59 protein-coding genes, 1 other RNA gene, 4 pseudogenes and 1 riboswitch (1 of these 65 only partly in view) are annotated in these 55,644 nt (G+C 64.4%); of the genes and pseudogenes, 25 read left to right on the top strand and 39 right to left on the bottom strand.

Translation table 11 applies throughout. From position 1 onward, the window contains the following. The 4 genes and pseudogenes from DAD99_RS15935 to DAD99_RS15920 all read right to left on the bottom strand — a co-directional run. Window positions 1-930, bottom strand: partial view of an NAD(P)-dependent alcohol dehydrogenase gene (locus tag DAD99_RS15935; protein WP_193342309.1) — the 5' portion only. It extends 240 nt beyond the left edge of the window; only the first 930 of its 1,170 coding nucleotides appear in the window; the start codon lies at window positions 928-930; its stop codon lies off the left edge, out of view. A 91-nt stretch (window positions 931-1,021) separates the two neighbouring features. Further along, a pseudogene (locus DAD99_RS22325) lies at window positions 1,022-1,216 on the bottom strand (ATP-binding cassette domain-containing protein); the annotation flags it as partial. Between the two features lie 172 nt (window positions 1,217-1,388). Then, window positions 1,389-1,502, bottom strand: a pseudogene (locus tag DAD99_RS22320) (NAD(P)-dependent alcohol dehydrogenase); the annotation flags it as partial. Between the two features lie 151 nt (window positions 1,503-1,653). After that, entirely contained in the window at window positions 1,654-2,595 is a 942-nt protein-coding gene (locus DAD99_RS15920) for a sulfurtransferase (protein WP_193342308.1), read from the bottom strand. Window positions 2,596-2,689: 94 nt separating this feature from the next. On the opposite strand from DAD99_RS15920, the gene DAD99_RS15915 reads away from it, so the two are divergent. After that, window positions 2,690-3,769, top strand: coding sequence for a PLP-dependent cysteine synthase family protein (locus DAD99_RS15915; RefSeq protein ID WP_185260949.1), 1,080 nt, complete (start codon window positions 2,690-2,692; stop codon window positions 3,767-3,769). A 7-nt stretch (window positions 3,770-3,776) separates the two neighbouring features. Here DAD99_RS15915 and DAD99_RS15910 read toward each other — a convergent pair whose 3' ends face one another. Next, the gene (locus DAD99_RS15910) at window positions 3,777-4,433 is read right to left on the bottom strand and encodes an MBL fold metallo-hydrolase (RefSeq protein ID WP_193342307.1); all 657 of its coding nucleotides are present in this window, start codon (window positions 4,431-4,433) and stop codon (window positions 3,777-3,779) included. A gap of 110 nt (window positions 4,434-4,543) precedes the next feature. Between DAD99_RS15910 and DAD99_RS15905 the strand changes: the two genes are divergently transcribed. Beyond that, window positions 4,544-5,026: a Fur family transcriptional regulator gene (locus DAD99_RS15905; RefSeq protein WP_185263781.1), complete on the top strand. Its 483-nt coding sequence runs from the start codon at window positions 4,544-4,546 to the stop codon at window positions 5,024-5,026. Window positions 5,027-5,062: 36 nt separating this feature from the next. On the opposite strand, the gene DAD99_RS15900 is transcribed toward DAD99_RS15905, so the two are convergent. The 5 genes from DAD99_RS15900 to DAD99_RS15880 all read right to left on the bottom strand — a co-directional run bounded on the left by DAD99_RS15900 (window position 5,063) and on the right by DAD99_RS15880 (window position 10,254). After that, entirely contained in the window at window positions 5,063-5,938 is an 876-nt protein-coding gene (locus tag DAD99_RS15900) for a metal ABC transporter permease (RefSeq protein WP_185260951.1), read from the bottom strand. Further along, window positions 5,938-6,753, bottom strand: coding sequence for a metal ABC transporter ATP-binding protein (locus tag DAD99_RS15895; RefSeq protein WP_185260952.1), 816 nt, complete (start codon window positions 6,751-6,753; stop codon window positions 5,938-5,940). Before DAD99_RS15895 ends, DAD99_RS15900 begins: the two co-directional genes overlap by 1 nt. Further along, window positions 6,750-7,736 carry a metal ABC transporter solute-binding protein, Zn/Mn family gene (locus DAD99_RS15890; RefSeq protein WP_309233324.1) on the bottom strand — a complete coding sequence of 329 codons (987 nt, stop codon included), beginning with the start codon at window positions 7,734-7,736 and terminating at the stop codon, window positions 6,750-6,752. The genes DAD99_RS15895 and DAD99_RS15890 overlap by 4 nt, the downstream gene beginning before the upstream one ends. A 116-nt stretch (window positions 7,737-7,852) precedes the next feature. Next, window positions 7,853-8,923, bottom strand: a complete 1,071-nt coding sequence (locus DAD99_RS15885) for a hemolysin family protein (protein WP_185260953.1) — start codon at window positions 8,921-8,923, stop codon at window positions 7,853-7,855. Continuing rightward, entirely contained in the window at window positions 8,920-10,254 is a 1,335-nt protein-coding gene (locus DAD99_RS15880; RefSeq protein WP_185260954.1) for a hemolysin family protein, read from the bottom strand. The genes DAD99_RS15885 and DAD99_RS15880 overlap by 4 nt, the downstream gene beginning before the upstream one ends. A gap of 499 nt (window positions 10,255-10,753) precedes the next feature. Here DAD99_RS15880 and DAD99_RS15875 point away from each other — a divergent pair, with 499 nt between their 5' ends. From DAD99_RS15875 to DAD99_RS22315, 5 genes are all read left to right on the top strand, one after another. Further along, the gene (locus DAD99_RS15875; RefSeq protein WP_193342306.1) at window positions 10,754-14,554 is read left to right on the top strand and encodes a multifunctional oxoglutarate decarboxylase/oxoglutarate dehydrogenase thiamine pyrophosphate-binding subunit/dihydrolipoyllysine-residue succinyltransferase subunit; all 3,801 of its coding nucleotides are present in this window, start codon (window positions 10,754-10,756) and stop codon (window positions 14,552-14,554) included. Window positions 14,555-14,675: 121 nt separating this feature from the next. After that, window positions 14,676-15,275 carry a GDSL-type esterase/lipase family protein gene (locus tag DAD99_RS15870; protein ID WP_099093407.1) on the top strand — a complete coding sequence of 200 codons (600 nt, stop codon included), beginning with the start codon at window positions 14,676-14,678 and terminating at the stop codon, window positions 15,273-15,275. 99 nt (window positions 15,276-15,374) lie between these two features. Continuing rightward, complete coding sequence (locus DAD99_RS15865) at window positions 15,375-16,217, top strand: DUF4097 family beta strand repeat-containing protein (RefSeq protein ID WP_185260956.1); 843 nt, start codon at window positions 15,375-15,377, stop codon at window positions 16,215-16,217. After that, entirely contained in the window at window positions 16,217-16,828 is a 612-nt protein-coding gene (locus DAD99_RS15860) for a PadR family transcriptional regulator (protein WP_185260957.1), read from the top strand. The genes DAD99_RS15865 and DAD99_RS15860 overlap by 1 nt, the downstream gene beginning before the upstream one ends. Window positions 16,829-16,984: 156 nt before the next feature. Beyond that, the gene (locus DAD99_RS22315) at window positions 16,985-17,059 is read left to right on the top strand and encodes a 50S ribosomal protein bL37 (protein ID WP_104061284.1); all 75 of its coding nucleotides are present in this window, start codon (window positions 16,985-16,987) and stop codon (window positions 17,057-17,059) included. Between the two features lie 118 nt (window positions 17,060-17,177). Here DAD99_RS22315 and rsrA read toward each other — a convergent pair whose 3' ends face one another. Continuing rightward, the gene (gene rsrA, locus DAD99_RS15855; RefSeq protein ID WP_185260958.1) at window positions 17,178-17,438 is read right to left on the bottom strand and encodes a mycothiol system anti-sigma-R factor; all 261 of its coding nucleotides are present in this window, start codon (window positions 17,436-17,438) and stop codon (window positions 17,178-17,180) included. Beyond that, the gene (locus DAD99_RS15850) at window positions 17,435-18,340 is read right to left on the bottom strand and encodes a sigma-70 family RNA polymerase sigma factor (RefSeq protein ID WP_375372252.1); all 906 of its coding nucleotides are present in this window, start codon (window positions 18,338-18,340) and stop codon (window positions 17,435-17,437) included. The genes rsrA and DAD99_RS15850 overlap by 4 nt, the downstream gene beginning before the upstream one ends. Window positions 18,341-18,575: 235 nt before the next feature. On the opposite strand from DAD99_RS15850, the gene DAD99_RS15845 reads away from it, so the two are divergent. From DAD99_RS15845 to DAD99_RS15805, 9 genes are all read left to right on the top strand, one after another. Further along, the gene (locus DAD99_RS15845; protein WP_185260959.1) at window positions 18,576-19,112 is read left to right on the top strand and encodes a DoxX family protein; all 537 of its coding nucleotides are present in this window, start codon (window positions 18,576-18,578) and stop codon (window positions 19,110-19,112) included. A 6-nt stretch (window positions 19,113-19,118) separates the two neighbouring features. Next, on the top strand, window positions 19,119-20,519 hold the full coding sequence (aroA, locus tag DAD99_RS15840) for a 3-phosphoshikimate 1-carboxyvinyltransferase (protein ID WP_193342305.1): 1,401 nt from the start codon (window positions 19,119-19,121) through the stop codon (window positions 20,517-20,519). After that, window positions 20,503-21,618, top strand: coding sequence for a ribosome small subunit-dependent GTPase A (gene rsgA / locus DAD99_RS15835; protein WP_193342304.1), 1,116 nt, complete (start codon window positions 20,503-20,505; stop codon window positions 21,616-21,618). The genes aroA and rsgA overlap by 17 nt, the downstream gene beginning before the upstream one ends. Before the next feature lie 52 nt (window positions 21,619-21,670). Next, window positions 21,671-22,483: a histidinol-phosphatase gene (hisN, locus tag DAD99_RS15830; protein ID WP_104061136.1), complete on the top strand. Its 813-nt coding sequence runs from the start codon at window positions 21,671-21,673 to the stop codon at window positions 22,481-22,483. A 156-nt stretch (window positions 22,484-22,639) separates the two neighbouring features. Next, a riboswitch (SAM riboswitch) is annotated at window positions 22,640-22,753 on the top strand. A 35-nt stretch (window positions 22,754-22,788) separates the two neighbouring features. Beyond that, window positions 22,789-24,228, top strand: coding sequence for an aminotransferase class V-fold PLP-dependent enzyme (locus tag DAD99_RS15825; RefSeq protein WP_193342303.1), 1,440 nt, complete (start codon window positions 22,789-22,791; stop codon window positions 24,226-24,228). 109 nt (window positions 24,229-24,337) lie between these two features. After that, the gene (locus tag DAD99_RS15820) at window positions 24,338-25,096 is read left to right on the top strand and encodes a class I SAM-dependent methyltransferase (protein WP_193342302.1); all 759 of its coding nucleotides are present in this window, start codon (window positions 24,338-24,340) and stop codon (window positions 25,094-25,096) included. Window positions 25,097-25,127: 31 nt separating this feature from the next. Continuing rightward, on the top strand, window positions 25,128-25,841 hold the full coding sequence (locus tag DAD99_RS15815) for a metal-dependent transcriptional regulator (RefSeq protein WP_193342301.1): 714 nt from the start codon (window positions 25,128-25,130) through the stop codon (window positions 25,839-25,841). Further along, complete coding sequence (locus tag DAD99_RS15810; RefSeq protein ID WP_193342300.1) at window positions 25,842-26,261, top strand: CrcB family protein; 420 nt, start codon at window positions 25,842-25,844, stop codon at window positions 26,259-26,261. It abuts the gene before it with no gap. Further along, window positions 26,258-26,656 carry a CrcB family protein gene (locus DAD99_RS15805; RefSeq protein ID WP_193342299.1) on the top strand — a complete coding sequence of 133 codons (399 nt, stop codon included), beginning with the start codon at window positions 26,258-26,260 and terminating at the stop codon, window positions 26,654-26,656. The genes DAD99_RS15810 and DAD99_RS15805 overlap by 4 nt, the downstream gene beginning before the upstream one ends. Window positions 26,657-26,743: 87 nt before the next feature. Here the strand turns inward: DAD99_RS15805 and DAD99_RS15800 are convergent, their stop codons facing one another. Next, the gene (locus tag DAD99_RS15800) at window positions 26,744-28,411 is read right to left on the bottom strand and encodes a hypothetical protein (RefSeq protein ID WP_193342298.1); all 1,668 of its coding nucleotides are present in this window, start codon (window positions 28,409-28,411) and stop codon (window positions 26,744-26,746) included. Window positions 28,412-28,839: 428 nt separating this feature from the next. On the opposite strand from DAD99_RS15800, the gene DAD99_RS15795 reads away from it, so the two are divergent. Together DAD99_RS15795 and DAD99_RS15790 are read left to right on the top strand one after the other, a co-directional pair. Further along, window positions 28,840-29,208 (top strand): hypothetical protein, encoded by a 369-nt coding sequence (locus DAD99_RS15795; protein WP_193342297.1) that lies wholly within the window; start codon window positions 28,840-28,842, stop codon window positions 29,206-29,208. Between the two features lie 81 nt (window positions 29,209-29,289). Beyond that, entirely contained in the window at window positions 29,290-29,427 is a 138-nt protein-coding gene (locus tag DAD99_RS15790; protein WP_193342296.1) for a hypothetical protein, read from the top strand. A 4-nt stretch (window positions 29,428-29,431) separates the two neighbouring features. On the opposite strand, the gene DAD99_RS15785 is transcribed toward DAD99_RS15790, so the two are convergent. From DAD99_RS15785 to DAD99_RS15665, 25 genes and pseudogenes are all read right to left on the bottom strand, one after another. Then, window positions 29,432-30,412 carry a S1C family serine protease gene (locus DAD99_RS15785; RefSeq protein ID WP_193342295.1) on the bottom strand — a complete coding sequence of 327 codons (981 nt, stop codon included), beginning with the start codon at window positions 30,410-30,412 and terminating at the stop codon, window positions 29,432-29,434. A 202-nt stretch (window positions 30,413-30,614) separates the two neighbouring features. Continuing rightward, window positions 30,615-30,983: a transfer-messenger RNA gene (ssrA, locus tag DAD99_RS15780) on the bottom strand. A gap of 86 nt (window positions 30,984-31,069) precedes the next feature. Continuing rightward, window positions 31,070-31,540 carry an SsrA-binding protein SmpB gene (gene smpB, locus DAD99_RS15775; protein ID WP_160672161.1) on the bottom strand — a complete coding sequence of 157 codons (471 nt, stop codon included), beginning with the start codon at window positions 31,538-31,540 and terminating at the stop codon, window positions 31,070-31,072. Between the two features lie 87 nt (window positions 31,541-31,627). After that, entirely contained in the window at window positions 31,628-33,055 is a 1,428-nt protein-coding gene (locus DAD99_RS15770) for a M23 family metallopeptidase (RefSeq protein WP_193342294.1), read from the bottom strand. A gap of 27 nt (window positions 33,056-33,082) precedes the next feature. Beyond that, window positions 33,083-33,997, bottom strand: coding sequence for a permease-like cell division protein FtsX (ftsX, locus tag DAD99_RS15765; RefSeq protein ID WP_185260974.1), 915 nt, complete (start codon window positions 33,995-33,997; stop codon window positions 33,083-33,085). Continuing rightward, complete coding sequence (gene ftsE, locus DAD99_RS15760; protein WP_193342293.1) at window positions 33,994-34,788, bottom strand: cell division ATP-binding protein FtsE; 795 nt, start codon at window positions 34,786-34,788, stop codon at window positions 33,994-33,996. The genes ftsX and ftsE overlap by 4 nt, the downstream gene beginning before the upstream one ends. Before the next feature lie 178 nt (window positions 34,789-34,966). Beyond that, complete coding sequence (prfB, locus tag DAD99_RS15755; protein ID WP_185260976.1) at window positions 34,967-36,082, bottom strand: peptide chain release factor 2; 1,116 nt, start codon at window positions 36,080-36,082, stop codon at window positions 34,967-34,969. 62 nt (window positions 36,083-36,144) lie between these two features. Beyond that, window positions 36,145-36,615: a pilus assembly protein TadG-related protein gene (locus DAD99_RS15750; RefSeq protein ID WP_227008109.1), complete on the bottom strand. Its 471-nt coding sequence runs from the start codon at window positions 36,613-36,615 to the stop codon at window positions 36,145-36,147. 8 nt (window positions 36,616-36,623) lie between these two features. Continuing rightward, complete coding sequence (locus DAD99_RS15745; protein WP_193342292.1) at window positions 36,624-37,016, bottom strand: hypothetical protein; 393 nt, start codon at window positions 37,014-37,016, stop codon at window positions 36,624-36,626. Window positions 37,017-37,089: 73 nt separating this feature from the next. Further along, window positions 37,090-37,512, bottom strand: coding sequence for a TadE family protein (locus DAD99_RS15740; protein ID WP_193342316.1), 423 nt, complete (start codon window positions 37,510-37,512; stop codon window positions 37,090-37,092). A gap of 24 nt (window positions 37,513-37,536) precedes the next feature. Continuing rightward, window positions 37,537-37,803 (bottom strand): hypothetical protein, encoded by a 267-nt coding sequence (locus DAD99_RS15735; RefSeq protein WP_227008108.1) that lies wholly within the window; start codon window positions 37,801-37,803, stop codon window positions 37,537-37,539. Window positions 37,804-37,884: 81 nt separating this feature from the next. Next, window positions 37,885-38,826 carry a type II secretion system F family protein gene (locus DAD99_RS15730; protein ID WP_193342291.1) on the bottom strand — a complete coding sequence of 314 codons (942 nt, stop codon included), beginning with the start codon at window positions 38,824-38,826 and terminating at the stop codon, window positions 37,885-37,887. Next, window positions 38,823-39,677: a type II secretion system F family protein gene (locus DAD99_RS15725; protein WP_193342290.1), complete on the bottom strand. Its 855-nt coding sequence runs from the start codon at window positions 39,675-39,677 to the stop codon at window positions 38,823-38,825. Before DAD99_RS15725 ends, DAD99_RS15730 begins: the two co-directional genes overlap by 4 nt. Next, window positions 39,677-39,985: pseudogene (locus DAD99_RS15720) on the bottom strand (CpaF family protein); the annotation flags it as partial. The gene DAD99_RS15725 and the pseudogene DAD99_RS15720, both read right to left, overlap by 1 nt. A 305-nt stretch (window positions 39,986-40,290) precedes the next feature. Then, window positions 40,291-41,988 carry an HNH endonuclease signature motif containing protein gene (locus DAD99_RS15715; RefSeq protein WP_193342289.1) on the bottom strand — a complete coding sequence of 566 codons (1,698 nt, stop codon included), beginning with the start codon at window positions 41,986-41,988 and terminating at the stop codon, window positions 40,291-40,293. A gap of 416 nt (window positions 41,989-42,404) precedes the next feature. Beyond that, window positions 42,405-43,667: an IS701 family transposase gene (locus DAD99_RS15710; RefSeq protein WP_193342288.1), complete on the bottom strand. Its 1,263-nt coding sequence runs from the start codon at window positions 43,665-43,667 to the stop codon at window positions 42,405-42,407. Between the two features lie 64 nt (window positions 43,668-43,731). Continuing rightward, window positions 43,732-44,286, bottom strand: coding sequence for an RES family NAD+ phosphorylase (locus tag DAD99_RS15705; protein ID WP_193342287.1), 555 nt, complete (start codon window positions 44,284-44,286; stop codon window positions 43,732-43,734). Next, on the bottom strand, window positions 44,287-44,643 hold the full coding sequence (locus DAD99_RS15700; RefSeq protein WP_193342286.1) for a hypothetical protein: 357 nt from the start codon (window positions 44,641-44,643) through the stop codon (window positions 44,287-44,289). Window positions 44,644-44,817: 174 nt separating this feature from the next. After that, window positions 44,818-45,525, bottom strand: coding sequence for a recombinase family protein (locus DAD99_RS15695; RefSeq protein ID WP_193342285.1), 708 nt, complete (start codon window positions 45,523-45,525; stop codon window positions 44,818-44,820). Window positions 45,526-45,789: 264 nt separating this feature from the next. Next, window positions 45,790-46,530, bottom strand: a complete 741-nt coding sequence (locus tag DAD99_RS15690) for a potassium channel family protein (RefSeq protein ID WP_193342284.1) — start codon at window positions 46,528-46,530, stop codon at window positions 45,790-45,792. Between the two features lie 187 nt (window positions 46,531-46,717). After that, a complete protein-coding gene (locus DAD99_RS15685) occupies window positions 46,718-47,188 on the bottom strand; it encodes a hypothetical protein (RefSeq protein WP_193342283.1) in 471 nt (156 codons plus the stop codon). Between the two features lie 66 nt (window positions 47,189-47,254). Then, entirely contained in the window at window positions 47,255-47,713 is a 459-nt protein-coding gene (locus tag DAD99_RS15680; RefSeq protein WP_193342282.1) for a cytotoxic translational repressor of toxin-antitoxin stability system, read from the bottom strand. Beyond that, a complete protein-coding gene (locus tag DAD99_RS15675; protein ID WP_227008107.1) occupies window positions 47,710-48,123 on the bottom strand; it encodes a type II toxin-antitoxin system HicB family antitoxin in 414 nt (137 codons plus the stop codon). The genes DAD99_RS15680 and DAD99_RS15675 overlap by 4 nt, the downstream gene beginning before the upstream one ends. 460 nt (window positions 48,124-48,583) lie before the next feature. Next, on the bottom strand, window positions 48,584-49,267 hold the full coding sequence (locus DAD99_RS15670; protein WP_309233319.1) for a DUF4386 domain-containing protein: 684 nt from the start codon (window positions 49,265-49,267) through the stop codon (window positions 48,584-48,586). Window positions 49,268-49,483: 216 nt separating this feature from the next. Next, on the bottom strand, window positions 49,484-50,212 hold the full coding sequence (locus DAD99_RS15665) for a PspA/IM30 family protein (protein ID WP_193342281.1): 729 nt from the start codon (window positions 50,210-50,212) through the stop codon (window positions 49,484-49,486). A gap of 223 nt (window positions 50,213-50,435) precedes the next feature. Here DAD99_RS15665 and DAD99_RS15660 point away from each other — a divergent pair, with 223 nt between their 5' ends. The 3 genes from DAD99_RS15660 to DAD99_RS15650 all read left to right on the top strand — a co-directional run bounded on the left by DAD99_RS15660 (window position 50,436) and on the right by DAD99_RS15650 (window position 51,770). Further along, window positions 50,436-50,609, top strand: a complete 174-nt coding sequence (locus tag DAD99_RS15660; RefSeq protein ID WP_193342280.1) for a hypothetical protein — start codon at window positions 50,436-50,438, stop codon at window positions 50,607-50,609. Further along, the gene (locus DAD99_RS15655) at window positions 50,600-51,397 is read left to right on the top strand and encodes an SDR family NAD(P)-dependent oxidoreductase (RefSeq protein ID WP_193342279.1); all 798 of its coding nucleotides are present in this window, start codon (window positions 50,600-50,602) and stop codon (window positions 51,395-51,397) included. Before DAD99_RS15660 ends, DAD99_RS15655 begins: the two co-directional genes overlap by 10 nt. A gap of 190 nt (window positions 51,398-51,587) precedes the next feature. Further along, window positions 51,588-51,770, top strand: a complete 183-nt coding sequence (locus DAD99_RS15650; RefSeq protein ID WP_193342278.1) for a hypothetical protein — start codon at window positions 51,588-51,590, stop codon at window positions 51,768-51,770. A gap of 161 nt (window positions 51,771-51,931) precedes the next feature. Here DAD99_RS15650 and DAD99_RS15645 read toward each other — a convergent pair whose 3' ends face one another. After that, on the bottom strand, window positions 51,932-52,525 hold the full coding sequence (locus tag DAD99_RS15645; protein WP_227008111.1) for a CPBP family intramembrane glutamic endopeptidase: 594 nt from the start codon (window positions 52,523-52,525) through the stop codon (window positions 51,932-51,934). A gap of 272 nt (window positions 52,526-52,797) precedes the next feature. Between DAD99_RS15645 and DAD99_RS15640 the strand changes: the two genes are divergently transcribed. The 4 genes and pseudogenes from DAD99_RS15640 to DAD99_RS15625 form a co-directional block, all read left to right on the top strand. Next, the gene (locus tag DAD99_RS15640; protein WP_193342276.1) at window positions 52,798-53,454 is read left to right on the top strand and encodes a helicase associated domain-containing protein; all 657 of its coding nucleotides are present in this window, start codon (window positions 52,798-52,800) and stop codon (window positions 53,452-53,454) included. 857 nt (window positions 53,455-54,311) lie between these two features. Then, entirely contained in the window at window positions 54,312-54,629 is a 318-nt protein-coding gene (locus DAD99_RS15635) for a hypothetical protein (protein ID WP_193342275.1), read from the top strand. A gap of 1 nt (window position 54,630) precedes the next feature. Continuing rightward, on the top strand, window positions 54,631-55,005 hold the full coding sequence (locus tag DAD99_RS15630) for a hypothetical protein (RefSeq protein ID WP_193342274.1): 375 nt from the start codon (window positions 54,631-54,633) through the stop codon (window positions 55,003-55,005). A gap of 418 nt (window positions 55,006-55,423) precedes the next feature. Beyond that, a pseudogene (locus DAD99_RS15625) lies at window positions 55,424-55,644 on the top strand (IS5/IS1182 family transposase); the annotation flags it as partial.

The following is a 55,644-nucleotide window of genomic DNA, read 5'->3' as shown; positions in this document are numbered from 1 at the left end:
GACGGGCGGCATCGCCTCAGAGGGCAACCCCAGCTGAAACAGCGCGCCGTCCTGGCGGAGCGTGCGGAAGTACGGGTTGAGGTCGTGCGGGGCGGCGACGGTGTCGATGATGACATCGATGCTGCGGTCCGCGGCGGCCATCGCGGCCGCGTCCTTGGAGAGGATGACGTCGTCTGCGCCGAGTTCACGGGCGGCGGCGAACTTCTTCTCCGAGGTCGTGAAGACCTTCACCTCGGCACCCATGGCCTTGGCGATCTTGACGGCCATGTGGCCGAGTCCGCCGAGGCCGACGACACCAACGACGTCGCCCTCTTCGACCTCAAAGTGGTTCAGCGGCGAGTAGGTCGTCACGCCGGCGCAGAGCAGCGGCGCCGCGGCGGCCGCGTCCAGACCCTCCGGGATGGTCAGAACATAGTTGCGGTCCACCACGATGGAGGTGGAATAGCCGCCCTGGGTGACGGCGTCGGCGTTGCGCGGGTCTTGGGCGCCGTAGGTGCCGATCATGCCGTTTTCGCAGTACTGCTCGAGGCCCTCAAGGCAGGCCTCACATTCGCGGCAGGAATCGACCATGCAGCCGACGCCGACGCGGTCACCGACCGCGTAGTCGTCGACGTCGGAGCCGACACGGCTGACACGGCCCACGATTTCGTGGCCCGGGACGAGCGGGTACTTGTCGCCGCCCCATTCACCGCGGGTGGCGTGGACATCGGAGTGGCACAGGCCGACGAAGTCGATGGAAATCTCGACGTCGTCGGCCTTGGGTGCACGGCGTGCAACGGTCAGCGGAACCAGGCCGCTGTCAGGGGCCGTGGCGCCGTAGGCTGCAACGAGGGTGCTGCCGTCAGCCTGGACGTTATCGTTCAGCTGGACGTCACCCAGCTCGGGAAGGGGCGTGGCGAGGGGCGGGGGTACGGGTCGTCCGGGAGTCATAATCTGACGTTACGCCCGTTGCCGTACCGTTATCTAATTCGTCCGCTCACAGCGATACCGGCCAGTAGCTTTCCCCGGAACCGGGGCACCGCAGCCGGACGATGGAGTCGCTGCGTTCGTGGTCCAGAGCTGCCGTGGGTTCGTCGACAAGCAGGATTCTGGGGTCTCCCATCCGGGTGCGGGCGATGTTGACCCGTTGGCGCTGTCCGACGGAGAGCTGGTGCGGGCGTTTGTCCGCGCAGGATGAGAGTCCCCCGATGTCGAGGAGTTCCGCTGCCCTGGCCCGGCGCCTGATCATGGCTCCGGGGTTGACCGGCGGCATGGCGTCGGACGGCAAGCCCAGCTGGAACAGCGCACCGTCCACTCGCAGGGGCGACGGCGGCCGGGTCGAGGTTTCCGGGAACGCGGACCACGTAGCGCCGGTCCACCATCACGGCTGACGAGTAGCCGCCCTGGGCGATAGCGTCGCCGTTGCGTGGATCCTTGGCGCCGTAGGTCCCGGTCGACCCGCTTTCGCAGTACTGTTCCAGGCCGTCCAGGCAGCTCTCGCATTCACGGCACGAATCAACCATGCAGCCGACTCCCACGCGGTCCCCCGGGGCGAAGTCTGCACCGCCGAACCGATGCGGCTGACCGTTCCGATGATCTCGTGGCCGGGGACCGCCAGTGCCGGAATCAGTTTCCGGATCGGTGCCCAGATGCACAGCAGGATCGGCAACAGGATCATTCGGCAAAACGGGGCGGGCAAGGGGCGGCGGTACGGGGCGTCCTGGGGTCATCCTTCGACGCTACCCCCCCGCGGGCCGCCGCATGGCCACTCGGGCCGCTTCCCGTGGCCACCGGCCGGGCCGGGTTGTTGGACCATTCCGAGAAGGATCCCGGATAGAGTGCGGCCTGGAATCCGGCGATTTCGAGGGCGGCCACCTCATGGGCGGCGGTCACGCCCGAGCCGCAGTACACGGCCACGGGGACGTCGTCACGGACGCCTAGTTCCTCGAACCGGCGCCGCAGCTGGTCGGCCGGCAGGAAGAGGCCGGCTCCGTCCACGTTCTCCGTTGTTGGTGCGCTGCGGGCGCCCGGAATGTGGCCGGCACGGGGGTCAACGGGTTCAAATTCGCCCCGGTACCTTTCGCCGGCCCGGGCATCCAGGAGGACGCCTGTTGCGGGCCAGTCTGCCGCTCCGGCCGCGTCGATGCTGGGCATCCTGCCTCCAGCAGGGGAAACATCAAAGGAAACACGTCCGACGGCGGCGTCCACCGGTCCGGTGTCCAGCGGCAGTCCGGCGTCCAGCCAGGCTGCCAGGCCGCCGTCGAGCAGGTATACGTCCTGGAACCCGGCGTTCCGGAGCATCCACCAGAGGCGGGCGGCAGCCATGTTGCCGCTGTTGTCGTAGGCCACCACGACGTCGCCGTTGTTGACCCCCCAGCGCCTGGCAGTTTCCTGGAACTCGTCGTGGACGGGCAACGGGTGCCTGCCGCGGGCAGGAGTGGCCGGCGTCGCCAACTCGGTGGAAAGGTCCACAAAAACTGCGCCCGGGAGGTGCCCTTCAAGGTAGTGCTGCCGGCTGTGCGGGTCTCCCAGCGCCCAGCGGACGTCCAGCAGCACGGTTCGCTGGCCGGCGTCGGAACGCGCCGCCAAAGCCGGGACATCCATCAGTGGACCCATCGTTCTCCTTGGCAATTGCGGGGTGTGCAGTTCCTGATCCAACTCTAGCTCCGGCAAAGCGGCCGGCGGGGAGGGCCGCCGGTAGGCTGGTTGGGTGAAGAACGCGAGCGCGGACCGGGCTTGGGCTGATGAGGCCATCCGAAAAGTAAATGCAGAAAACAACCGGTCCGCCGATACCCATCTCTATTCGGTACCGCTGCCGCAGCAGTGGGGCGTCCAGCTTTACCTCAAGGACGAATCCACGCACCGTTCCGGGAGCCTCAAGCACCGGCTGGCCCGCTCCCTGTTCCTGTTTGGGCTGGTCAACGGCTGGATCTGCGAAGGTACCACCGTCGTGGAGGCTTCCAGCGGCAGCACAGCGGTCTCGGAGGCATATTTCGCGCAGCTTCTGGGGTTGCCGTTCGTAGCGGTCATGACCCGCACAACGAGCCCGGAAAAGATCGCGCTGATCGAACAGTTCGGCGGCTCGTGCCTGTTGGTTGACCATGCCTCAGAGGTCTACGCCGCGGCGGCGGACGTCGCTGCCACGTCCAACGGCCACTACATGGACCAGTTCACCTACGCGGAGCGGGCCACGGACTGGCGCGGCAACAACAACATCGCGGAGTCCATCTTCGGGCAGCTGGCGCTGGAGGAACACCCTGTTCCCCACTGGATCGTGGTGGGCGCGGGGACCGGCGGCACCAGCGCGACCATCGGCCGCTACCTGCGCTACCGCGGCCACAACACGCGCCTTGCGGTGGTGGACCCGGAGAATTCCGCATTTTATCCCGGCTGGGTGAACGGTGCGGGTGGAACCAGCACCGGCCTGCCGTCACGGATCGAAGGCATCGGCCGCCCGCGGATGGAACCGAGCTTTGTGCCCGCCGTCATCGACCACATGATCCAGGTTCCGGATGCCGCGTCCATCGCAGCCATGCGGCACCTGCGCACGGTCGCCGACCTGCATGCCGGACCGTCCACCGGCACCAACCTGTGGGGGGTCTGGCAACTCGTGGCGGAAATGGTCGCCGCGGGCCAGCGCGGCAGCATTGTGTCGTTGATGTGCGACGGCGGCGACCGCTATGCCGGCAACTACTACAATCCGGTGTGGCTGTCCGGCCAAGGCCTGGACCCCGAGCCGCATGAGGAAGTCATCCGCCGGTTCTTCGAGACCGGCGTCTGGAGCGCATAGCTGCTGTTCAGATCTCCACCGATTCCCGCGGGGCAAGGCGGGTGTACTCGGTGCCGTATTTCCGGCCCAGCCGGGCCACGTGGGATTCTGCGACCTTCAGTCCGGTTTCGTTCAGCAGCCCGTCGTGGATCTGGAAGGCACGGGGGGCCCGGACGGCGATGACAAAATCCACCACCTCGCTGACCTTGCTCCACGGTGCGTGGATCGGAACCAGCAGCGTCTGCACGCTGAGGCCGTCCGGGATGATGAAAGAGTCCCCCGGGTGGTACACGTTGCCGTCCACCAGGTAGCCGATGTTGGCCACGATGGGAACCTGGGGATGGATCAGTGCGTGCTGTCCGCCGAAGCTGCGCACGTTGAAGCCGGCCGCGTCAAAAGTCGAGCCGGGTTCAACGGTGTGGATCCGTGCTGCCGCCTGGGGCGCCACCTCCCGCAAGTGGGCGGCCACTCCGGCCGGCGCGAAGACCGCCAGTCCGTCCGAGCCCTGCAGGGCGTTGACCATGGCCGGCACATCCACATGATCGCCGTGCTCGTGGGTGATGAGCACGGCCTGCGCCCCGGCCAGGGCTTCGGCGGTCTCGGAGTATGTTCCAGGATCCAGCACCAACACCCGGCCGTCCTGCTCAAGCCGGACGCATGCGTGGGTGTACTTTGTCAGCCTCATAGCGCCAGCCTAGGGTCCGGCCCCCGGCCTGTCCAAGGCACGTCCGGCGGCGCGCTCCCGGCTGGTAATCTGGATGATTGCCACCGTCCCTCAGGGAAGCGAGTACGTTCATGCCGTTCGGCACCAAAACTGGCGCGACGCCGTCGAACGCTGCATCCGGCGCAGGAACCGTCAGCGCGCCCGGCAAGGAGCAGCGCGTCACCAAGCAGCGTGTAGCCGTCAGCGCTGCCCTGGACGAGCTGGATGACTTCGTCAGCACGCAGGAGCTCTACCGCATCCTGCAGAACAAGGGCGTCTCCGTTTCACTGGCAACGGCGTACCGGATCCTGCAGTCCCTCGCGGACGACGGCCTCGTGGACGTCCTGCGCAACGGCGAGGGCGAAGCGGTCTACCGGCGCTGCGCTGTTACCGGGCATCACCACCATCTGCTGTGCCGCAACTGCGGGAAGGCCGTGGAAGTGGAGGCTCCGGCGGTGGAAACCTGGGCGGCCCGGATCGCCACGGAACACGGCTACACAGAAGTGGCTCACACCGTGGAGATCTTCGGCCTGTGCCCGGACTGCACCGCCCTCAGGGCCGCCGGCAAGCTCTGACAGCCAGCGCTGCCTGGTTCGTCACGGTTGACCGTGTCAGCGGGCGTGCACCAGACGGCCGTTGATGCCCTTCTTGGCGCGGACACTGCCCACGACGCGGCACACCACGTAGATCAGGAACGACAGCGTGGTGACATAGGGGCTGATGGGGATCCGCCCACCCAGGGCCAGCAGGATTCCGCCCACCGTGGCCGTGACGGCAAAAACAACGCTGAGGGCCACCACGGCCACCGGAGCGGAGGTCACGCGGAGCGCCGCGGCTGCCGGAGTGATCAGCAATGCGAGTACCAGGAGCGCCCCTACCACCTGGATGGACAGCGCTACGCTGACTCCCAACAAGACCATAAAGATCAGCGCGAGCGTCCGCACGGGCACCCCGCGGGCTTCGGCCAGTTCGGGATCAACGCTGGCAAAGTTCAGCGGGCGCCAGATGGCCACCAGGGCTGCGATGACCAGCACGGCGGCGCCGGCGAGGACCTGCAGCTGGACGGTGTCCACGGAGACGATCTGCCCCGTAAGCAGCCCGAATTTGTTTGCGGCACGGCCTTGGTAGAGCGACAAAAACAGGATGCCGAGCCCAAGCCCGAAGGGCATGATCACCCCAATGATGGAGTTTTTGTCCCGAGCCCGGACCCCCATCAGGCCCAGGAGCAGCGCCGCCGCCACCGAGCCGATCAGCGAGCCGAACACGATGTCCGCGCCGATCAGAAGCGCAAAGGCCGCCCCGGCGAAAGAGAGCTCGGAAATGCCGTGCACGGCGAACGCCAGGTCCCGTTTCATCACGAAGGTGCCCACCAGCCCGCCGAGCAGGCCCAGCACGGCCCCGGCCCAGAGGGAGTTCTGGACCAGCACCAGCAACTCGCCGTAGTTCTCGAAGCTGAAGATCGCTCCGATGATGCTGTCCGCATCCATCAGGCCACCTCCCCCACCGTTGCGTGGACATCGGCATGGTGGTGCGTGGTTGCGTCGGGCAGGCCGACGACGACGATGCGCCCGTTCGCGTGGATGACTTCCACGTGGCTGCCGTACAGCTCGGACAGGACCTCGGTGGTCATGACCTGTTCCGGGGTTCCCACTCTGAAGCGCCCGCCGGCCAGGTACAGCACCCGGTCAACGTAGTCGATAATGGGGTTGATTTCGTGGGTGACAAATACCACCGCGCTGTTCTGGGCGTGGCATTGTTTGTTGATCAGGGCGCTGACGGCCTGCTGATGGTGCAGGTCCAGGGACAGTAACGGTTCGTCGCAGAGGAGGACCTTAGGGTCCGTGGCCAGCGCCTGGGCCACCCGGAGGCGCTGCTGCTCGCCGCCGGAGAGCTGGCCCACCGGGACTTTGGCGTAGTCGCTGGCGCCCACCAGCTCGAGAAGCTCGTCGATCCTGCGGTTTGCCCGGGACATGCCCAGCCGCAGTCCCCAGCGGTGGCCGTCCACGCCGAGCCCTACCAGGTCCCGGGCACGCATGGGCGTGTCCGGAGCAAAGGATTTCTGCTGCGGAATGTAGCCGATCAGGTTGCTGCCGCGCTCCACGGGACGGTCGCCCAAGGTAGCCCGGCCGGACTGCAGTTCCTGAAGGCCCAGGAGGACCTTGAGGAAACTGGTCTTTCCGCTGCCGTTGGGGCCCAGGACGGCGAAAAACTCGCCGGGCCTGATATCCAGGTCGAGACCCTCCCAGAGCAAGCGTTTGCCGAACTGCAGGGACGCCCCGCGGAGGCTGACCACCGGTTTCAACTATTTGTCTCCAAAACTCTGCTGACGTTGTCAACATTGTCCGTCATCCATTGCAGGTACGTCTTGCCCTCAGGCAGTGTTTCGCTGAAGTCAATGACCGGAACGCCCGCTGATTCGGCTGCCTTTTTCAGCGCCTGCGTCTGGGGACCCTCTGTCTGTCCGTTGTAGGCCAGGAACCTGATGTCCTTGGACCCGGCCAGGTCCGTGGCTGCCTTCAGCACCGCGGGCGGAACGTCAGAGCCTTCCTCGATCGCGGCGGTGTAGTCGGCCGGAGTCTTGTTCTCCAGCCCGGCTGCCTCAAGCAGGTACAGCGGGACAGGCTCGGTCAGGGCCACACCTGCGCCTGTTCCGTTGGCCTTCAGAGTGGCGAGCTTGCCGGCAAGACCGTCCACCCGGGCTTTGAAGGTTGCGGCGTTGGAAGTGAAGAGGGCGGCTGAGCCCGGTTCGAGTTCACCCAGTTTGGCCGCCACTGCATCAGCGAGCTTGTCCATGGCAGCCAGGCTGTACCAAACGTGCTCGTTGAACTCACCGTGATCATGGCCGTCAGCCGGCTCGCTCGACGCCGGCGAATCAGCGTGGTCTTCCTTCGGCGCCAGGCCAGCCACCTCGACAGCGGTGACTATATTGCTGTGCGGGATGTTGCTGTCGTCGGCCATCTTGTGGAGGAAGGCGTCGTAGCCGCCGCCGTTCTCGATCACCAGTTCCGCCTTGGAGACCAGCAGCCGGTCCTGTGCGGTGGCCTCGTAGGAGTGCGGGTCCTGGCTGGTCTTGGTGATGATGGCGGTGACGTTGACTTTGTCCCCGCCGATGACCGCCGCAATGTCCCCGTACACGTTGGTGGACGCCACCACGTCAACGACGCCGGCGGATGAGTCGGTGCCGGACGTCGCCGACGGCGCACCGCCGGAGCCGCAGGCGGTGAGCAGCAGGCTCATGCCGGCGAGGGCGGCCAGGGACGTTCGGATGGCGGCGGGATGGCGCACGGAAACCTCAGTTCAGTACAGGGATGGACTTTTTGCGTCTCCAAAAAGCTTACCCCTAAATGTGAATGATTCCTATTTAGGATAGCCGCGCCGGGCCCTTCCGGACCCGGGCGCGTTCAGCCTCCGTTCGGCTCGCCCAGTCGCCTGATGCCGGTGGCCTGCGTTGCGTCCCGGATCTCTCCCACCAACTGCTCGATCACGTCTTCCAGGAAGAGGACGCCGTGGGTCTGCCCGTCCGCACCTATCACGCGGGCCAGGTGTGAGCCCGTGCGCTGCATGACGGACATGGCCGTTTCAACTTCGTCGTCCAGCGCGAGGTTGGCAAGGGAACGGATCCTGCTCTCGGCGATGGGGTGCTGGTAATCCGACTCGGGAATGGACAGCACGTCCTTCACATGGAGGTAGCCGGACAACATGCCGTCGTCGTCCAGCATCGGGAACCGTGAGAACCCGGTCCGGCTGACGGCTTTTTCAAATTCCACCGGGGTGGTGGCCGCCTTCAGCATGACCAGATCGTCCAGTGGAACCATGATGTGCGAAGCCGTGTATTCGGAGAATTCCAGGGCGCCGGTGATCAGGCCCGCGTCATCGTCCACCAGCCCGTGACGGGTTGATTCCTGCACGATCGACTGGACTTCCTCGAGCGTGAAGGACGAGTTCACCTCATCCTTGGGCTCAATCCGCAGGAGCTTGAGGATGTGGTTGGCGGACCAGTTCAGCGCGACGATGGCCGGGTTGACCAGCTTCGCAACAAACATCAGCGGCGGGGCCAGCAGCAAGGCAGCCTTGTCCGCCACCGATACCGAGATGTTCTTAGGCACCATCTCGCCGAACGTCACGTGGAGAAAGGTCACCACCATCAAGGCGATGCCGAACGCTGCGACGTCGGCAACTTCCACCGGCAGCCCAACGGCTTCCAGCGGAGCCGCCATCAGGTGGTGGATGGCCGGTTCGGCCACCTGCAGGATCAGCAGCGAGCACACGGTGATGCCCAACTGCGCGCAGGCCAGCATCAAGGAGACGTTTTCCATGGCGCGCAACGTGGTCTGCGCCCGCTTGGAACCGGCTTCGGCGAGAGGTTCGATCTGGCTGCGCCTGGCCGACATCACGGCGAACTCGGCGCCGACAAAAAACGCGTTCCCCAGCAGGAGGACAACCAGCCAGGCAATTCCGGCCCAGTCACTCATCGTTCCCTCCTGTCGTCCGGAGCAGGCTCCGCTTCGGGTGCTGCCGGATGGAAGGAGATCCGCTCGATCCTTCGGCCGTCCATCCTGGTCACGCTCAGCGTGCCGCCGCCGACGTCGACGGTGTCCCCCACTGCGGCGATCCGGCCCAGCTCACTCATGACGTACCCGCCCACGGTTTCGTAGGCGGCTTCGTCCGGAACGGTCAGCCCCGGAATCTGTTCGGAAAGCTCGTCAGGGCGCAGCAGCCCGGGGAAGTACCAGTCGCCGGAGGCGCTCTGCAGCAGTCCCGGGCGTACCTTGTCGTGCTCGTCGGACACTTCACCGACGATTTCCTCCACCAGGTCCTCAAGGGTGGTGATGCCGGCGGTTCCGCCGTATTCATCCAGGACAATCGCGAGTTGCAGGTTTCCCTCCCGCAGCTCGGCCAGGAGCGCATCGAGGTGGATGGTCTCCGGCACGCGGAGGACATCGGTCATGATGGCTCCGGCCTCCAGGTTGGCCCGCCGGTCCCACGGCACTGCAACGGCCTTCTTGACGTGCACCAGGCCCTTGATGTCGTCGGAGGACTCCCCGATGACGGGGAAGCGGGAGTACCCGGTGCGCCGGGCGGCGTCCAGGATGTCCGATACAGGCTGGTCGGCATCGATGGTCTCCATCCGGATCCGGGGCGTCATAACGTCGGCAGCCGTCCGGGCTGAGAAGTTCAGGGTCCGCGCCACAAAGTTGGCCGTCCCGGCGTCGAGCGTTCCCATGGCGGCGGAGCGCCGCACCAGGGAGGCGAGCTCGGCCGGGGTCCGGGCACCGGAAATCTCTTCCTTGGCCTCCAGGCCAAAGACATTCAGTACCTTGTTGGAAAAACCATTGAGCACCACGATGGCGGGCTTAAAGATGGCCGTAAAGACCAACTGGGGCCGCGCCAATGCTTTGCCAACCTGGAAGGACAGCGCAATGGCCATGTTCTTGGGCACCAGTTCGCCAAGCAGCATGGACAGCAGCGTGGCCAGCACCATGGCGATGACCAGGGAAACGGATGCCGCAGCCACTTCGGGAATTCCGACGGCGGCCAGCGGGCCCTCGAGGAGGCGGCCCACCGACGGTTCCATCACGTAGCCGGTCAGAAGTGTGGTGAGGGTAATGCCGAGCTGACAGCTGGAAAGCTGGGTTGAGAGGGATTTCAGGCACTTGAGCAGCGGGACGGCACCCGTGTCACCGTTGTCGATGGCACGTTGGACCGTGGCCTGGTCAAGGGCAATCAGGGAAAATTCGACGGCGACGAAAAAGCCGGTGCCGGCGATCAGCAGGAGGCCTGCCGCGAGGAGCAACCACTCCATTCAGCATCCCGCCCGAAGGTCGGGAGCAATGGTGTGAGGCCGGGGGAAACGGACCGGCGGAGGATGATCGGCCGAAGCCGATGCTGTTTCCATAGGGGCTCCGCCGGGGTGGGCTGACGGAGAGTGATGGGCGCGTGTTCGGGGTTTGCCGGCTCTGCGGGTGGACTGCGCGGTGCTGTATTTCATGCTCCGCTGACAGCCCCCAGGCCGGCACCTAGATTTACTGTCCATAAGAATTTCAGTCTACAGGAGCAGATTGCGCCTTTCGGCTGGCCGCTGATGATCGCGGCGCGCCCGCACCGGGAAGGCTTCCGGACGCCACAATCCGTGATCTCCGCGTCATTGCCATGATTTGGGTCACCGTTATTGGCAGTTAACACAGAATGCTCATTAGACTGGCAACGGTCCGGGTTCAGGACGCAGAGACTGGTTCGAATGTTGTGCTGCGGCACCGTGGCGGCCAGAGAGAAATCAAACTCATGGAAGAGGCGTATTTCAAGTGCCAGAGCAGCCTAGCCACCGTCTACCAGAGGAATTTGGCGGAAACGAGTGGCTCGTTGACGAACTGTACGAGCAGTATCAGAAAGACAAGAACACGGTGGATACCAAATGGTGGCCCCTTTTCGAGTCCTTCGATTCAGGCAGCGGTTCTTCTTCCAACGGAAGCACGGCGGTAGCCGTGGCCCACCCAGCAACCCGCGAAATGCCGGCTGTACCGCCGGCACCTCCGGCTTCTGCAACAGCTGCACCGGCAACGTCGCCGGCTGCACAGCCTGCGGCGCCGGCCACCGCCCCCGCGGCGGCAAAGAAAGCTCCCGCTACGGTCGCCCGCGATGGCGCGAAGAAGACCGAGCCCGGAAGCGGGGCCCAGCCGATTCCCGCCCAGCTTCCCAAGAACGTCAAGGCACCCACGGCCCCGGAAGAGGACGTGGTATCCGTTCTTCGCGGCCCGGCCAAGGCCATTGCCACCAACATGGTCACCAGCCTTGAGGTGCCCACGGCCACGAGCGTCCGGGCTATTCCGGCCAAGCTGCTGATCGACAACCGCGTGGTCATCAACTCCAACCTCGCCCGTGCACGCGGCGGCAAGGTTTCCTTCACGCACCTCATTGGCTACGCCGTGATCCGGGCACTGGCCCAGTTCCCTTCGATGAACGTCTACTACGACGAAATCGACGGTAAGCCCAGCGCTGTCCAGCCGGCCCACGTCAACTTCGGCATCGCCATTGACATGCCCAAGCCGGATGGCAGCCGCCTTCTCATGGTGCCTAACATCAAGAAGGCAGAGACCCTCAACTTCTCCGAGTTCTGGCACACCTATGAAGACCTCATCAAGCGTGCCCGCGCAGGTAAGCTGACCGCTGATGACCACTCCGGCACCACTGTGTCCCTGACCAACCCCGGCGGCATCGGCACCGTTCACTCCGTGCCGCGTCTGTCCAAGGGACAGGCTGCCATCATCGGCGTCGGTGCCCTGGACTACCCAGCCGAATTCCAGGGTTCCAGCGAAAAGATCGTTGCGCAGAACGCCATCAGCAAGGTCCTCACGCTGACGTCCACGTATGACCACCGCGTCATCCAGGGAGCCGGCAGCGGCGAGTTCCTGAAGCTTGTGCACCAGCTGCTGCTCGGGGCCCAGAACTTCTACGACGACATCTTCGAATCCCTCCGGATCCCGTACGAGCCCGTGCGCTGGAGCCCGGACCTGCAGGTAGACCCGGCCGACGAGATCAACAAGGTTGCCCGGATCCAGCAGCTTATCCACTCCTACCGTGTGCGCGGCCACCTGATGGCAGACACCGATCCCCTGGAGTACGTCCAGCGCAAGCACCCGGACCTTGACGTCCTCACCTATGGGCTGACCCTGTGGGATCTGGACCGCGAGTGGCCCACCGGCGGGTTCGGCGGCAAGCCGATGCTCAAGTTCCGCGACATCCTCGGTGTCCTCCGTGACGCCTACTGCCGCACCACCGGCATCGAGTACATGCACATCCAGGAGCCTGAAGAGCGCAAGTGGTTCCAGGACCAGCTGGAGCACGCGTACTCGAAGCCGAGCCGCGAAGAGCAGCTGCGCATCGTGTCCCGGCTCAACGCGGCTGAAGCATTTGAAACCTTCCTGCAGACCAAGTTCGTCGGCCAGAAGCGCTTCTCCCTGGAAGGCGGCGAATCCCTGATTCCGCTGCTGGACGCCATCATTTCCGATGCCGCTGACGACGGACTGGACGAGGTTGCGATCGGTATGGCCCACCGCGGCCGCCTGAACGTCCTCACCAACATCGCCGGTAAGACCTACGCCCAGGTGTTCCGCGAATTCGAAGGCACGCAGGATCCCCGCTCCGTGCAGGGCTCCGGCGACGTGAAGTACCACCTGGGTACGGAAGGCACCTTCACCTCGGAAAACGGCAACGAGACCAAGGTCTACCTCGCCGCTAACCCGTCCCACCTCGAGGCGGTCGACTCCGTGCTCGAAGGCATCGTCCGCGCCAAGCAGGACCGCCTGGACCAGGGCGAGGCCTTCCCGGTGCTGCCCCTGATGGTCCACGGTGACGCTGCATTTGCCGGCCAGGGCGTGGTTGCCGAAACGCTGAACCTGTCCCAGCTCCGCGGCTACCGGACCGGCGGCACCATCCACGTCGTGGTCAACAACCAGGTGGGCTTCACCACTGCCCCGTCATCGTCGCGTTCGTCCACGTACTCCACGGACGTCGCCAAGATGATCCAGGCGCCAGTGTTTCACGTGAACGGCGACGATCCCGAAGCTGTGGTGCGCATCGCGCAACTCGCCTACGAGTTCCGCCAGCGCTTCCACAAGGACGTTGTGATCGACATGGTGTGCTATCGCCGCCGTGGCCACAACGAGGGTGACGACCCCTCGATGACCCAGCCCATGATGTACAACCTGATCGAAGCCAAGCGCTCCGTCCGCAAGCTGTACACCGAGGCCCTCATCGGCCGTGGCGACATCACCGAGGAAGAAGCCGAGCAGTTGCTCCGCGACTACCAGGAACGGCTGGAACGGGTCTTCGCTGAGACGCACGCGGCCCAGACCTCGCCCATCCCGATTATCACTGCGGACTCCGCCGCCGTCTCCGACATTGAGCGTCCCATCGCCCAGCAGGCTGACTTCGGCACCAACGCCCCGGCCTCCACTGCCATCTCGCCGGAGACCCTGGCGCACATCGGCAAGGCCCATGTCCAGATCCCCGAGGGCTTCACCGTCCATGCCAAGCTCAAGCAGCTCCTCGAAAAGCGCGAGCAGATGTCCCGCGAAGGCGGCATCGACTGGGGCTTTGGCGAGATCGCGGCCTTCGGTTCGCTCATCATGGAAGGCGTTCCCGTCCGGCTTGCCGGCCAGGACTCACGCCGCGGCACGTTTGTGCAGCGCCACGCCGTGTTCCACGACCGCGCCAACGGCGGTGAGTGGCTGCCCCTGGGCCACCTCTCCGATGACCAGGCCAAGCTGTGGATCTACGACTCCCTGCTGTCCGAATACGCGGCCATGGGCTTCGAATACGGCTACTCGGTGGAACGCCCGGATGCCCTGGTGCTGTGGGAAGCGCAGTTCGGTGACTTCGTCAACGGCGCGCAGACCATCATCGATGAGTTCATCTCCTCGGCCGAGCAGAAGTGGGGCCAGCGCTCCTCCCTGGTCCTGATGCTGCCGCACGGCTACGAAGGCCAGGGCCCGGACCACTCCTCCGCACGCATCGAACGCTTCCTGCTGATGTGCGCCGAAGAGAACATGATCGTCGCCAACCCCACCACGGCGGCATCACACTTCCACCTGCTGCGCCGCCAGGCCTACAGCAGGCCGCGCAAGCCGCTGATCATCTTCACTCCGAAGCAGCTGCTGCGCCTCAAGGCTGCCGCGTCGTCCGTCGAGGACTTCACCACGGGGGCCTTCCGCACCGTCATCGGCGACCACGAGCAGTTGGCGGCAGACGCCGTCGAACGCGTACTGCTGGTCTCCGGCCGCCTGTACTACGATCTCCTGTCCACCCGGCAGAAGACCGATGACAAGACCACCGCGATTGTCCGCGTGGAGCAGCTCTACCCGCTGCCGCACGAAGAAATCGCAGCGGAACTGGCCAAGTACCCGAACGCCGAGGTTGTCTGGGCACAGGACGAACCCGCAAACCAGGGGCCGTGGCCGTTTATGGGACTGAACCTCCCGGAGGCGCTGGACCGGCGCGTCCGCCTGGTGTCGCGTCCCGCGTCGGCCTCCACTGCGGCGGGCTCCATGAAGCGGCACGCTGCCGAGCAGGATACGCTCCTCAAGCAGGCATTTGCACGGAAGTAGTACCAGTGGCTGCCCGGCCGGACGTCGAAATACCAGACTCCGGCCGGGCAGTTCTGTTTAATGAAGATGGATCATAGCCACGCCGGTTGGCCACAACCGGCACGGACGTTAAGAGGGACTTGTGGAAGACAGGAAGCTGCGGATCGCAGCTGTTGGAGATGAACTGCTTGCCGGGCTGGGCGATCCCAGGGCCCTCGGCTGGCTGGGCCGCGTGTTGGCCCGCACTCCGCAGGACGGCATGGTCATGGAAGCGTACGCCCTCCCCTGTCCCCAGGAAGGAACCGAAGGGCTGGCTGCCCGCTGGCAGGAGGAGGCCGGACGGCGGTTCGGCGACCAGCACGAAAACCGCCTGGTGATCGGCCTCTCGGGCCGGGACATCGAGTTCGGCCTTTCCACCGCCCGCAGCCGCCTGAACCTGGCCAATATCCTGGATACGGCCACGCAGAACCGGATCGAGGTGTTTGTCGTTGGCCCGCCGCCCACGCTGGACCCGGTACAGAACCGCCGGCTCGCCGATCTCAACACCGCTTTCGCTGACGTCACCACCAGGCGCAAGCACCTCTATGTGGACACGTTCTCCCCGCTGCTGAACCACGAGCAGTGGCGCCAGGACCTTGCGGCCAACACCGGCACGCCAGGGCAGGCGGGCTATGGCCTGATGGCCTGGCTGGTCCTCCACCGCGGCTGGTTCCAATGGCTGGGCATGGACGCCCCCGAGTAGGCTTCAAGCTCCTTCAGTCGCGATATATCTTGACCGGCTCCCCCGGACCGTTGTATCTTGGGGTAATCAGTCACGATATATCGCGTTTTTGGAGGATTCATGACAGAGGACAGCTGGACCGTCACAGGTCCGCAAAGCATCGATGTTGGCCACGTCAGGTCGCTGAAGCTGGGCATGGTCCGCGGCAGGTTCGACGTCGTGACCCACTCAGAGGCCGTTGTTCGCGTGGAGATCAACGAGGTCCAGGGCGATCCTGTGTCGGTGACGCTGACGGACGGCAGGCTTGAGGTCCGCCATCAGCTGCACGGCCCCCAGGGCTGGTTCAAGAACCTGATGGGCACGGTCAACCACAACAGCAACAACTCAGCGGTTATCAGTATTGCCCTGCCGGCCGGCGTGGAGGTGGAGGCCGGGACAGTCAGCGGCGATGGCCTCGTCTCCGGAATCAGCGGGCACACCCGGCTCAATACCGTCTCGGGTTCAGTGATGGCAGACGGAACGTCCGGGGAACTTCACGTCAACACCGTCAGCGGCGAGGTCATCGCGCGAAACCACGACGGCGTCCTGACCGCCAAGAGCGTCTCCGGCGAGGTCACCGCCTCCGGCCGGTTCAGCAACATCCGGGCTCACACGGTCAGCGGCGACATGAGTTTTGACTTGCTCGGATTCACCCACGATTTCGGTGCCAATTCAGTCTCCGGCGACCTCACCATCAGGCTGCCCCACGACGTCGGGGTGGATATCGTGGCGAAGTCTGCCAGCGGCGTTGTGGTGATTGATGACCAGCAGTACTCCCAGCCCGGCGGCAAGGTGGAAACCATTGCCGGACCGGACGGCAAGCTGATGCTGGTCCGGACGAACTCGGTGTCTGGGAAGACGTCCATCTTCCATGGCCAGCCGGCCCGCAACGACGACGCAAGAAGCCCGGAAGCGGGGCACTGATGCCCCCGGTGTTCGCCCATGGGGCGCTCCGGTTGTACCTGCTCGCGCTGCTGGAGTCGGGGCCCAAACACGGTTATGAACTGATCAAGGCCCTCAGCGAACGGTTCGGCGGTACGTACTCCCCCAGCGCGGGAACCATCTATCCGCGGCTGGGGAAGCTGGAGGAAGAGGGGCTCGTTGACACCGAGTCTGTTGGCCGCCGCACCAACTACCGCATCACCGCGGCTGGCATTGCCGAGCTCAACAAGCGCCGGGAGGAACTCGCGGGCGTCGAGAACGACATTTCCGCTTCCGTCCGCCGCCTGGCGGACAACCTGCGGTCGGATATCCGCGCCAACATGCGCGGGTTGCGGGCTGACCTGGCGGCTACAGCGGAGGCGGCCCGTTCCACGGCGCGGGCCGCGGATTTCAGGAGAGTCGGCCGCCTGTCGTCCGAAGGCTTCCGGGAGCTGAAGGAAGCGGAGATGCTGCTGCAGGCGTTCCGGGACGACCTGCGGGTGGAGCTGCGGCTGCAGGCCACCCGGCAACCGCTGAGCGCGCTCACACTGGAAACCGTCAGGACCGTGCTGGACCAGGCGCGCATCTCCATCCGCAACTCACTGCCTGGCTGAGCCGCATGCTGAGCCGACCGGCTGAGCAAGCCGCCGGACGCCGCCGCCGCTCAGTATTGGCCCCGGTCACAGCCCGTTTCGGTTTCGCGGCGTGTCCCATGGTGTGGGAGACTTGAGGGCAGCTCTTTTGAGTACCAACATTTAAGGAGGCCAGCTATGAGCAAGCGTGCACGTAAACGTCGTGACCGTAAGCGTGGCGGCGCGAACCACGGGAAGCGCCCCAACGCCTAAGCTAAAGCTTGGAAAACGGTTTAAGCGAAGGACCCCGGAAGCCACTCGGCTTCCGGGGTCCTTCGTCTTTGCGCTGTTCTTTTTGCGCCTGCAGTACTGCAGGCGGGTGGCGCTTGTGTCAGGCGTCCACCGGGCGGATGGAGTGGATCCGGTCCAGGATGGCGTTCTTCAGGTTTTCCGGAGCGGCCTCGGTGCACGAGCGCTTCACCATGGTGCGGATCACGCACTCCAGGTCGTACTGCTCGGTGCACTCAGGGCACTCATCAAGGTGGGTCTTGATTTCCGTGATGTCCTCGCGGGTCAATGCCCCGTCGAGGTATTCGTAGATGCGTTGCATCCGGGCGTCATCGCAGTCGCCTAGTCCTTGGCAGTCGCTCATTTCCTGTTCTCCTGTTTTGTGCTCGCGGCCGTGTCCTGTGATTCGACGGCGCCTTTGAATCCTCGTTCGGCGGCATAGTCCGCCAGCATGTCCCGCAACATTTTCCGGCCGCGGTGGAGCCGGGACATCACTGTCCCGATGGGCGTGTTCATGATGTCTGAGATTTCCTTGTACGCGAAGCCTTCGACGTCGGCGAAGTACACCGCCAGCCGGAATTCCTCGGGAATCGCCTGGAGCGCCCGCTTGACGTCCGAGTCCGGCAGGTGGTCCAGCGCCTCAGCTTCGGCTGAGCGCAGGCCCCGGGAGGTGTGCGACTCAGCCCTGGCAAGCTGCCAGTCCTCGATGGTGTCCGAGTTCGACTGCAGGGGTTCGCGCTGCCGCTTGCGGTAGAGGTTGATGTACGTGTTGGTCAGGATCCGGTACAGCCAGGCCTTGAGGTTGGTACCGGGCTTGTACTGGTGGAACGCTGAGAACGCCTTGGTGTAGGCCTCCTGGACCAGGTCTTCAGCATCCGCGGGGTTCCTGGCCATCCGCATGGCGGCCGAGTAGAGCTGATCCACGTACTGCATGGCATCACGCTCAAAACGGACCCGGCGTTCTTCCGCTGATTCGGTGGCCACATCCACGGGTTGCTCAGTGGGCGCGGGCTCGGCGGACACAGGCTCGGCGGACACGGCCTCAGCGGCCGCAGGGACGCCCGCTTTAGGCTGCGCGTCGCTTCCTGCCGGCGTTTCACTGCTGGCATTGGCTTCGCTGCTTGTTTTGGCTTCGCGTTCGGATGCCTCATACATGGCCTCGAGGGCCGGATCCAGGGTGCTCATTGCGTTCAAGTCTACTGTGACGGCCCTGGCACGTGATGTTCCGTACTCCGGAGGATCGGATTCCAGAGTCTGCAGCGCCACCGGCCCGGTGGGTTCCGTCCCGTCCTTCAGTAACCTCAAGGGCAACTCCACTCTGTCTCAGGCCAGGGTGTTCCAGGAAAATATCTGCCCGGCAATCCATGGTGTGTCAATTCGTCCGGTGTTCGGCGGACCCGCAATTCATAACCGCCGGCGGCAGGCAAATATTCCTCAAAAGTGCAAGACTAGAACGGACTCCGCCGCATTCGGTGCGGTTCGTCCAGCCAGGAGGAAATCCATGTCCTTTGTCCGTACTCTCGCCCGCCCCATGCTGGCTTCCAGTTTCGTCGTCGCCGGACTGGACAAGCTGAAGAACGCCGATGACACCGCCACCCAGCTCTCGCCGTTCCTGCAGAAGGCGGCCGCGTCGCTGCCGTTCCAGGCCGACGAGAAGATGCTGGCACGCGTGATCGGCGGAACGCAGGTGGGTGCCGGCGTACTGTTCGGCCTGGGCAAGTTCAGCCGGCTCTCGGCATCACTGCTGACCGTCATCTCCCTCCTTAATACCTTTGTGGAGTGGCGCAGCGCGGACATCAGCACCAAGGAAGGCCGCCAGGCCCGCCGGAACCAGCTGCTCAAGAACGTTTCCCTCAGCGGCGGCGCCCTGCTCGCCTCAGTGGACACCGCCGGCAAGCCGGGCCTGGCCTGGCGTGCCGAGCACCTCGCCGCAGACGCCCGGAAGTCAGCTGCAGGTGCGCGGAAGACCACCGGCCAAAAGTTCCACAAGGCGGACAAGGCCGTGCGCCGCGCCGTGGATCACGCAACGGGGGCGTAAGGACGGATGACCGGTTCCACCCCGCCCGCAACCACGGACCCGCGCATCAGCACCGACACCGTTCCGCACTGGCCGGCTCCCTTCGCCGGCAGGCCCATCAACGCCACCGTGACGGTGCCTGGTTCCAAGTCCCTGACCAACAGGTTCCTGGTCCTGGCTGCGCTGGCTGACGGGCCGTCCCGTCTCCGCGCACCCCTGCATTCCCGGGACTCCGCCCTGATGATCGAGGCCCTCCGCCAGCTCGGTGCCACCATCACGGAGGTGCCCGGCGACGGAGCATTCGGGCCGGACCTTGAGGTCACGCCGCTGAGCCAGGAGGCGCCGTCGTCGACGACGCACATTGATTGCGGCCTCGCCGGAACAGTGATGCGTTTTGTTCCGCCGCTGGCGGCGCTGCGCAACGGCGTGAGCGTGTTCGACGGCGATCCCCACGCCCGGAAGCGCCCCATGGGCACCATCATCGAGGCCCTGAGAGCCCTCGGAGTGGCCCTGACCGCGGACGACGGCGGGACCCCCTCGTCACTGCCGTTCACCGTTGAAGGCACCGGGCAAGTCCGGGGCGGCCACCTGGTGATCGACGCCAGCGCGTCATCCCAGTTTGTCTCCGCCCTCCTGCTGGTCGGCGCCAGGTTCACCGACGGACTCCACCTGGAGCACGTGGGCAAACCCGTGCCCAGCCTGGACCACATCAACATGACGGTTGCCGTACTTCGCGGCGTCGGCGTGACCGTGGACGATTCCCTGCCGAACCACTGGGTGGTGGCCCCGGGCCCCATCCGTGCTTTTGATCAGCGCATCGAGCAGGATCTCTCCAACGCCGGCCCGTTCCTGGCCGCAGCATTGGCCTCCGGCGGCACCGTCCGCATCCCGGACTGGCCCGCCGGCACCACCCAGGTGGGGGACCTCTGGCGCAGCATCCTGGCGGACATGGGCGCGGACGTCAGCCTCGCTGACGGCGTCCTGACCGTCACCGGCGGGCCAGAGATCAAGGGCGCGGATTTTGATGAAACCAGCGAGCTCGCCCCCACCGTGGCGGCCCTCTGCGCCCTGGCCGCCGGACCTTCACGGCTGACCGGCATCGCGCACCTGCGCGGCCACGAGACGGACCGGCTGGCCGCGCTCGTCACCGAAATCAACCGCCTCGGCGGCGACGCGGAAGAGACCAGCGACGGCCTCGTGATCCGCCCGGCCAAGCTGCACGCCGGCGTCGTCCACAGTTACGCGGACCATAGGATGGCCACTGCCGGCGCCATCCTCGGCCTCGCAGTTCCGGGCATCGAGGTCCAGGACATCGCCACCACGGCCAAGACCATGCCGGAATTCCCGCAGATTTGGGCGGACATGCTCGCCCAGGGCGCGTCCGCCGGCGACGCCACGGAAGGTTCCGCTGGTGGCACGCAGCACTGATTCCTGGGACGAGTCCGACGTCCGGATCCGGCCCAGCAAAAAGGGCTCGCGGCCGCGCACGAAGGACCGCCCCAGACACGACGACGCCGTGACGGGCCGCATCATTACCGTGGACCGCGGCCGGTACACCGCCGTCGTCGGTGAGGACTCGGGCGACGAACGGATCATCATCGCCGCGAGGGCCCGCGAACTGCGCCGCTCCCCCGTGGTGGCCGGCGACTTCGTCTCCCTTGTAGGCGATGTGTCCGGGGAGCCCGACACCCTGGCCCGGCTGGTCCGGATCCAGGACCGCAGGACCTTGCTGCGCCGCAGCGCCGATGACACTGATCCGATCGAGCGTGCGGTGGTGGCCAATGCCGATCAGCTGGTGGTGGTGGTGGCCGCCGCGAACCCGGAGCCACGCACCGGCTTCATTGACCGCGCCCTGGTGGCCGCGTACGACGCCGGCATCGAGCCGCTGCTGCTGGTGACCAAGGCGGATGTCAAGGATCCCGCGGAACTGTTGTCCAACTATGAGCACCTCGACTTCCCGGTGATCATCAGCCGTACGTCGGACTCCGAGGCCTCAGGTATCGATGCCCGCTCCGATGACGGCCTCTCTGCCCGCCTGGACGGAGACGCGGTTTCGCAACTCCGCGCGTACCTCGAGGGCAAGGTCTCGGTGATGCTGGGCCATTCCGGCGTGGGCAAATCCACCATGGTCAATGCGCTCACCGGGGCCGAACGGGCTACCGGTGGCGTGAACGCGGTGACAGGCCGCGGCCGCCACACGTCGTCGTCGGCCCTTGCCCTGAAACTGACCGGCGCCCCCGCCGGTAGCTGGATCATCGACACTCCTGGCATCCGCTCGTTCGGCCTGGCCCACGTGGATCCGGACCGGATACTAAGGTCCTTCCCGGACCTGGAACCGGGCACGGATGCCTGCGAGCGTGGTTGCAAGCACAACACCGCGGCCGTCAACTGCGGCGTGGATTCCTGGGTGGCGGCCGGTCAAGCGGGCCCCACCGGCCCGGCCCGGCTCGCGTCCCTGCGGCGGCTGCTCGGCACTGATCCGCGCCTGGTGGGCCAGGAAACCAAGGAACTAGGCAGCATCGGCTAGACGGAACGCCGATGTCCCCAACCCTGCGGTCCGGAGACGGTAGTTTGGAACCATGATCCAACCCGCTTCGAGCTACAACGATGACTTGCGCCTTGCCCATGTGCTGGCAGATTCCGTGGATGACCAGACCATGAGCCGCTTCAAGGCACTGGACCTCCGCATCGAGACCAAGCCGGACCTGACGCCGGTTACGGACGCGGACAAGTCCGCGGAGGAAGCCATCCGCGGCCAGCTGTCCCGCTCGCGTCCCCGCGACGCCGTGCTGGGCGAGGAATTCGGCAGCTCGGGCCATGGCTCCCGCCGCTGGATCATTGATCCCATCGACGGCACCAAGAACTTTGTCCGCGGCGTCCCGGTGTGGGCCACCCTGATCGCCCTCGTGGACGAAGGTGAACCCGTGGTGGGAGTGGTCAGCGCGCCCGCACTGGGCAAGCGCTGGTGGGCCGCCAAGGGTTCCGGCGCGTACATGGGCAAGTCCCTCGCCGCCGCAACGCGGCTCCGGGTCTCGGACGTCTCCAAGCTTTCGGATGCCTCCCTGTCCTACTCCAGCCTGGGCGGCTGGAAGGAGCGCGGCAATCTGGATGAGTTCCTGGGCCTGACCGAGGACGTGTGGCGCACGCGCGCCTACGGCGATTTCTGGTCCTACTGCATGGTGGCCGAAGGTTCCGTGGACATCGCCTGCGAGCCCGAACTGAACCTCTACGACATGGCTGCCCTCGTGCCCATCGTGGTGGAAGCCGGCGGCCGCTTCACCTCTTTGGAGGGACAGGACGGGCCGTTCGGCGGAAACGCCCTGGCCACGAACTCCATCCTGCACTCAGAGGTGCTCAAGCGGCTGAACCCGGACCTGGACGATCTCCTCTAGGCACTTTCTTCGAATTATCGACGGCGGACGCCCCCTCAAGGGGGCGTCCGCCGTCGTATCTTCGACAAATGCGCGATTCCTCAAACGCGCGTAACAAAGTCCTTAACATTGGGCTGGCTTCCTTTGTGCAGCGGCAGATGTTCTACGCTCTTAACAGGTCACGAGTGCCAGCGCTAAACCCCGGTTTGCTGGCCGGCAACCCTCCATTCGCGGTGGGGTGCCCCGGGTGACGACCAGGCCGGTCCGGAATGGACACGGCAAGCGCGGATTCCCGGTACGGGGAGTCCTTTTAGAGTGAGGTCTCCGTGACAACTGCCACCGTCTCCCCCAACACTGTTTCTCCCAGCAACGCCGCCCCCGCCAACGCCGCTGCGCTGATCCACGATGCCGCCGCCATCGCCGGGCGCCCCCTTTCTGCCGTCACCGGCGCGGAAATCCAGGCACCGTTGATCCAGGGCGGCCATGTCCGCTACGCAAACCTGGACTACGGCGCATCCGCTCCTGCCCTCTCCGTGGTGTCCGCCTACCTCAACGAGATCCTGCCGTTTTACGCCAGCGTCCACCGAGGCGCGGGCTTTGCGTCCCAGATCAGCACCTCCGTGTACGAGAACGCCCGGAACGTCGTCCGCGACTTTGTGGGCGGGCGCCCGGACGACTCCGTCATCTTCACCCGGAACACCACCGACTCGCTGAACCTGCTGGCGGGTTGCCTGCCGGCGACGGACGGACGGCCGAATGGCGATGTCCTTTATCTGGACATCGAGCACCACGCCAACCTCCTGCCGTGGCAGGGCGTCCCGCACCGCAGCGTCGTCGCCGCGGACACCATCGTAGGGACCCTTGAGGTCCTGCGCGCCGAACTTGAGCAGGGCAACGTCAGTCTCCTCGCGGTGACGGGCGCCTCCAACGTCACCGGGGAGATCCTCCCGGTCAAGGCCCTGGCCGCCCTCGCCCATGAGTACGGGGCGCGGATCGTGGTGGACGCCGCGCAGTTGGCGCCGCACCGGCGCATCAATATCAGCACCGACGACGTCGACTACCTCGCCTTCTCCGGCCACAAGCTCTACGCGCCCTTCGGCTCCGGGGTCCTGGTGGGCCGCACGGACTGGCTCGACGCCGGTACTCCCCACCTGGCCGGCGGCGGCGCCGTCCGCGAGGCCAAGCTCGACGGCGTCAGCTGGGCCACCGGCCCGGCCCGGCACGAGGGCGGCTCCCCCAACGTCCTGGGTGCGGCTACCCTGGCACGCGCCACCCAGGTCATCGCATCCTTGGACCAGGACCGCTGGCACGCCCACGAATCGGCCATCCGGTCATTCCTGGTGGACGGGCTCGGGAAGATCGACGGCGTCACCGTGCACCAGATCTTCTCGGATACGGACGCTGACACCGGCACCATCGGCGTGGTGAACTTCTCCGTGGCAGGGTACGACGCCGGACTCGTTGCCGCCTACCTGTCGGCCGAGCATGGCGTGGGCCTCCGGGACGGTCGCTTCTGCGCGCACCCGCTCCTCAAGCGCCTTGGCCTTCCCTCCGGTTCGCTGCGGGCCAGCTTCGGCGTAGGCTCCCGACTGGAGGACGCCCAACGGCTCCTCGCAGGCCTGGAACAGCTCCGCCGGACCGGACTGGGCTGGGACTACGTGGTGGACGCGGGCCGCTGGGTTCCGGCCAACGACACCCGCACCTACCCGCACTGGGCTCCCAACACGCCGGGCACCGCCGGCGCGGCTCCGTGCCTTGACGACTGACTGACGCTTCCTCCCCTGGTTCCTGACCTGGCTGCCGCCTGACCCAGCGGCTGCCGCCCATGCGGTAAATTCGAAGGATACCGATGGGCACAGTTGAAGGAGGCCGCGCGTGGCACGGGGTGGCCCCAGAATTGAGCACGGACGCCGCCTGGAACTCGGACAGAGTTTCCAGGACGGCGGCGAACACTACCAGCGCGTACGCCCTGGATACCCTGCCTACTCAGCGGACTGGCTGATCCCTGCCGGGGCCACGGACGCCGTGGACGTGGGCGCCGGAACCGGCAAGTTCACCGCCCTTCTACTGGAACGCGGCCTGGCGGTTTCCGCCGTGGACCCGTCGCCGGACATGCTTGAACAGCTGCGGGCCCACTACGCGGCGGCGGACGCGACGCAGGGGACGGCAGAGGCCACCGGCCTCGCTGACTCCTCGTTCGACGTCGTGAGCGTTGCGCAGGCCTGGCACTGGTGCGATCCGCTGCCGGCGAGCACCGAACTGGCGCGGATCCTGCGGCCGGGCGGAACGCTGGGGCTGATCTGGAACCAGCTGGACACGTCTGTTCCGTGGGTGCACCGGTTGTCCCGCATCATGCATGCGGGCGACGTCTACAAGCCCGGGTTCCGACCGGTGGTGGGCCCGGAGTTTGAAGGCCTCGAAAGCCATGTGACGCGGTGGGAGGACAACCTCAGCACAGCGGACATCATGGAACTGACGAAGTCCCGCAGCTACTACCTGCGCGCCGGCGAAGCCACCCGCAGCAAGGTCCTGGCCAATCTGGACTGGTATCTGCACGAGCATCTGGGGCACGCCGTGGAAGCGGACATCAGCCTGCCGTACCTGACGCTGACGTGGCGGGCAGCGAAGGCGTGACGGGCGCGGAGCACCGGGTAGGCTTGGAGGCGTGAAGACCAGCGCGCCCTCCTCCTCGATCGAGGACTACGTCAAGGTCATCTACGGCTTCACGGAGTGGCAGGATAAACCAATTACGTCCTCCCAGCTCGCGCAGCGCTTGGGGGTGGCCAATTCTTCGGTCTCAGAGATGGTCCGCAAGCTCAAGGACCAGGGCCTGGTGGACCACAAGCCCTACAGCGCCATCACCCTCACGGACTCCGGTGTCCGGCTGGCACTGTCCATGGTGCGCCGGCACCGGCTTATTGAGACCTACCTCGTCCAGGAGTTCGGCTACAGCTGGGACGAAGTCCACGACGAAGCCGAATTGCTGGAGCATGCGGTGTCGGACACGTTTATCGAGCGTATGGCGGCGAAACTCGGCAACCCGCAACGCGACCCGCACGGCGACCCGATCCCCGCCGCGGACGGCACCGTGCTGCTGCCAGAGGCCCACCTGCTCGGCGAACTCGATCCCGGGCACACCGGCCGGATCACCCGCATCAGCGACGAGAACCCGGATCTGCTGCGCTATCTTTCCGCCGAGGAAATCGATCTCGACGCCGAGGTGGAGGTAGTGGGCCGCAAGCCGTTCGGCGGCGCACTGATGGTGCGGATCAGCAACGCAGGGCGTAAGCGGGATTACGATCTCGCGGATGAAGTCACCGCTGCGCTTTGGGTCCACAGCGACCACCCCCACACCGGCTGCACCCTCAGCGACAGCTGAATGACTAACGCCCAGGTGCCGGGATGGCAGGCCTGGCTGGCCGTTGCGATGGGCGGCCTGGCCGGAACGGAACTCCGGTACGGCCTGGGACTCGCGTTTCCGGAAACCGCGGGGACAATGCCACTGACCACCCTGGGAATCAATGTGGCTGGCAGCTTTGTGCTGGCCGGCCTCACCACGGTCTGGATGGCCCGGCCGCGGACTGCATTCTGGCTCCGCGCCGGCCTCGGGCCAGGACTTCTGGGCTCGTTCACCACGTTCTCAGCCGTAATTTTCTCGATTGACCAGCTGGCCACGGCCGGCGAACATCCGGTGTGGATGGCTTACCTGGGGCTGTCCCTGGCGTTGGGTCTGGGCGCCGCGGCCGGTGGCTGGCGGACCGGGCGGCTGCTCACCGACCGGCTGGAGGCAGCATCATGATGGGCGCGGTCCTGGTGGGGGTGTTCGGCATGGCGGGCGCCCTTCTGCGCTTCGCCGTCGACAGCTGGTTCGCCCACCATTCGGGGCCCCGGGGCGCCGTGCGCTCCAGCGGGACGCCGCGGCACTGGCCGTGGGCCACGCTGACAGTCAACGTCACCGGGTGCCTGATCATCGGGCTGTCCATCGGGGTCACCGGAAGGCTCGGCCTTGCACCCGAGTGGCAGACCGCCGTCGCCACCGGCCTTGCCGGCGGCCTCACCACATTCAGCTCCTGGACCACCGCGACTGTGCGGCTGCTGAGCGAGTCGCGCTTCGGTGCCGCAGCCCTAAACGTCGGTGCCAACCTGGCCGCCGGTTTCGCCGCGGCGGCTGTGGGCATCGCGCTGGCGCCGTAGGACGCTCTTCCGACCCCATGAGGCGAGGGCGATGAACTGGCTACCCGGTGTGGATCCGCAAGCTGGATCCACCCCGGGATCCCACCGTTACGGCGTGCCCACAATGTAGTAGCCTGCGACGTCCGCGATCAGGTGGGTGGTGCCGTTCGAGTTGTTGACCAGTGTGACCTTGCCGTCAGCGCCCACGGGAACAGTAACGGAATTCGGCACGGTCTGGCCCGGGACGAAGTTCTCGTTGGAGGTGGTAGGCCGGGTGGTCCCCGACGCGTAGGCGATAATATGCCCATAAGACTGAGGCTGGGTCACCGTGAGGTTGAACACAATAGCAGAGACCTTGAGCGGGATGCCCGCGACTCCGGCAGCCTGGAAAGAAACAGACGAAAACGCGCCGGCGGGCGCAGTGTTTCGGGTGTCCAACAGCCGGGACGGGGTCACCGGCACAAAAGCCCCGGGCGCCGTTGGAACTGGAGCCACGCCCAGCGGCCTGTCGGCGAACCAATAGCGCTTGGCGACGTCGTCACTGGCCATTACTACAAGTCCCGTCTTGCTGGTCACGGGCTGCTTGCTGGTGGTCACGTCGTTAATGTTCGGAGAGGCCGGATCCTCCATGATGGGGGTGCCCCGGCCCGCTCCAAATACAGGATTGTCCATAGAAGCGGTCTTCTCATAAATGCTGCCCGCCACGCCGTCATAAGCGCACCCGCTGACCGTCGATGAGGGTCCAGTTTGGAACGCGTGCACAAGGTTGTTCTCCGGGTCCAGCACTATTTGCGGACGTGAGGTGCAATCGCCGGTGAGCGATATCGTCGACTTCGAGAAAGAGCCGGTGCCTGGTTTGAAGACCAGTAGCACCAACTGATCCAGCGTCGGATCGGTAGACGCAACATCGAGATTGGTCTTCACCGCGGCGAACACCCGTCCGGCGGAGTCTGCCTGCAGTGATTTGAGGTTGAGATGGTCATCGGCCAGTCCTGTGCCTTTGGTCGCTGCCTGCACTTTCCATGACGAGGTTGCCGTCGGGGCTGTTCCGTCCGTTCGCGTGGCCCACCAAACGGACCCTGTTCGCTGGTCGCTCCACATCACCCCGATTTTCTTCTCGCCGTATGCGACGATGGCTGAGATGTCATCGGGTGCTGGATTCGGGTTGGCAACCGGAATGATAAACGGAGCTGCCCAGATGGTGCCGCCAGGAGCGGAGTTGTTCACGTAAACCGTGTTGGTGAACCCAGTGACTGCGTCGCCGGCAACCTGCGTCCACGTGGCCCAGATAGCACCGGTGGTGTCTTGGGCAATGGTCATTGACTCGCTGCTGTTTTTCGCGATCACACTGGGGAATCCACTGTCAAGCGTGTAGTGTCCACCGGAATAACTGTACCTGTAGAGGTATGCGTACTGCTCTGGGATTGAAGGCAGCGGTGTTACTTCATTCGATACGGTAACCACATGGGATGCGATGTACAGATGGCTGCCGTCCCAGAGTGTGTCCGCCAGGGTATTCGTACGGCTATCAATAAGCACACCAGTATCCACCCAGGTCTCGGAGCTGCGGTCCAGGCGGTAGATGTGCCACCCACTGCCCGTGGTCCACATGTCCGCCCACCACGAGCCGTCGTTCCACCACAACTTGCTCTGCGGCTTATCCGAAGTGGGGGGCTTGCCGGCGCCTGAGTAGCTGATGCTCGGGTGCCCGTAGGTGGTCGCGGCCTCGGCACCATTGGCGGCAGCTAGGACTGTCCCCGCTACGATGGTGGCCAAAACCAGAATCTGACTCAGCCAATTGACAGTTCGCTTCATTTTCATGGCAGCCCTCCCGGGCATGATCGGGCATCACGATAAGGCCCCGCTCAACGGAGTCGAAGAGCGCGGCAACCTTTTGCACCGAGCGTCATCTGGCCTGTCACCCAACTTCCGTCAGCCCAGTATCCGGCCGGTCCACATAGCCTAGTGTTTCGCCAAATGGGCAGTCACGAGTAGTCAGTACTCGCTTTTCAGGAACGAGTCTCCACAGCACAGCTGTGTCGCTTAGCCTTCGCATCGAAAGGTCAGGAACCGACGCCGGAGAGTGCCGCGAAGCGCCGGCGAGGGTTTTGCTGTCTTGCAAGGCATCTCCTCCTCCTCCTGCGCTGTTCCGTTCGCTTCAGGCTTCCCACCCTGTTGGTCCCCGTCCCGTATCGTTGACTCTGATGATTAGCAGACGTGACGCGGCAATTGCCCTTGATGTACCGATGGAAATGGCCCAGCGCCATGGCATCCCCAAACGAATGACCGAGGCGGAGCTGGGCGACATCCTGGACAACCCACCAGCATGGCTGATCCAGTCGCGGGCCAACCGGACCGGCAAGCGTCCGGTCTGGGTGCACCTGGAATGCGCCGTCTGCGGCTATGAGGAAGCGGCGCGGCCCAAGAAATGGTGGCCGGAATTCACGTATGTGGTGTGCGAGCACCATCCCCCGGAAGAGGTGCCCCCGCTGCGGGCGGGCCTTATCAGGAGCGAGTTCGACGGCGTCGGGACCCGTTTTGTGGGCATTGCGGACGTTGCAGTTCCGGACTGATCCGGGGCATTACATTCGGGGCCAAACAGGCGTATTTTACGAAGTGGGACGCAGCCCGTCCCCCATTGTAAGGAGCACGCCATGCCGGATAAGTCACCACATCAGCAGCTGCACAAGAAACCGGTTAAAACCATCAAGGAAAAACGCGCGGAGAAGAAGGCCAAGAGCCCGCTTGAAGGCCCGCAGGACCCGGTAGCGCACCTGAAGAAGCGCCGGTAGCGGTTTACCCGTTCCCGGCCATCTCTTCGGGCACTGCCACAATGTCCACTTCCTGGCCGTCCCTCAGCACCCGAATCGGCAGCGGCTGGCCGATCGCATCGGCGAACAGCAGCTTCTGCAGGCTCTCAGCGTTGCTGACGGGGCGGCTTCCGGCTGTCAGAATGACGTCACCTGCCCGGAGGCCCCCGCGATCTGCAGGCGAACCGGCCAGGACCTCCACCACGCGCAGCCCGTCGCGTTGCCCCGACCTGATCACATCGCTGGCGTTGAGCCGGAAGGGTGTGCTGACAACGCCGAGATAAGCCCGCCTGACGCGGCCGTCCTTCGGCAGCGCCGAGATGATCCGCCGCGTGGTGGTGTTGATGGGCACGGCCAGGCCAAGCCCGGCGCCGGCCACTGCGGTGTTGATTCCCACGATGCGGCCGTGCGTATCGGCCAAGGCACCGCCGGAACTGCCTGCATTGAGTGCCGCGTCGGTCTGGATGACGTCCTCGATCACGCGCCGATTGCCGCTGGACCACACCGGAATGGCGCGGCCCAGGCCGCTGACCACGCCAGCCGTGACTGATCCGGCCAGGCCCAGCGGATTTCCCACCGCTATGACCAGCTGGCCCACCCGGAGCGCCTCGGCATCGCCGAACTGCGCCGGCGCCACTTTCGGCGCCCGGCCGTGGACCACCGCGAGGTCAGACAAAGGATCCGACCCCACCAGTTCAAGGTCGGTCCTGCTGCCGTCCGCAAAAGCGGCATGGCCTTGGTACGTGCCGGCCACGACGTGTGAATTGGTCAGCAGGTAGCCGTCTTCCGTGAAGAGCACCGCCGAGCCGGCGCCCATCCGGAAACGGCCGTTACGTCGGTTTCCGGTCATTTCAATGGCCGCAACATGCGGCGTGACCGTCTCGGCCACGCGCATGACGGTCTCCGAATACGAGTCCAGCGGACCGTCGTCGGCCGCTGGAAAGCTGTGTTCCCGCGCCGGGTCCATGGCGCACCTCCTGGCTGGCTTTGCTGCCTCCGGCTTCCAGACATTGTGCTGCGTCGGAGCCTATTGGCGACAACCCCGCGGCTGCGCCCGGTAGTCCCGGAACGGCTACGCCGTGGGTGAACAGGGGCTAGCACCTCGCTTAAATGCCAGAAGATCCGGACACAGGGTCCGGATCTTCTGGCAATGTCTTGCGACATTCAAAATGTGGAGATGGGGGGAATTGAACCCCCGTCCGATGTCGTGTTAACAGGTCTTCTCCGGGCGCAGTTTGCGTCGGATTTTCTCGGCCCCAGCCCTCCTGCAAACAGGTGGCTGATCCGGGCCCAGTCATCTAAGAGTCCCGTTTGCCCCGATGACGGAGGCAAGCAGCAGTGGCTATCTAAATGACGCCAGGATCCGGGGCAATAGCAACCTCGGGCTGACGGACTGTCTTACTGCTTAGGCAGCGAGAGCGAAGTCAGTGCGGTTTGATTTGGCACTTATTGGTTTGCAGACAGCGTTTACGAGATAATTCTGCATCCTCGGCCCGCTTCACCTGTTGCGACTAACATCGTCGAAACCGATCATCCCCGTATTTTGTTTTCAACCGGCCGGGTTGTGCAGGCACAAATCCCTGCCGGACTACTTATCCTAACGCATGTCCAGCGGAAAACATTCCTACCGGCGGTTGCGTTCCCGGACCTCGCGAAGTGCTTCGCGGTTGTCCTGCTGCTCCCGCAGGGTCTGTCGCTTGTCGTACTCACGCTTACCGCGGGCGATTGCGATTTCCACCTTAGCCCGCCCGTCGAGGAAGTACAGCTGCAGCGGAACCACCGTGAAGCCGGACTCGCGGATCTTCACGGAGATCTTGTTGAGCTCCTCACGGTGCAGCAGCAGCTTCCGACGACGGCGTGCGGAATGGTTGGTCCAGCTCCCCTGGTTGTACTCGGGAATATGGATCCCCTCCATCCATAACTCATCGTTATAGAACGTGCAGAAGCCGTCCACCATGGAGGCATGTCCTTCGCGCAGGGACTTGACCTCGGTCCCCATCAGGGCGATGCCTGCCTCGTATGTATCCAGCACGAGGTAGTCATGCCGGGCCTTGCGGTTGGTGGCCACTACCTTACGGCCACTTTCTTTGGGCACGGTGGAACTCCTCAGTTCTTGGATCCTGGCTGGCTCCGTCCATTCCGGCACGGAGTCATCCCAGTCTACGGCAGGCGAAGACCGACATTACAGCAGGCGCATCGGGTCAACTGCGGCTCCGTTGAGCCAGGTTTCAAAGTGTGCGTGGCAGCCCGTTGAGTTGCCGCTGCTGCCCGAGTAGGCGATGAGCTGGCCGGCAGAAACCTGCTGGCCGTTCGAGACCACGATACTGCTGTTGTGGTAGACGATGGTGGTCAGTGAGTTGCCCTGCACCACTCCGTGGGAGAGCTTCACGCGCCAGCCGCCGCCGTCGGCGGAGTTCCAGCCGGAGGAGAAAACCTCGCCGGCTGCAGCTGCGTAGACCGGCGTGCCGCAGGCGGCACCGAAGTCGATGCCAGTGTGGAGGTAACCGCCATTGCCGTAGAAGTCGATGGTTCCCGGCGGCGTGGCACGCCAGCCGAAGCCGGACGTGATGGGCACGTTACCGGAGAAGGGGTGCCGCAGTCCAAAGGCCGACGGCGATCCGGTCACCGGAACGTACGGCGCTTGTGCCGGCGGAGCCTGGCCCTGGGCGGCTGCCCGGGCGGCCGCTGCTGCAGCGGCAGCCTGGGCCAGCCGGCGCTGTTCGGCTTCCCAAGCCTCACGCAATCTGCGGTCACGCTCTGCGATCTCGTTGGCTACTGCGTTCTGGCTGGCTTCCACCGCAGCCATCTGGCTTTGGATACCAGGCTTAGCAGCCTGGAGTTCCGCGTCAAGTCTTGTGGTGTCGGCGATCAGCTGATCAACTTGGGCCTTCTTGGCCGCGGCCTCGTCGCGGGCAGCCTTTTCCCTTTCCAGGGCGGCATCGGCCTTGGCCTTGAGGTCCCTGATCTCAGCCTCGACGGCTTCAAGCCGGGCCTGGGAGTTTACGTTGGTGGCACTTTGCTGGGACAGCTTGTCCATGGCGGCGTTCTGGCTACGCATGGCCTGGTCCGCGAGGTCCATCGTGTCAGTCAGGCTGCCTCCGTTGTTGGCCCCGAAGAACAGGGTCAGGTTCGACGGAACGCCACCGGATTTGTACGCCTGGGTGGCGATCTGGCCGATCAGCTTTTTGGTGCCCGCGATTTTCTGCTTATCAGCCTCAAGCTGCTGCGTGATTTTGGCCTTGTTCTGCTGTGCAAGGTCAACGCGCGCCGTCAGCGCTTCGACTTCCTTGACCGCACTGGCCACGCTCCCCTGGGCCTCCAGGAGGGCCTGCTGGGCGCCGGGCAGTTGGCCCTGGTAGATCACCAGGTCGCCGGCGGCCTTCGCGATGCGTGAGTCCACGAATTCCAAGGACTGCTGGACCCGGGACGCCTCGGCTTCAAGGGCGGCCCGCTTGTCATCGAGCTCGTCGGCGTGCGCCACCGGGGCTGAGGCGCCCATACTGGCGGCGAGCAGCAATACCAGGACGCCGCTGATCAGGCCGGCGCGGTGGCCTGCAGGTCGTGTGCGCTCGGCCCGGTGCCGGGGCACAGTTCGGTGCAATTCGTTCATTGGGATTCCTTGTTCGGTTTGCACAGCCTAAACCTTCAAATATCTGCGTAAGGTCAAGAGGGACGAAATTCCCGCCAAGGATCCGCCAAGGATCAGCAAGGCTGGCGCAAGAATCAGCGTCTGCCCCGGTGAGATGAACGCCGTGTCGGGATATTGCTTGGACAGGTACTCGCCCAGGAAGAAGTGCGCTACCGCCCATAACGTGCCGGATGCCAGGGCTGCGCCGATCACAGCCGCAATCACGCCTTCCAGGATGAACGGGAGCTGGATGACCATCTTGGACGCGCCCACTAGGCGCATGATCCCGGTCTCGCGCCGGCGGCTGAAGGCCGAGAGCCGGATAGTGGTGGCGATCAGCAAGATGGCGCAGACAATCATTACGCCGGCGATACTGACGGCCACCAGGGAGGCGGCGTTCATGGCGGAGAAGAGCCGCTCGAGCAGCTGGCGCTGGTCTATGACCGTTTCCACGCCCGGCTGCGAGGAGAACGTCTCGCTGATGATCTGGTACTTTTCCGCATCTTTCATGTTGATCCGGAAGGATGAAGGGAGCTGGTCCGGCGTGACGGAATCGACGATCGGAGAATTGGAGAACTGGTCCTTGAAGTGCTTGTAGGCCTCATCCTTGGACTCGTACTGGAAATCGTTGACGTACTGGGCCACGGCAGGTGATTCGAGCAGGGTCTGCAGGTTGTCCTGCTGCTCCGGGGTGACCGGGCCTGTGGCGCAACCGGCCGCCGTCGAACCGTCACTGCAGAGGAAAATGGCGACCTGGACCTTGTCGTACCAGTAGCCCTTCATCTGGTTGATCTGGAGCTGGAGCATGCCTGCGGCACCGACGAAGGTCAGTGAGACAAAGGTGACCAGGATGACCGAGACCACCATGGAAACGTTGCGGCGCAGTCCGCTGCCGATTTCGCTGAGAACAAAGGCGAGCCTCATCGCTGAGCCTCCCCTGCATTGGGATTGAGTTCCCCGGGCGCGGGCGGCTGGGCTTGTTCCCGGCCGCTGGCGTCCCTAAGCCTGCGGGACTGTCCCACGATGGGGATCATCGAGGTATACAAAGCCCTGGCCTCATCACGGATCACGATGCCGTTCTTGAGCTCCACAACGCGCTTGCGCATCTCGTTGACGATGTCGTCGTCGTGCGTGGCCATGACCACAGTGGTGCCGTTCTGGTTGATCTTGTCCAGCACACCCATGATGCCCATCGAGGTGGTGGGGTCCAGGTTGCCGGTGGGTTCGTCGGCGAGGAGGATGCCGGGGCGGTTGACTACCGCCCGGGCAATGGCCACACGCTGCTGCTCGCCGCCGGAAAGCTCATGGGGAAGGCGGTTTTCCTTGCCTTCCAGGCCCACGGTCTTGAGGACTTCGGGGACGGTGTCGCGGATGACGCTGCGGCTCTTGCCGATGACCTGCATCGCGAACGCAACGTTGGCGAACACGTTCTTCTGTGGCAGGAGCCGGAAGTCCTGGAACACCACGCCGATGCCGCGGCGGAGCCGGGGCACGCGCCAGCTGGAGATCTTGGCGACGTTCTGCCCGGCCACGTACACGGCGCCCGAGGAGGCCCGGTCTTCCTTCAGCACGAGCCGCAGGAAGGTGGACTTTCCGGATCCGGAAGCGCCGACGAGGAAGGCAAATTCACCACGGTCAATCTCAAGGCTGACATCGTCCAGCGCAGGCCGGGCCGTCTGGTCGTAGACCTTGGTGACATTTTCGAATCGGATCATGGCCCTAATTACCCTGCAGGGCACTACTGATGCAGCCCAGATCTGCAGCCGGCGCACGGGCATTCGTGTGAGGGAATTAGAGCCCCGGCCCCTCGACTATACGCAGTCTTTTGGCCGGTTTTCGGGGGCTACGGGGGTGTGTCGTGTGATCAGGCCTAACGGGTAGACACGGCAAGTGCTACTTCACGGCGTTGCGGTTGTCGGTGCGCCAGCGGATCCCGGCATCGATGAAGTCGTCAATTTCGCCGTCGAACACTGCGGACGTGTTGCCTACTTCATGTTCGGTGCGGAGGTCCTTGACCATCTGGTACGGGTTCAGGACGTAGGAGCGCATCTGGTCGCCCCAGGATGCCTTGACATCGCCGGCGAACGCCTTCTTTTCAGCGTCCTCCTGTTCCTTCTTCAGGAGGAGGAGTCGCGACTGCAGAACGCGCAGGGCTGCTGCCCGGTTCTGGAGCTGCGACTTTTCATTCTGCATGGACACCACTGTGCCGGTGGGGATGTGGGTCAGGCGAACGGCGGAGTCAGTGGTGTTAACTGACTGGCCGCCGGGGCCGGAGGACCGGAACACGTCCACACGGATCTCGTTGTCCGGGATATCGATGGAATCCGTTGACTCGATAAGTGGAATGACCTCGACGGCGGCGAAGGACGTCTGGCGGCGGCCCTGGTTGTCGAAGGGGCTGATTCGGACCAGGCGGTGGGTTCCGGCTTCGACGCTGAGCGTGCCGAACGCATACGGCGCCTTGACTTCGAATGTTGCGGACTTCAGCCCCGCCTCTTCGGCGTAGGACGTGTCCATCACGGTGGTGGGGTAACCATGGCGTTCGGCCCAGCGAAGGTACATACGCATCAGCATTTCGGCGAAGTCTGCCGCGTCAACGCCGCCTGCCCCTGCCCTGATGGACACGACGGCTTCACGTTCGTCGTATTCTCCGGAAAGGAGCGTCACCACTTCGAGGTCTTTCAGGGATTTTCGGATGGACTCCAGCTCGGCAGCGGCTTCGCCCATGGAATCGGCGTCGTCCTCGTCCTGCCCGAGCTCCACCAGCACTTCGAGGTCATCGATCCGCGACACCAGCTTGTTCAGCCGCTCCAGCTCGGACTGGCGGTGCGAAAGGCGTGAGGTGATCTTCTGGGCCGCCGCGGGGTCATCCCACAGGTTGGGCTCGCCGGCGCGTTCGCTCAGTTCGGCGATGTCTTCCTTCAGAGCCTCAACATCGCTGACTTGCTCGATGGAGGTGTAGGTGGCGCGAAGAGCGCGGATTTCTGCGGAAAAATCAATAGTGGCCATGGTTGTTTAAGCCTACGCTATTAGGCCGGAGTGCCGGACTTCCCTGACTTCTCCGCGTCCGGTCAGCGCGTGAGCCGGGAACGGGCCGTGGAGGCCGCTTCAATTCTGATCCCATCAGGCACGACGAAGTTCGCTATCGGCGGGTGGACAACAGCACTGAGAACCACGACGGCGGTGGATCCGTCAGGGCTGCCGGTCCCCGCTGAAACGGCTAAACCGTCGAACCGGGCCGACGACGGGCTCCGGGCGATAAAGTCGGCCGCAACGCTGCGGACACGGCCAGAACCCAATATGGCTGAGGGGCTTCCGCCCTCTCCCCCGACCTCGCCCAAGGTATAGCTGTCGGCGGCGGCCAGCGAGGCGCCGTCGGCCAGGGACAACAGCCGCTTGTGTTCGAGGTAGACGCTGGAAATGCCGATGACAACCGTCACCACCAGCAGGGCCACCGCGATGTAGCCAATGATCATCACGATCATCTGGCCGTCTTCACCTGAATCGCTGGGTTGGGTTTCAGGGATCGCTTCGTGCGTCATCTTTGGGGTCACCTGAACCTGCCCACCAGTTGGGTGGACGAGGCTTCAACTTCACTGGCCTTGAGCCTGAAGTCCTCGTTGAACGGCACGAAGGGCAGCGGCACAGTGAGGTTGACCGTGACGGTGACGGCAGTGCCCGCAGCCTGGCAGTCAGCAGGGTCGCACCGGGTGGATACGCTTGCCTGCCCGGCATAGTGACCGAAGTCCGCGAGGGCGATGAGGGCTGCCTGTTCGGCGGCGGCCTGCGCCGCTGGTGCATCCGGCTGGGCCACGAACACCTTTGCGGCCTGGTCAGCGGCGCCGACTACGGCAAAGGACCCGCCCTGGATCTGGCCTACGGTAATGATGAAGTAGACCAGCGGGACCATCAGGAGCAGTGCGAGGAACGTGAATTCGACCACCGCGCTCCCTTCGTCCTCCGATCCCTCGCCAAGTGCTTCTTGGAATCTATGGTGGAGACGGGTTTGCAGGTTTTCAGGGTTGGATGGCCGCATGCCCTTTCACCTCCAGCACGTCCCGGGGGCCGATCAGCCCGATGACGGGCATGGGAGCTTTGATGGTCACTTCCAGGGTCCGCAGGCCCTGGAATGTCACTTCCGTGGTGCTGATGTCCTGCGCGAAGTCAGCATTCAGGGAAGTCTCGATGAGCGTCGCCGCCCGTTCCTGGGCATCTGACGCTCCCCGGTCTGCGAGGGTTCCATAACGTGCCCCTGAGGCTGCCGCGTCGATCAGTGTGTTGCGGACGTGCAGGACCAGGGTGAGCTGGATGATCGCCAGGAAAAACATGGTCAGCAGGCCGCCCACCAGGACGAAGTCCACGACGGCAGAGCCCCGTTCATCCGTGCGCCAGCCCGGCTCAGCGCCGCCCCTGGACCGGCACGGTTCCCGGCTGGGCATGCACTGGCTGGCGCCCAGCATGACTTACTTTCCGACCTTGTCCATGGCCTGGTTAAACATCGTTTCGAGGGCTGGGCCGGCGAGAGCCAGCAACGCCGCCACCAAGACTGCGGACATTAAGGTGATCATCACCCAACCAGGCACGTCACCGCGCTCCGGGTGGTCTTGGGCCGGCACGTCGGGATCTGTCGCTGCGTACCTCCGGCCTGACACAGTTTCACTGGTCCGTGCCCACAGGCCGGCCAGCAAAGCGAGGAGCAGCAGGCTGCCCGAGATTCCCATGTTTTTCATTTCGGTCCCGTTCCTTGTGTAAATGACGCGGTGGAGGTCATGTGGCGGTTATTGGCTGTGACGGCTTGGCGATGCTCATGGCTAAAGTCCAAGGCTGATGGCCGCGATGCCGGGGAACACTGCGAAAACCACTGTTAGGGGCAGGACACCAAAGACCAAAGGAACCATCATGGCAATTTCTTTCTTGCCCGCCGACTCCATGAGGTCCCGTTTTGCGGTGTCCCGGACGTCCTGGGCCTGAGCCCTCAGCACATCTGCCAAGGGTGTGCCCCGCTCGACCGCGACGATGATTCCGTCGACAAATCTGACGAGCGGCCCCAGATCTGTCCGCGAGGAAAACTCCTTGAGCGCTTCCACCAGCGGTTTCCCCGCTCTGGTCTCAGCAAGAATCTTGGAAAACTCCTTGGCCAGCTCCCCACTCGCACTGCGGCAGACGCGGTCCAGTGCACCAGTGGCACTTTCACCGGCACCGACAGCCAGTGCCATGAGCTCGGCAAGGCTAGGAAACTCCGCCATCATCCGGGATTCCCGCCTGCTGATTTGGACGCCCAACCAGAAGTCACGGAAGAGAAAGCCGCCGAGCGCGCTTCCGAGGACGGCCACAACCGCGAGGAATGGACTGAACCGGCCGGCTGCCGCGCCCAGCACCACCGCCGCCACGGCGGCGGCGAATCCAGCGGCGGCCCAGAGGAGCTGTTCGGCCCGGAAATCTATGGGTGATTTGTTGATGCCGGCTTGGGCGAGCCTGCGGGTCAGCGCCTTTGACCCTAGGTTCAGCTTCCCCAAGGCTGCGAGTCCGTCGTGGAGCAGGGGACGCACGATCCGTTCCAACGGTCCGAATGGCGTGGTGTTCTGTCCGCTGGCCCGCAGCAACCGCGATTCAAGGTTTTGCGATTTCAGCTGCGGATCGATGCGCTCGACGAAGGTGAGCGGCCGCATAAAGGGCAACCGGACGAAGATCAGCCAAAGGCCCGTCCCGAGGACGATGCCGCACACAATCGCAGCCGCCGAGATCCCGTTCATCGCAGCACCCGTTCGTCCTGCGGAAGGGCGCCGATGCGGAGCATGATGGAGTAGCAGACCAGCGACACCACGAGCCCGCCGAGGAGGACGCCGGCTCCCATGGGCGTGTTGTAAGCGTTCACGGCTTCAGGCCTGGTGGCCAGGAGGAGCATAACGATCCAGGGGGCGGCAACCGCGAGCCTGGCGGCGTTGACAGTCCAGGACTGCCGGGCCTCGAGCTCGCTGCGTGTCCGCGCATTTTCCCGGAGAAATTCCGCAAGGGTGCCCAACAGCTTCCCCAGGTCCGAACCGCCCACTTCACGGGTCAGCCTGAGTGCCTCGACGATCCGGTCCGCCACCGGGTCCGCCAGCCGGTCCTTGAGTTTATTAAGAGAGGCATCGAACTGCCCGCCCGCGCGGTAGTCGGCTCCGAAGTCCCGGAAAACATGCCGAAGCTCCTCGGGGCCTTTCTCCCCCAGCTGGATCAGGGCCTCCGGCAGTGAAAGCCCGGCGCGGATGGCCGAGCGCAGGTGGTCCACCACGTCCGGCCAGAGCTGGCGTAGGACGGCAGTTCTCCTGGTCGCCCGCCACCGGACAATGCTGACGGGCAGCCAGGCGCCGAAAAGTCCGAAGCAGACGGATATCGGCCATGACCGGCTGACCACAAAGAGGATGAGAGCCACAAATATGCCCAATCCCAAGCATGAGGCCACGAGGCCCGTCCCGGTGACCTTTTCGATTCCGGCGGAGGCCAGCAGGTCCTCGAGGCGGCTGGCCCGCGGGCGGCGCTTCAGCGCTGCCGGCTTTTCCCAGAACGACCACCAGATCAGGAAGAGCCCGGCGCCCGCAAGCACCCCTACCAGAGGCGCCATCAGCGCGGCTCCAGCAGCGCCGCGACGTCGTACCCTGCCCGGGAAAACTTCTCCGCCGCGGGCATGGAGTTGGCCCGCGGCTGCAGCTGGCCATCCTCCATGGCGAAAACCATGGAGGATTCGATGATGCCGTTTTCCACCCGCCGGCCGAGGGAAAGGATCTCGGTTACTTGGCGGCGGCCGTTGGCGTGCCGGCTGCAGTGGACCACGAGGTCGATGCAGGACGCCACCGTGGGGACGACGAAGGCAGACGAGATATTTTCACCGGCGAGTAGCGGAAGGGTACAGATCTTGGTGACGGCGTCAGGGGTAGTGCAACCATGACGTGCACGGAACGTCAGCCCTTGGCTGCGATGATTCCCGTCTACGAGCCGCCCATCACAAAGGGGGACATATTCCGTGGCCTAGGAGTTCTACCAAAGGGCCCGCTGGAGGAAGGACTCTGGATTACAACATGGGCGAAAGGGTCTATTGATCTCGCACGAGCAACGCTCTGACCTAAACGCGAGGTCACGGGAATAATAGAGATCTTTCGCTGAGCCATAACCGGACCGAGATCCCGGAGTCAAGGGGAGCTTCTCGCTGTACCGGGGACGCGACGCTGGGTGAATTATCAGCTCTCACGAGCCTGGCGGAGTGCAAGAAGCTGGTCAGCCAGAGTGGAAAACCCCGCGTTAGAGGGCTCTTCCACACGGGACGCTAAACCATTCAGGCCGGGTTTGCCCAGCTCCGAGACTGTGACCTCAAGGGGAAACCATTCCGGTAGGTCTGCATAGACCCGGACAACCGAGTCGATTTGGGAAGGATCATCACTCCTACGCTGCTGCCGCCAAGTTGCACACGAAACAACGAGCAACTCAATAATATTTGGATTGCGTCGCAACGCCTCGCCCAAAGTCTCGCGAACATGCTCCATCGACGTCAGAAAAGCCACAGGGCCGAATAAGGCCCGGCCATTTACAAGGTTGCCAGCCCAAGTCTCCGAACTGGCCCAATCTTGGGAGGCAAAGAGCTCGATCAATTCCTTCTCCGCTTCCGTAGCGAAGTGAGATCGTTCAGTGTTGATGAACTGCCTATAAGTCTCGGCCAGCATGGAGGTCGCCACGCAAAGGGGGCGAATTTCCTTGTCCCCTGAAATTAGCCTCAACACCTCCTGTGTATCAGCATTCTTCGCTACGCTTGCAGCTAGGCCCGCGGTTGCCTGAAGGCCTATCGCGAGGTTTGAGAAAGTTTCAGGAATGGTGGCGGCCAGAATTGCGGCGACTGATAACTCAGATCGAAGTTCCGCATCGTATGCAAGACTATCTACTCTGCTGTGTGGCCTAGCCTTATCAAGCAGTTCGCGGTGAACAATCATCGGATCCTCCATAGGAACCAACATCTCCTCTACTGCTTCCTCAGGCTCTGGCGGCCCTTCGACATCCTTTTTGCCGGCAGCAGCATCGGCGAGGTTCGTGACCGCTCTATCTAGTTCTGCGGCGGCTTCGGCGACTTGAGCATCGTTTTGAAGCGAAGAGTTCAGCCTCCACTCCTCGGAAGCGGTCAGGACATTGCTGACAGCACTCGCCGTCCAGTCGCACCATAAAGAGACGCCAGGGTGACTGACCCGCACTGCTGCCAACTCGATCTTTGCGCTGTCCACAAGGGGTTTTAGGCCGTCCCGTGCAGCCGCAAGGGCTGCTTCAAGGGCGAGCTTAAACTCGTTGTTCCTCACAGGGGATAAAGCTGCATAGACGCTGTTCCCGCTCTCGTCCCAGCCGACGGGAGCGCGGCGCATGGCATCTTGGGTGTCCTTCCACGCCCTGGCCACCGCGGCAGGTCCCTGACGGGCGTCCAATGAGGCGAGCCTGAGCGTTGCAACAGCGCGGATGAGCCTCAAGAGCGCGTCGGAACGGACTTCCTCTGATGTGATCGACGACAGAATCAAGTCGACCTCTTGGTCAGTAAGACCGGTCCATGCTTGTGCGACCGCAATGCACTCCTCTAGCTGGCCCTTTTTCCACCTCTGGAGCACTTCCACTGGGTAGATTTCGGGGTAATCGTCGACCTCCACATGATGGTCACGGCATAACAGGAGAAGATTCGACGCGCTACGGTTCTCTTCTGGATCCATCTCAATCCAGCGGGGCCCGCTTGGGCTCTTGCCATAGATGTGGCAAACCTGGCTATTGAGAACGCGGTCTCCTGTCTCATTGATTAGTCTGTAGAGAGGTTTCCTACACTCTGGCTGAGCACAGCGAAATGCGGACCCGTACAGCTCTTTTATGGTTGTCGGGGTAGGATCCGGATAAGAAATGGGTTCGGCTGCCATTAGTCTATTTCAGCATGGCAGAACCAAAATGTTCTCCATTTGAGGTAATACGCATAAGCATGACTTGGTTATCGCAGCCGTCACTGCAAATGCTTTCGGATGGGCTGCGGCTACTCACAAGCCCACCTCTCCCGGCCCTGTTGCGTCGCATAATGCGGCCTATCGGAGGACGAGAAGCGCTTCGCGGACCTACTCCGCGGGACTCCTTCGGGGATTTTTGGCGCTGCCGCATCAAGGTAGCCGACGCACCTCTTCTGCACGGCCTGATCTGTTGCTACACCATGCGGAGGCCATCGAATTCCTGGCGGACCGCCTAGTAGTACTTAGTTAGGTTGGGGCTCGTGGGTGGCAGTAGGGGCAGTATCCGGTCCGTGCGGCGACGAGGTGTTGGAGCTCGCGGAGGATGCCGTAGAGACTCAGGCTGCCCCAGGCGCTTTTGGGCGTGTCAGGCGCAGTGTGGTGATGAAGAGGTGGGCGGCGGTGACGAGGGTGGCGTGGTGGTGCCAGCCGAGCCAGGTGCGGCCTTCGAAGTGGTCCAGGCCGAGCCCGGTTTTCAGTTCGCGGTAGTCGTGCTCGATGCGCCACCGGATTTTGGCGATCCGGACGAGTTCCTTCAGCGGTGTCGTCTCCGGCAACGTGGAGAGCCAGTAGTCGGTGGGTGCGGGTGCGCCTTTGGGCCATTCGGCGAGCAGCCACTCGGCGGGGAGGGAACCGTCCTCGGCGCGGGGGATGTCGCGGTTGGCTGCCCGGACCCGCAGTGCGATGAACCGGGAGGTCATCGAGGCGTGTTTGTTGTTGGTGGTGGACTTGGTGCCGTGCCGCCAGGTGACCTGATGCAGCTTCCGGCGGCCGGCGTCCATGACGAGGTCTTTGAGTGATGTGGGGGCGTCCAAGTAGCGGCGCTGGTGTGAGCGGGGGCCTTTGCCGGCGTAGTCGGGCACGTCGATGGGAGCGTCTTGGAGGTGCGCGGTTGTGGAGTGCTTGACGGCGACCATGTAGGGGATCGCCCGTTCGCTGAGTCCGGACCGGAACGCGGTGATCTCCCCGTAGCCGGCGTCCCCGACCATGATCGGGGGACGGTAGCCCCAGGCGCGGAGTTCGTCGATCATCTCCAACGCCATCGCCCACTTCGTACGATGGCGTTGGAGTTCGGGGATCTGCGCCTTGGCCCGGCGGGCGGCGATCATTTCGGCTTGGGCGTTCGTGTCCGCGCAGGTGTCATCCCAGGCTTCGGGCACATAGAGCCGCCAGTCCAAGGGGCAGGAGGCCTGGTCGGTGGCCGCGTGGATGCTGACGGCTATCTGGCAGTTGCCGATCTTGCCCAGGGTGCCCGAATACTGCCGCGCGACGCACGGCGAGGAGCCGCCGTCCTTCTTGAACCCGGAATCGTCGACCACCCACGCGTCGGGGCCGATCACCTCCACGGCCTTGCGCACCAGGACCCGGCGGACCGGCTCGGGCTTCCACGGCGAGGACGAGACGAACTGCTGCAGCTGCTGGTAATCGACCCCGAGCCGTTCGCCCATCGGCTGCATCGATTTTCGCCGCCCGTCCAGCATCAGACCGTGCAGATACAGGTTCCCCTTGTTCCGCTGATCCGTCCGCGGCAGCGAAGCAAACACGTCCGCCACAAACGCTTCCAGCTCCGCTTTGGTCTCGGCAAGCTCATCCGGTTTCATGCCTCGAAAATTAACAGGATCGGTCAGGGATTAAAAGCCGCCACGCCGACCTAACTAAGTACTACTAGCTGATGACCCTGCGGATCAGGGCTGCCGCTTCCTGAACGGCATCGTGGTCCATGGTGAGCGGTTCAGGGGGTCCCGCGACGGTCAGCCCGGAGGTGTCCCAGAGCCCAAGACTGGCCCAACGGGGCTCGTAGAAGGACCACCAGGAGAGACCAGCGTAGTCACCGGTGTCATGGATGGAACGAGCCCATTGCTGGGTCGAGTCCCGGTCGCGCGAGACGACGCTGCTGGGTCGCAGCGACCATTCAAGCAGTACCTCCGGGTCGTCCAGGTCCAGGATGGCCGGCTCGCCGGTGTACTTCACCAGGGCCTTCCTGGTGCCGTAGGGCGTGCCCGGCGGCGGCGCCAGGATGTCCGAAGTCCAGGCCGAGTATCTGCCAAAAGCCTCGGCAACCGCACCCTCCGCAGTGTCGCCGACGTAGAGCACTTTGTAACCTCGGTCGGGGTCGTCGACTCGGCCGGCGCCTTGCCGTGGCCAGATATAGAGCGGATGCCCGTTTGAGGCCGGGTCGGTCGCGGAAGGGTGCCAGTTCAGTACGCGCCAGAAATCCACCTACGCGAACGCTCCCTGCTCGAAGGCCCGGATCGCCTCAAGCAATGGCGCCGCACCTTCGAGCCGGTACACGTCGATGGGCCTGGCCCCCAGATAGGGGTCCTGGCCTTCGAGCCACAGCTTCGCCTGGGCAGGAGTGAACGCACTGTGCAGGTGACCGACGAGGGCGTCCAGGTCAGCCAGTTGCGCGCGGTTCTCCTCGTTGGGTGAGTCCTGACCGGCCTCCCACCGGCCGGGACGGTCCTTGTTCACCCCGAGAAGTGCTGCCACTGCGTTATTGCCGAGGGCGCTGATCAACCTGTGGGTGACCGCACGCGGACCGTAATCCGGAGCCTCCTTCAGCCCGCCCAAGTTCACGCTGGCTTGCTTGGCTGTAGTCCTGCTCCGTGATTGGACACGGGGGCTCACGGCTTTGAACCCTTTGGGAAGCAGCACAACCCCGTTGCGGACGACGACACGCGTTTCTTTGCCGCCACTTTTCACAATGACAGTTTGCTCGGCGGCTCTCCGCTGCTTCTCCATTCCCCAACACTAACTGTTGGGCCGAGGGTACGGTAGGGCCCGGCATTCCGTTGAATCACCCCCTGGCAGGCAGCTTCTGCTTCTCCGCGTACTGGGACACCGTCCCCTGCCGTGGCTGACGTGATCCTGGTCCGCAGTGGTGTCGGCGCCGTACTGCTTTAGGTAGCGGTACATGGTGGCCCGGGACCAGTGGACTGCCTCGGCTGCTTCCTCGGCGTTCTTGCCCTCGGAGAGTAGTTGTCGGACCAGCCGGACCTTGGTTTCGATGGTCTCCGGCCTAGGGCCCTGCTTGCCGAACTTCACTCCGCGGGCCTTGGCGGCCATCACCCCGGAGCGGACCCGCTCGTTGATCAGCTCACGTTCGTACTGGGCCAAGCTGGCGAACAAGGCCAGCTGTAATCGACCATGGGAGGTCGAAGGATCTACCCCGTCCATGATCGAGTGCAGGCTGATACCTCTGTCGGTGATGTCCTGCACGGTGTTCACGACGTCCACGAGAGAGCGGCCCAGGCGATCGATACGCCACACGAAGATCTCATCACCCTCGCGGGCATACTCCAGCAGCTTGACCATCTGGGGCCGTTCCCGGGCAGCCTTTGCTCCTGACATTTCGTCGATGAAGATTCGCTCTCTGGCGACTCCTACCTCCATCAGCGCCTGAACCTGCATGGACGCGTTCTGGTCGCTGGTGCTGATCCTTGCGTAGCCGAGTTTCATTGCCGGTCCCCTTCCGTCTCGTCTTATAGTTCCTTAAGGAGTCTCAAGACATTCCCTTGATACAGGGTGGGTGAGACATTCAGCGCCCCAGAACACCGGGAAATCGGCCAGTTGCGATGTACCTCATCAAACTAGAGTCCGTGAGACTCCACGCGGGTTCCCCCCGCCATGGGCGTCGGTTCGTGCCGCAACCCGTCGCCGAGCGGCTTTCCCAGCACTCGGTTTAGTCGGGCCGGCGGCTAACCCTCTGCCGGCGGCCGGCGCTCAATCCTCCCGCATCTGCCCTTGACGGCCATCCCGGGCCGCCTCCAGCAGCGTTGTCAGATGCTGCACTTGCTCGGAGAGTTTTTGCAGCTCCAGATGGACAGGGGCTTCAGCAGCGTCGATCTCGGCCTGGGTTTCGTCGGCGACGGTCTGCACCATCCAGGAGGCGACCGAGGCGGTCACAACTCCGAGCACGGCGACACCGCCGATCATCAGACCTGCCGCGACGCAGCGGCCCAGCACGGTGACCGGGTAGTGGTCGCCGTAGCCGACGGTGGTGATGGTGGTCAGCGCACACCAGATGGCGTCCCCGAATGTCGTCAGGTTGGAGCCGACTGCGTTTTCTTCGACGTCGAGGACAGCCAGGGCGCCGACGTAGATCAGCAGCGCCGCGGCCCCAAGCACGTATGTGAGGACCCGGCCGCGGAGGGCGTTGCCGCCAACCCGGTGCATGGCCCGGAGCAGGGTGACCAGCCGCAGCAGGCGCAACGGCCGAAGTGCAGGCAGTGCCACGATGGCGAGCTCGTGCAGATTCCTGACGAACCAGCGTCCACGTTGCGGCGCAAGGGCCAGGTTCACCACGTAGTCCAGGACGAATACCGCCCAAGTCACCCAGATGAGGATTTCAACAAGGAGGGACTCGGTGTTGGTGATCACCTGAACGGAGTAGGCGGCCAGAAAGATCAGCGCCGCCGCGGTCAGCGGCCATTCGGAACGCCGGTTCCATTCCAGTTGGGTCATTTTTGAAGTCTAGGGCGTCAGCCCTACGGGAAGGCCGGCGGTCCAGTTCATCGCCGTCGAGCTCCCCGCCCTTTGGCAGGGTCCTCAGCAGATCCCACGCCAGCCCGCTGCCACATCCATTCGGAGCCGAGCCTTAGGTGCAGGTTGGTGTGCTAGCCGCATCCGCCGCTGGAGCACCACGAGAGGTTTAGAGCCATGCGTCGATGGGGAAGACCGGCAACGCTACGCCTTTCTGGCCGGCCGTCTCCCAGATCATCGGCCCAAAGGCTTCCCAGTTGTCGAGCCATTCCCAGCTGAACAGGGATCCGTTGGCGTCAACTGCATGGAACCCGAAGCTGACCTGGTCCACCTCGGCCTGGCTGGAGATGACCGCCCCCGGGCCGGGGATCAGAGTTGGCAGGCTGGGACCGGCAATGATGTAAGCGGGAAGGACCACACTGTCTTCGGCCGAGTAGGTCCCTTCCAGGCCCACGTCATGAAACCCTCCCAGCCCATCCGCGACGGCAAAGCAGTCGTCGGCGCCGATGGTGATGGTTCCTTTGGGGAGGTTGTCCCTGGCATCTGCCGTCAGGACGCGGCGCTCCTCCGGCAGTCCCGGTACGAGGTGCTCGTGGCCGGGCAGGTAGACGTTGAGGGTTGGTACGGAGATCTGAGTCATTGACTCCATGTGTGCGTTGCTCCGTATCTCGCTCACCGCTTGGGGCCGCAAGATCAAGCCGGTCAGCTAGACCTTGACGGCTTCGGCGTCGCCATCCTCGGCCGGCTTCGAGAAGAGTTCACCCATCCTGGCGATCGCCTCGGTGGCCGTCATCCCCTTTACCTCCTCCTCAGGCAGGTGGAACGTGCCGATGAGGATGGAGACGACTCCGGCGGGGATGGCATTCGGGGGCGCCTCGGTCTGCCTGCCTCTGTCCGGCAGCACACCGTTCTTCACGCAATCCCAGAAGGCGGCGTTATCGACCTCGATCTGCTCGCGCAGGATGTGGCCCCACAGGTCCGGGCCGTAGTCCGAACGATCAACCGGGTGGCTGATGCGGGTGATGAGGATCCGGCCATCGTGCAGGGCCAGCTCATAGTTGTGGTGATGCGTACCCGTCTTTCCTGTGGCCGTCTTGCGACGCTCCCACTTCTCGGTGACACAGAACTGCTCGTGGTCTCTCCGGGTTGTCGGCGGGTACTTCACTCCCCGACCAGCCAGGCTTTAAGACGCTCGTCAGTCGCCGCCTCAACGAGCTGCACCAGGCCCCAGTTGTTGGCGTGGTTGGGAGCAAGCCTTAGACGCTCGGTCCATGCGTCGGCGTAGTCGCGCAGCGCCAGGACTGCTTCATCGAGGGCCTCGTCGTAGGTCGCACCGTCGGCGGCTATCGGCAGGCCAGGCAGGAAGACGCTCCACCCACCGGCTTCCGGAACCAGTTGGGCGTTGGCAGGGCGAACCTTCGCCATGAATTCCACTAGCCGTGCGGCGTCTACCGCTGAGATGCGTACGTCGTCCCGGCTGATGGAGGCCGGGCGGCCGCTGGCCGCAGCGTCCAGTACATCCTTGAGGTGTTCCCGCCCGGAGCGAAGAGTCGGGAAATGGGCCATGGCAGTCAAGGGGTTCCTCCTGGTAAAGATTCCGTGTACACAGCGTACACGGATTCCCCGCGCGGAGAAAGCCCTGGTATGTAGCTGCTCCCGGGCACTGACGCTCCTGTGGAGCCGGCGGGCGTGTCCTCAAGGTGGAACGGCGAGGGCAGCAACTCAACTCCAGGTATCTATCAACCGACAGTCAGCGCTATTTGCTGCAGCTGGGACGCCGCAGGAGCTCCTGATCAACAACCCGTCAACGAAAGCTTCCGATCCCAGCGGGGCACTTTGGATGCCTGCCCGGCCACACAGCGGAAGAGGCAGCTTCGGGTCAACTACCAGCCAGTTGCTGCTTCCGGGAAAGCGGCTCCCGGCAACCTTGAAGAGGACAACTTGCCCTCCTTAGTCTGGGGTTGGTTGGGATCGTGTCAGTTCGCTGACTGCGGGTCCGGGCGGAGGGTGGTGGGGGTGTTCGCGGTGCTGGTGTTCATGGTTGGACCGTTGGTTGGGTTTCGGGGTGATCGCTACCGGTTGCTGTGTTGTCGGCGGTCAGTGGCGTTGGCTTGAAGCCTTTGACGATCAGCCAGATGCCTAAGGATAGTTCGAACACGGCGACGGGCAGAGCGGCTAGAACGGCGGTCGGGGACACCTGGGAGTAGGCGCCGAAGAAGACCGCGATGTCGGAGGCCAGCAGCAGTGGGGCGCCGATGAATGCGATGATCGGGAGGATGCGCGGGATGAGGGCGGAGCGGTAGAACATGTAGCCCAGGAGCAGGTCGCATGCAACGGGCATCAGGCTTTGTGAGAGCAGGAACGTCCAGTTGTAGGTGGCGATCAGGCTGTGGCCGATCGTGACCAGCGAGGCAGCGTCCGCCCCGGCAGCGTCGTTTCGCAGCGTCGTGATCGTGAGCAGGCTGGTGACGCTGACGAAGATGAGGCAGGTCTCCAGGAGTCGGGCGGCCACCAACCCCAGTGCCGCGGTTTGGCTGATCCGCTTGGTCACCGGGTACAGCACGACTGCGGTGCTGATGCCGGCCAGGCCGACGGTGACCTCGGACAGCGCACCCCACTGTAGTGCGGTGGTGCTTCCGGCGCCCAGGATGAAGGCGCCGGCGTCATCCTTGACGGGCTTGTAGAGCGCGAGGGTGGGGATGGAGACGAACGTGAGCACCTACAGTATGCCGGCGGTCAGGGAGATCCGCCTCGTTGGGTGCATTCGCCGCCGCGGGATGGGTGCTTTGACCGGAGGGGTGGTAACCATCAGAAGTCCTTCCCTAGGCCGTGAAGCCGGCCCTCATACATGGGCGTCGGCGTCTCAGCGGCGGGCGGGGTCCCTCATCCGGCCAGGTCCGCGACTCGTGTCGGCGGTGGGGCTAGGGAGTTACCCCTAGTAGTCGATGGCCTTCCGGTCCATGGACTTGAGCGCGGCGAGCCGGGCTTCCACTTCGGTCTGCTCCCCGAGGTCTTCCAGGGAGGCGAACTTGGCGTCCAGGGATGAGGCGGCGAGTTCCTGCTGCCCTCGGACGGTGACTTCCTGGCGGCGGACGTTCTCCTCGTACCGGCCGATGGCTGAGGTCGGGTCTCCGGCGTCCAAGGCCTTGAGTGCGTCGTGGACCTGGGACTGTGCGGCGGTGACGCGGGCCCGGTTGACGAGCTGGTTGCGCTTGGCGGTCAGCTCACCGAGCTTGCCTTTCATCTGGTCAAGGCCGTGCTTGAGCTTATCGACGACCTCATTTTGAGTGGCCAGGGCCGTTTCCTGGGCCTTGGCAGTGGATTCGGCGGTCAGCTGCCGGCCGATGGCGACCTTGGCGAGGGCATCGAACTTGTCGGCGTCCACACTGTTCCCGGCGGCCCGAAACTCGTCGGCCTTGTGGGAGGCGGCGATGGCCTTGCGGCCCCAGGTGTTGGCGTCGTTCACGGCGCGGGCGTGATCGTCCTCGGCCATGCGGAGGTTGCCGATGGTCTGGGCGACGGCGGCCTCGGCTTCACGGATGTTCTCCGAGTAGTCCCGGACCATCTGGTCCAGCATCTTCTGCGGGTCTTCCGCGGAGTCCAGGAGGGCGTTCAGGTTGGCCTTGGCCAGCTGGGCAACACGGGCGAAAATACTCTGCTTCACGGGGGTCTTTCTATCGGCAATTAAGTTCGGATTCTATGTGTACGGCACCGCCGGGCGCCAGCACCCGGCTTGTCACACCCACCTTGGAACGGGGCGAAGCTGTATCGCTTGTGGTCGCCATGGAGGCCATCAGGATTCTCGGCCGTGACGTCGCCCTAGTGCCCCGGTTCTCAAAGCTCCAGGTCCGCCCATGAAGACGAGGAAGACCCCCTAGACTGGCGCCATGGAAGCCATCACCCAGGACGACGCCCGCCTCCGCGCGGAAGTGACGGCGTGCCTGAACAGCCATGACCTGCTCGGCGTCATGGACCATGGGGCGCCGGCCGATGAGCACGATCCTGAGATGGAAGACGTCGTGGCGCTCAGTCCCCACCAAAGGAGCAGGCCATGTCGTTAATCGAGCCCACCCGCATGATGTCCGGAAAGGTCGCCCTCGTCACCGGGGCCAGCCGCGGCATCGGGGCCGCGATCGCCGCCGCCTTGGCAGACGCAGGCGCACACGTCATCCTGACCGCCCGCGACGGAGATGCCCTGGCGACCCAGGTCCAGGCGCTGGCGTCCTCCGGACGGCAGGCCACGGCCATGCCCGCCGACGTCACAAATGAAGAGTCGGTGAAGAACCTTCTGGCCGGGATCCGTGAGCGGTTCGGCCGGCTCGATGCTGCGGTGAACAATGCCGCAGGCGGCGGACGTCCTCCGGCGCCTCTGCACGAATGGGCGAGCGAGGACTTCGACAGTGCCATTGCGGTGAACCTTCACGGGGTCTTCCTGTGCCTGAAGTACGAAATCGAGCTCATGCTCGCGACAGGCCACGGTGGGTCGATCGTGAATATGTCCTCCACCGCAGGCGAACAAGGTGTCGCCGGCCTCAGCGGTTACACCGCCAGCAAGTTCGGAGTCGCCGGCCTCACCCGCGTCGCTGCCCTTGACTACGCCGCGCACGGGATCCGGGTCAATGCGATCGCTCCCGGCCCGATCCTCACCGACCGGCTCGCGGCGGCAGGGCAGGCGGCGCAGGACCGCGTGGCCGCGTCAGTCCCGCTGGGCCGAATCGGTAAACCAAACGATGTTGCCGCCGCAGCTCTCTGGCTGTGCTCGGACCAATCCTCGTTCGTCACGGGCACCACCCTCACCGTCGACGGCGGCAGACTCGCCGGAACGCCCGCCTTCAAGACAAGTAGCTGACGCCGACCCGGGGGATGGTCGGAAGCGGCACTGTGGCTGGAACGCTCAGCAGGTGACGCTGAGTGGGACCGAGGCGGAGCTCCACACGTTGGTCGATCCGGGGACCCGGTATTGGGCTTCGACGGAGTAGTGCCACACACCGCGCGCTACGGAGCTGGACGGCCCGGAGTCATATGAGATGCTGCCGCTGTTGAGGTCGGTATCACTTACCCGCCAGGCGACGCTGGCGGTGGTTCCCGGCTTCGTCCGTCGCGGGTCAGCCTCTACTTTTCCGGACGTTGCTCAAGGAACAGTTCTGATCTTCATCCCGTTCTACGCCGTGTCCCTGATCTTCTCGAATCCGCAGGCGATCATCGTGCATGGCTTCACCTGACCGTCCGGCTCTTCCCATACGGCTCCATCTCGTACACCTCCAAGGTCAACATCAAGACCACACTGGGCGGCGGCAAGAAAGCCACGCCTGTAGTGGCCACAGCTTCTGACTGATCGGTCACTGCGGCAGGACACCGCTTTGCCCGGCAGCGGCAGCCCGTACTAAGGGAGGATCGCGTAGAAGATGGCCCAGTTCATGGCGAGGTTGAAGCCGGCGTGGGCGGCCACTGCCCCCATCAATGAGCCCGTGAGCTTCCTGAAGCCGTAGAACACCAGGGACGCCACGAACATGGCCGTCACCCAGAACAGCGCAGGCAGCGGCAGGAACGCCCAGGCGCCGCCAACAAAGACCAGGCCGAAGTGCGCCAGGTGGGTGACGGCGAAAGCTGCAGCATCGATGAGTGCCGCCCGACGGTCCCCGAGAGTCGCGGCGAAGCTCTCGTGGGCGACTCCGCGGTACAGCACCTCTTCCCCGATCGGACTGAAGAGCATTCCGATGACCGCGAAAATGATGAAGTAGATGAGCCGGTCGTCTTCCGACGGTGTGGCCGGCACGCTCGAGTAGGACAACGCAATGTACGTGAACGGGTGCGAGAGGCTGTGGCCCCAAAGCGCGGTCGCGCCTGCGTGCAGCCCCAGCGCCATGGCCACGCCCGCTGTTGCGGCCGGCACTATCCAGCGCCGCCGTGTGGGACGGACCAGACCGATGCGTTGACGCCCTTCCTTGGTCAAGAGGATGAAGGGCAGCGCGATCATCGCCACGAACACGACGCTGACGGCCTGATAGCTGCCGGTAATTCGCCTGCAGGACAAGGCCCACGCGCACGATACCGAACAGGGCGAGCAGCAGGATGCCGGTGCGAAGGTCCAGCGCCAAGAGCGATCGAAACGGGGGACGGACAGTCAGGGCAGTCATGTCGTGAGTGTATGGCCACTGCGTCAAGACCGGCTCAAACAGCAGGAACCCACCCCCGCCGCATGTCTGCCACAGCCGACGGGTCCCGATAGTCTCAGTAGACTGTGACGCGATGACCATAAAGCACCGCGCCGCCCCGGATCCGGAATGGGTCCTGATGTACCGGCAGGGCATCACTTCCCCCAGGATCGCCGCCACCGTGGGGGCCGCCGAGAGCACCGTGAGGTACCACCTCACCCTAGCGACCAAGGCAGACCCAGGGCTTCGTGGCGCACATAAGTCAGCGGCCGGAAAGACTACCCGGAGGACTGCGGCCGGCGCACAGAACCTGGCCGACGTCGTAGCGTTCCACCAGGTCGAGGGGCGGCAGCCCACAACCGGAGGGCGGACAGCCAGGGAACGGGCTCTCGGCGTGTGGCTGCACCGTCGCCGGCAGGAAGCAGCGGACGGCACCCTCTCCCCCGCCTACAGGGCAGCCCTGAGCATCCTCCCTGGCTGGGACACGGTCCCGCGCCCGGCGGACCGCAACAACGCCCGCTGGGACCAGCGCCTCGCCGAGCTTGTGGAGTACCGTGCCGCGGGCAACGACTGGCCGTTGCACAAGAAGGCCGCCACGGAACAGGAACGGGTTCTGGGCGTCTGGCTGCACGGGCAACGAATCGATTATCGGACCGGGAAGATCAAGCCGGCCAGGGAAGAACAGCTGAATGAGTCACTGCCGGGCTGGCGTGAGGGGCGGAAGCGCAGCGGCGGGCGCCGGAAGGCCTGAAGTGGGCTGCCGCCGGATGGCCGAACTCGCGGAGTACTTGGCTACCGGCAACACTTGGGCGCCTCACAACGGCTTCGATACCGAGCAGGAACGGGTCCTCGGCGTCTAGCTGCATGTACAGCGCGTCGGCAGCCGCGAAGGCAAGCTGGGGGTTCGACCGGGTTGAGCGGCTGGATGCTTCGGTTCCCGGCTGGCGGGAGGCCGCCGTGGTGGCTGGGCGGCAGCGGGCTTCCAATGCTGATCAGAGAGTACGGATCACGACTTGTGGCCCTCAGGGAGCACGCCTCCAAGGCAGCCTGTCAGCTGTAGCACAGGGGTTTGTTGGTGCAGCGGTCAACCAAGAGTGGCTCGCCGGGTGTGTTCCGTCCATCCCGCAAATTCGTGGCGTTACCGCTACGAATACGCAATGCCCCACTTGATCGGTGGCACGCAATCCAGATCCACTGGGAGAACACACCTGAGCGACACCAACCAGCTAGGTCAAGCCCACGTTTCTGAATGGCCCGGCGCTCGAGCCCCTACCGCCGGTGACACCGGAGGGATGGGCCAGTCGAGGCGGTGTGGAGCTCACATCAATGGAAGACGTCGCCGAACGCCAGATCGCCACGTGGATGAAGCAAGTTGCGTCCATACCACGTGTTGGGGGGGGCAAGAAGCGTTGAACCCGACAGAAGTTGCCACCTGATCATTGGGCCCGGAGCCGTCCCGAGAATCGATGAGGAAGACCCTGGGCGACGTGCATGTGAGTTCCTCCTTATGGATTCGTCGGAGTCACCGTACATCCGCCACGCGGACACGGTATTCCGCATTGCCGGTGGCCCCGAGACGGTGTCACAGGCCGCACGTACACTCTCACCATGGTGCAGGAGCTACACAACGACGATGCGGGCCGCTACCTCGTGGTGACCGCCACAGGCAGCCACTATGTGCTCGATCTGAAGGCCAGAACGGTTAAGCGGCAGATGGCCGCAGGCCCGCCACTTGTCGATTATCTCGACGCGGGATTCTCGCAGCTGCGTCGCGACGGGGAAGCACTTGAGCTGCTGATGCTCGAGTCATGTGCTGTCGGGGCGTCCGCCCAATACTGGATCCAGGTCCGCGACGACCACATCCCTACCCTCAGAACGACCTCGCCTGTGCTACGGATCGATGCCCTAGACCCTTCGGAGGCATGAATTGGGCGCCTATGCTGGTCCTGCGAACCTGATGCCGTCACCGAGCCGTATCGACATCATCATTCATGAGTCGGACGCCGAGTGGTGGCAGATCGTTGCCGCCGTTGGGCCGCTGGTCGTCATCCTCGGAGTCGTCCTCTTCGTGGCGATCGGCTGGTTCCGGCTGCGGGATCTCAAGACAAAGACCGGAAGGCAGTCAGACTGGTGGCCGCGAGCACGATGGGCATTGGAAGCGAGCCTGGAGGATGATCCGAAGAGACGTGAGGTCGGCCTCGCCGCATTGGAACTCCTCAATGAGAGCAGTCTTCCAGGCAAGGAGGAGAGCTTGATTATCGCTGAAGCCTGGAGGATGCCGCTCCGCGACGCGGAGACATGAGCGCCTTGGCCGAAAGGGCGTCGGTTGGTCAACGCGATTCAAATCGCAGTATCGGCCCTCAGGAAGAGCGTGTGATTGTTCGTGCCGCCCGGCTCCGGCTCTCAACCGACAAGAAGCAAGGCATCGACAGCCCGTCGTGGGTGACGGAAATCGCGAAGCGGCCCCTTTGATCCTGTGGTCAACCGTCATGAAGCCATCGGACTAGCTTGCGGCCCAAGCACCAAGCGGAACAACAGCTCTTGGTGGGCTGTCCCCGCTGTCCGCTAATGCCGGCCGCCTGTAAGCGGCGATTGCAGGCGTCTCAACCACTGGTTGTGCGGATGCACTTCGTCAACACGTCCTAGGACGGCGCTGAATAATTTTGGGGGCTTAAGGCGCGCCTGCTTGAGCGTTCCGGGATTTGGTTAAGACTGGATCTATGCAGGGTCGTGATGATGGTCAGCGTCAGCTTTTGGATGTCGATGCTCTGGCCGGGCATATGCTCCCGGCCGGTTCGGTGTTCAGGTTCCTCGCCGAGCACCGGCACGAACTGTTCCCCGATGACGCGTTCGCAGACCTGTTCGCCTCCGGGCGCGGCCGCCCCTCGACCCCGGCGGACGTGATCGCTTCGGTCATGGTCCTGCAGACTCTCCATAATCT

It is taken from the genome of Pseudarthrobacter sp. AB1 (genome assembly GCF_014926485.1).
Taxonomy (GTDB): domain Bacteria; phylum Actinomycetota; class Actinomycetes; order Actinomycetales; family Micrococcaceae; genus Arthrobacter.
This window is presented reverse-complemented; position numbering and strand designations above follow the sequence as displayed.

Excerpts from the sequence above, each read along its gene's own strand:
- DAD99_RS15920 (WP_193342308.1), bottom strand. The coding sequence starts at position 2,595 with ATGGGTCCACTGATGGATGTCCCGGCTTTGGCGGCGCGTTCCGACGCC.
- DAD99_RS15910 (WP_193342307.1), bottom strand. The coding sequence starts at position 4,433 with ATGAGGCTGACAAAGTACACCCACGCATGCGTCCGGCTTGAGCAGGAC.
- DAD99_RS15905 (WP_185263781.1), top strand. The coding sequence starts at position 4,544 with ATGCCGTTCGGCACCAAAACTGGCGCGACGCCGTCGAACGCTGCATCC.
- DAD99_RS15900 (WP_185260951.1), bottom strand. The coding sequence starts at position 5,938 with ATGGATGCGGACAGCATCATCGGAGCGATCTTCAGCTTCGAGAACTAC.
- DAD99_RS15885 (WP_185260953.1), bottom strand. The coding sequence starts at position 8,923 with ATGAGTGACTGGGCCGGAATTGCCTGGCTGGTTGTCCTCCTGCTGGGG.
- DAD99_RS15880 (WP_185260954.1), bottom strand. The coding sequence starts at position 10,254 with ATGGAGTGGTTGCTCCTCGCGGCAGGCCTCCTGCTGATCGCCGGCACC.
- DAD99_RS15865 (WP_185260956.1), top strand. The coding sequence starts at position 15,375 with ATGACAGAGGACAGCTGGACCGTCACAGGTCCGCAAAGCATCGATGTT.
- DAD99_RS15860 (WP_185260957.1), top strand. The coding sequence starts at position 16,217 with ATGCCCCCGGTGTTCGCCCATGGGGCGCTCCGGTTGTACCTGCTCGCG.
- rsrA (WP_185260958.1), bottom strand. The coding sequence starts at position 17,438 with ATGAGCGACTGCCAAGGACTAGGCGACTGCGATGACGCCCGGATGCAA.
- DAD99_RS15845 (WP_185260959.1), top strand. The coding sequence starts at position 18,576 with ATGTCCTTTGTCCGTACTCTCGCCCGCCCCATGCTGGCTTCCAGTTTC.
- aroA (WP_193342305.1), top strand. The coding sequence starts at position 19,119 with ATGACCGGTTCCACCCCGCCCGCAACCACGGACCCGCGCATCAGCACC.
- hisN (WP_104061136.1), top strand. The coding sequence starts at position 21,671 with ATGATCCAACCCGCTTCGAGCTACAACGATGACTTGCGCCTTGCCCAT.
- DAD99_RS15810 (WP_193342300.1), top strand. The coding sequence starts at position 25,842 with ATGACTAACGCCCAGGTGCCGGGATGGCAGGCCTGGCTGGCCGTTGCG.
- DAD99_RS15805 (WP_193342299.1), top strand. The coding sequence starts at position 26,258 with ATGATGGGCGCGGTCCTGGTGGGGGTGTTCGGCATGGCGGGCGCCCTT.
- DAD99_RS15795 (WP_193342297.1), top strand. The coding sequence starts at position 28,840 with ATGATTAGCAGACGTGACGCGGCAATTGCCCTTGATGTACCGATGGAA.
- DAD99_RS15790 (WP_193342296.1), top strand. The coding sequence starts at position 29,290 with ATGCCGGATAAGTCACCACATCAGCAGCTGCACAAGAAACCGGTTAAA.
- DAD99_RS15785 (WP_193342295.1), bottom strand. The coding sequence starts at position 30,412 with ATGGACCCGGCGCGGGAACACAGCTTTCCAGCGGCCGACGACGGTCCG.
- DAD99_RS15770 (WP_193342294.1), bottom strand. The coding sequence starts at position 33,055 with ATGAACGAATTGCACCGAACTGTGCCCCGGCACCGGGCCGAGCGCACA.
- ftsX (WP_185260974.1), bottom strand. The coding sequence starts at position 33,997 with ATGAGGCTCGCCTTTGTTCTCAGCGAAATCGGCAGCGGACTGCGCCGC.
- ftsE (WP_193342293.1), bottom strand. The coding sequence starts at position 34,788 with ATGATCCGATTCGAAAATGTCACCAAGGTCTACGACCAGACGGCCCGG.
- prfB (WP_185260976.1), bottom strand. The coding sequence starts at position 36,082 with ATGGCCACTATTGATTTTTCCGCAGAAATCCGCGCTCTTCGCGCCACC.
- DAD99_RS15750 (WP_227008109.1), bottom strand. The coding sequence starts at position 36,615 with ATGACGCACGAAGCGATCCCTGAAACCCAACCCAGCGATTCAGGTGAA.
- DAD99_RS15740 (WP_193342316.1), bottom strand. The coding sequence starts at position 37,512 with ATGCCCAGCCGGGAACCGTGCCGGTCCAGGGGCGGCGCTGAGCCGGGC.
- DAD99_RS15735 (WP_227008108.1), bottom strand. The coding sequence starts at position 37,803 with ATGAAAAACATGGGAATCTCGGGCAGCCTGCTGCTCCTCGCTTTGCTG.
- DAD99_RS15730 (WP_193342291.1), bottom strand. The coding sequence starts at position 38,826 with ATGAACGGGATCTCGGCGGCTGCGATTGTGTGCGGCATCGTCCTCGGG.
- DAD99_RS15725 (WP_193342290.1), bottom strand. The coding sequence starts at position 39,677 with ATGGCGCCTCTGGTAGGGGTGCTTGCGGGCGCCGGGCTCTTCCTGATC.
- DAD99_RS15715 (WP_193342289.1), bottom strand. The coding sequence starts at position 41,988 with ATGGCAGCCGAACCCATTTCTTATCCGGATCCTACCCCGACAACCATA.
- DAD99_RS15710 (WP_193342288.1), bottom strand. The coding sequence starts at position 43,667 with ATGAAACCGGATGAGCTTGCCGAGACCAAAGCGGAGCTGGAAGCGTTT.
- DAD99_RS15695 (WP_193342285.1), bottom strand. The coding sequence starts at position 45,525 with ATGAAACTCGGCTACGCAAGGATCAGCACCAGCGACCAGAACGCGTCC.
- DAD99_RS15690 (WP_193342284.1), bottom strand. The coding sequence starts at position 46,530 with ATGACCCAACTGGAATGGAACCGGCGTTCCGAATGGCCGCTGACCGCG.
- DAD99_RS15685 (WP_193342283.1), bottom strand. The coding sequence starts at position 47,188 with ATGACTCAGATCTCCGTACCAACCCTCAACGTCTACCTGCCCGGCCAC.
- DAD99_RS15660 (WP_193342280.1), top strand. The coding sequence starts at position 50,436 with ATGGAAGCCATCACCCAGGACGACGCCCGCCTCCGCGCGGAAGTGACG.
- DAD99_RS15655 (WP_193342279.1), top strand. The coding sequence starts at position 50,600 with ATGTCGTTAATCGAGCCCACCCGCATGATGTCCGGAAAGGTCGCCCTC.
- DAD99_RS15645 (WP_227008111.1), bottom strand. The coding sequence starts at position 52,525 with ATGATCGCGCTGCCCTTCATCCTCTTGACCAAGGAAGGGCGTCAACGC.
- DAD99_RS15640 (WP_193342276.1), top strand. The coding sequence starts at position 52,798 with ATGACCATAAAGCACCGCGCCGCCCCGGATCCGGAATGGGTCCTGATG.
- DAD99_RS15635 (WP_193342275.1), top strand. The coding sequence starts at position 54,312 with ATGGTGCAGGAGCTACACAACGACGATGCGGGCCGCTACCTCGTGGTG.